Source organism: Alkalihalobacterium chitinilyticum, assembly GCF_029028005.1.
In the GTDB taxonomy this organism is placed as follows: domain Bacteria; phylum Bacillota; class Bacilli; order Bacillales; family Bacillaceae_F; genus Alkalihalobacterium; species Alkalihalobacterium chitinilyticum.
Genome location: NZ_JAOTPO010000003.1, coordinates 288,357 through 346,027, shown reverse-complemented (window position 1 = coordinate 346,027; position 57,671 = coordinate 288,357). Strand labels below are relative to the sequence as shown.

Sequence of the window (57,671 nt, the reverse complement as noted above, 5' to 3'; positions counted from 1 at the left end):
AATCGCTTTATGCAATCGGGCCAGGTGGATTACTTGGGTTGGGGTTAGGAGAAAGTCGCCAAAAATATTTTTACTTACCTGAACCGCAAACTGATTTTATATTTGCAATACTAACCGAAGAGTTAGGATTTATTGGCGGGGCCATTGTTATCTTTTTGTTTGGTATTCTTCTATGGCGGGGGATAAGAGTGGCATTAGGTGCACCTGATTTGTTTGGCAGCTTCTTAGCCGTAGGAATTATATCTATGGTAGCTATTCAGGTGATGATTAATATCGGGGTAGTTACTGGACTTATGCCTGTCACAGGGATCACACTGCCGTTTCTTAGTTATGGCGGGTCCTCACTCACTCTAATGCTCGTTGCAATTGGTGTTTTACTTAACATTAGCAGGTTTTCAAGGATATAATAAAAGAAATCCCTCTTAGTAAGGTGAAGCCTAACTAGAGGGATATTTATTTTTCTTATAGACTTTTATAATTTTACACAATCCTTTAAAAGCATTATGTATAATACAAGTTATCGTTCTGATAAAATGGTAATAGCACAGGATGTTTAAAAAAAGTCCCGGAAAAATCTCAGGGGCGTATGGAAATTAAGACAGAGTTAATGGAGGAATTCAATGAGAGTAGTTGTTAGTGGTGGAGGAACTGGAGGACATATTTATCCTGCCTTGTCATTAATTCAAGAAATAAAAAAGCAATACAAAGATGCTGAAATACTGTACATAGGTACTGAAAATGGATTAGAAAGTGAATTAGTTACTAGAGAAAAAATTCCGTTTAAAACAATAAAGATTACTGGGTTTCGTAGAAAAGTCTCTTTTGATAATGTAAAAACGATCTACCGTTTCCTCAAGGGAACGAGTGACTCTAAAAAGATGATTAGAGAGTTTAAACCGGATGTCGTAGTCGGCACGGGGGGATATGTTTGCGGTCCCGTTGTTTTTGCAGCCGCACAATTGAACATTCCAACGGTTATTCATGAACAAAATAGTGTTCCTGGACTTACAAATAAATTCCTAAGCCGTTATGTAGATAAAATTGTATTATCATTCCCGGAATCAAAAACCTTCTTTCCAGAAGCTAAAACTGTATATCTAGGCAATCCGAGAGCTTCGGAAGTAATTTCAACGAATGCTGAACGTGGCAGGCAATCTGTAGGTCTTAAAGATGGGAAAAAGTCTGTATTAATTGTTGGAGGAAGCCGAGGAGCAAGGCCAATTAATGACGCATTTTTAGAAGTTTTACCTGAAATGAAAAACTTTGATTATCAGTTTTTATATGTAACTGGTCAAGTCCATTTCGAAAGAGTAATGGAGGAAGTAAAAGCAAAAGGGAACCCGGAGAATGTCATTATTAAACCATTTATTCATAACATGCCTGAAGTGTTAGCTGGAGTAGACTTAATTGTTGCTAGAGCGGGGGCTACAACTTTAGCTGAAATTACAGCGTTAGGGCTACCTAGTATTCTTATTCCAAGCCCATATGTAACGAATAATCATCAAGAAAAGAATGCACGTTCACTCAGTGTAAAAGGAGCTGCTATTGTCCGCCTCGAAAAGGAAATGAGTGGAAAAGTATTACTTGAAGATATTGATACTATTTTTAAAAAGGCTGGAAAATGGGAAGAAATGCATAATGCAGCTCTTTCACTGGGTATGCCAAAAGCAGCAACTCACCTTGTAGATTTATTGGCTGAATTAACGAAAAATAAAAAGTAACAAGTAAAGAACTTAGTGGAACTTTTTAACGCATGTAAACAAACACGGTGAAGTAGGCAGGTGCATAGAATATAATAAAATGGTGAATAAGCGGACAATAAGTTTTAAGTGAAAATAACTTCTTTTTAATGGATAAAAGTATAGAAAAGATCTCGGTCTGAGTACTTTGGAAACAGACCGACCTTTTCAAGAAGTGAGGGGATATAAGGCGATGGAACAATTTATTCAACAACTTAGAGAAAAAAATATAGGTAAAGTCCTCGTCCAGGAACCATTAGCAAATCATACAACTTGGAAAATTGGCGGGCCTGCTGAATTTTTAGTAGAGCCTAAAGACGTTGAAGCATTAAAAGAATTAATGATTTTAATTCGTCAAAATAAAATTCCTTGGCGTGTTATTGGTAGAGGTTCAAATTTACTTGTAAGTGACAGCGGTATTGAGGGTGTTGTCATTAAATTAGGGGACGGTATTAGTCATCTTGAAATAGATGGTGAAGAAATAAAAGTCGGTGGCGGCTTTTCTGTTATTAAGTTAGCCATGGTTATCAGTAAAAAAGGACTTTCAGGGTTAGAGTTTGCAAGTGGAATTCCTGGTTCTGTAGGTGGAGCTGTATTTATGAACGCTGGTGCACATGGTTCTGATATTTCACAAATATTAACGAAGGCACACATTCTTTTTGAAGATGGGACCATGAAGTGGCTGACAAATGAAGAATTACAATTTTCCTATCGGACTTCAAGGTTACAAAAGGAAAAGGCAATATGTGTAGAGGCTGTTTTCCAGTTAAAAGCAGGAGACCGTGATGAAATTGTAAAGGTGATGCAAAAAAATAAAGATTATCGGCGAGTATCTCAACCATGGAATTATCCATGTGCAGGCAGTGTATTTAGAAATCCCCTTCCAAACTATGCGGGGCAACTAATAGAAAAAGCAGGATTAAAAGGCTTCCAATTAGGTGGGGCGCAAGTGTCTGAAATGCATGGAAACTTTATTGTAAATGTCGCTGAGGCTAAGGCTGATGATGTTTTAAAACTTATTCAACACATTAAAACTACAATTCGTGATGAATTTGAAGTAGAGATTGAAACAGAAGTAGAGATTGTCGGAAAAAAACAAAACAACGACTGAGCATAATCTTCGATTTGTGTTATAATTCAAGAATGTAACATTAAATTTTATGTGAACGGCATATATATTTTATGCCGTTTTCGAACTATAGGCACTTATAATGGAGGTTGGAATATGGTTGATGAAAAAGTTATTACCATCAACGACAGAATCCCTAAGTTAAAGGAACAAAGAAAGCACCGAGCAAACCGAAGATTGATATTCTTTTTATCTTTTTTCTTTTTCCTTATCCTCTTAGTCATATATTTTCAATCTCCTTTAAGTCATATTAAAATGATTGAAGTCCACGGAAACTATTACCTGCCTGCCGAGACTATCGTTAAAGCGTCAAAGCTGAACAATGGGACAAGCCTCTGGAAACTAAATCAAGAAGAAGTGAAAGAAAGAATAACTAATCTAGATGAAATAGAAAAAGCTGATCTTTCACGAAAGTTCCCTAATACGATTGAAATTCATGTTGTTGAATATCAACGAGTCGCATATATGTACCAGGAAGGAAAGTACTATCCTATTCTAAGTACTGGAGTTTTCTTGGATGAACTACCACCAAACCAAATGCCGGTTGATGCACCTATACTAAAAGACTGGGAGTCTGGGCCAGTAGCACAAGAATTAGCGGCGGAAATAACCAAGTTATCCGATGGGTTGTTTAATAGAATTTCAGAGATTTATTATACGCCTACAGAAACTGACCCGTTAAGAGTTATTGTATATATGAATGATGGGTATGAAGTGCATTCTACTGTTCGGAATTTTGCAGAAAGAATCGCACCCTACCCTTCCATTGTTAAAGAAATTGATCCGAGTAAAGCAGGGATCATTCATATGAGGATGACACCTTATTTTGAGGAGTTTTTTGGTGAGGAGGAAGAGGAAGGTGAAGGTTAATGGTAAACACGTTATTCTTTCACTTGTCCTGTTGGTAACCGGATTTATTATAGCTGTATCTTATCAATTTGCGAAAGAGCATCAAGATACAAATCCGATCTCTCAGCGCCAATGGAGACATGAGGATGAACTTCGCAACAATATTATTTTAGAACAAGCAGTAAATCGGAATTTACAAGAAGATTTACGTGGTTACCAATCTCAGCTTAGAGAGATTGAAGAACAAATAGCAGATTTAACAGAAGAACAAGAATTAAGAGTAGCTTCGTTAATTGAAGATTTAGATCGGTTAAGAAAGCTGGTTGGTACGGTTAAAGTTAAAGGTTCAGGAATTGAAGTTACGTTATCTGATAATTCATATGTTCCCGATGGTGCTAACCCGAATGATTATATCGTTCATGAAGAACAAATTCAAAAAGTCGTAGATGAATTGTTAGTAGCTGGGGCTGAAGCAGTTGCTATCAATGGCTACCGTCTTTCCAGCAATTCTTATATACAATGTATCGGACCTGTAATTTATATTGACGGTCATACCTCTTACGCCCCATTCGTTATAACAGCAATCGGGGACCCATCAAGTTTAGAAGGATCAATGACATTACCTGGTGGAGTAAGAGACCAATTACTAAATGACCTTATTGAAGTAAGGCTACAACAAAAAAACGAAATAGTCATGGAACCTTACTTATCTGAAAGTAGGTGACATAATGAATAAACAAGTGATTTTTATGATTGTTACTCTTATCATCGGGTTTATGTTAGCTATTCAGTTTCAGTCTACAAAAGAACCGGTCGTTCGAGACACAAGAGATATTAGAGAACTGCGTAAAGAATTAAGAGCAGAGCAAGATAGACATCAGCAACTCACACAAGAAATAGAGAAATATGCCACTTTAATAACTCAGTATGAAACATCATTAAGTGATCATAAGGAAAACGTTGAAACCGTAATGGAAGAGCAAATAGACAAGTTAAGAAAAGAAGCCGGCCTTACAGAATCTTCAGGGGAAGGAATTATCCTTACGATTGAACCACTTTACCATGATCAATTTTTCGGCCATCAAAGACATTCAGTTTCTCCCGTCTTATTGCGGTTTTTAGTAAACGAATTAAATTTCAATGGTGCCGAGGAGATTGCGATTGGAAACCAGAGGATTATTTCAACAACTGCTTTTCGTGAAGTAAATGGTGTTACTCGTGTTAATAACAGGAGATTACCGCCATTACCGATAGAGATTAAGGTGTTAACGAATGATGCCCAAAAACTACACAATGAAATGGTCGTTTCAGAGTCTGTAGAGTACTTTGAAATTGATAATTTAAAATTAACGTCTACACCGATTAATTATCTTGAATTACCAGCTTTTGATGATACACCAAGGGTGCGGTATATGGAGCAAGTGAAGGAGGATTAACCAACCGATGTGGTTGCCAATTATTGGTTTGATTTTAGGAGTGATATTAGGTTTTTTTACAGAATTTCGTATTCCTGATGAATATTCCAATTATTTATCAATTGCAGTATTGGCTGCATTAGATACATTATTTGGTGGAATTCGAGCACATTTACAAAATAGCTTTGACGGAAATGTCTTTCTCACCGGTTTCTTTTTTAATATCCTACTTGCTGCAGGTTTAGCTTTTCTAGGTGTCCATCTTGGTGTAGACTTATATTTAGCAGCAATTTTTGCTTTCGGTGTACGACTCTTTAATAATATTGCGGTTATTCGCCGAATGATGCTGTCGAATTGGAAAGAAAGAAGGAATGAGAACAAAGCTTAGAGAACTATAAAATAGTCTCTTAAGTTATGAAACAAGCAGATTTTTGAAAAAAAAGTGAGAATTGTAAAGAAAATCAAAAAAATAAAAGGGAAAAGACATTTAATGTTGAATTATTTTATAGTTAAATAAATTTTCCCTTCTTGTTTTCTCGCGAGAGCTTTTAAACATTTATGGTATTTGATTTGATTATCTAAGAATTGCAGTAATAATATAGCAGTATAATTGCTATAAAGAACAAAAGGAGGTGCCACAGATGAACAACAATGATATTTATGTTAGCTTAGACATCGGTACATCCAATGTAAGAGTAATCATTGGAGAAATGACCAATGGATCACTAAACATCATTGGTGTTGGAAATACGAAGTCCCATGGAATTAAGAAAGGCTCCATTGTGGATATTGATGAAACGGTAAAATCAATTAAAAGAGCTGTCGATCAAGCAGAACGAATGATCGGTTTATCAATAAAGCAAGTTATTGTAGGTGTAAACGGAAATCATGTTCAATTACAACCTTGTCATGGTGTAGTTGCAGTTTCTAGCCCTGACCGTGAAATAGGTGATGAAGATATTGCTCGTGTTATCGATGCTGCTCAGGTGGTTTCCATACCGCCAGAACGTGAAATTATTGATGTAATCCCTCGTCAATTTATAGTGGATGGATTAGATGAAATTAATGACCCTCGTGGTATGATAGGTGTTCGTTTAGAAATGGAAGGAACAATTATCACAGGCTCTAAGACTATCTTACATAATTTATTAAGATGTGTAGAACGTGCGGGGTTACAAATTGCTGATATTTGCCTGCAACCTCTAGCTGGTGGTGCAGTAGCGATCTCAAAAGACGAAAAGAGTCTTGGTGTAGGTCTTGTGGATATTGGTGGCGGTTCAACTACTGTTTCAATCTTTGAGCAAGGAACGCTTAAAGCGACAACTGTAATACCAATTGGTGGGGACCATGTGACAAATGATATTGCAATTGGTTTAAGGACTTCTACTGAAGAAGCTGAACGGATTAAATTAAAGCATGGACATGCCTACATTGATGAAGCTTCTGATGCAGAAGTATTTAAAGTCTCAGTCATCGGTAGTAACGACCAAGATGAATTTTCTCAATATGATATTGCACACATTATCGAAGCTCGTATGGATGAAATGTTTGAGTTCATTGAAAAAGAAGTACAGCGCTTAGGTTTTGGAGTACTTCCGGGTGGCTATGTCCTAACAGGAGGAGCTGCAATGGTTCCGGGAGTATTAGAATTAGCTCGTGAAGTACTTCGTAGTAACGTTCGAATTGCTATACCAGATTATATTGGTGTTCGAGAACCGCAATATACAACTGGAGTTGGCTTGATACAATTTGCATACCGTAACGTTAAAATCCAAGGAAAAGAAGTAGCTGCTTCAGTTTCTGACTTAAACCAAGGAGAAAAATCGCCTTCTAAGAAGGAAAAAGCAACTCCTAAGGCGAAAGAGGATAAAGAAGGTATGAAAAAAGTAAAAAATTGGTTTAAAGTTTTCTTTGAATAATAATTCGTGTTTATGAGGAAGGCAAAAAGATCCGAGTAGTTTGAGGCTTGCAGTAACGAGCGAGTACCCAGCGTAGCCTTTTGATACGTGAGGTACGCAGACTAGACGAACGAAAATTAGACAAATATTGGACTTTTTGAACCTCTACTAGTGATTTTTGGCATACATGATGAATTAGGAGGACCTTACATGTTAGAGTTTGAAATGGATATGGATCAACTAGCGACAATAAAAGTCATCGGCGTTGGTGGTGGCGGAAGTAACGCTGTTAACCGTATGATTGAAAATGGTTTACAAGGCGTTGAGTTTATCGCTGTAAATACAGATGCTCAAGCATTACATTTATCGAAAGCAGAAATCAAACTGCAATTGGGCGGTAAACTGACACGTGGATTGGGTGCAGGTGCTAATCCTGACATCGGAAAAAAAGCAGCAGAAGAAAGTAAGGAACAACTTGAAGAGGCTTTACAAGGCGCTGACATGGTTTTTATTACAGCAGGAATGGGTGGAGGAACTGGAACAGGTGCTGCACCAGTAATTGCTGAAATTGCAAAAGAACTAGGTGCTTTAACTGTGGGTGTTGTAACTCGACCATTTACGTTTGAAGGCCGTAAGCGTTCGACGCAAGCTGGTAGTGGAATTGATGCTTTAAAAGAGAAAGTAGATACATTGATCGTTATCCCTAACGATCGTCTACTAGAGATCGTAGATAAAAATACACCAATGCTAGAAGCATTCCGTGAAGCAGATAACGTTTTACGTCAAGGTGTACAAGGTATCTCAGATTTAATTGCAGTTCCAGGTTTAATTAACCTAGACTTTGCTGATGTTAAGACGATTATGGTTGATAAAGGTTCTGCGTTAATGGGAATAGGGATTGCCACGGGTGAAAATCGCGCGGCAGAAGCTGCTAAAAAAGCTATTTCCAGTCCTTTACTTGAAACTTCAGTAGATGGTGCACAAGGTGTTTTAATGAACATTACTGGTGGTGGGAATTTAAGTCTTTACGAAGTTCATGAAGCTGCTGAAATAGTATCTGGTGCTTCAGATCCTGAAGTGAACATGATCTTCGGTTCTGTTATTAATGAAAATCTAAAAGATGAGATTGTAGTAACTGTCATTGCTACGGGGTTTGAAGATAGTGAAAGTAACACGTTAGGAAAAACACAATTGCAACGACCGTCTGTTCAAACGAAAGTTAGTAATCCGGTTCCAAAGCAAGAGGAAGTAAAAGAGCCTAGACTAAATCCTCAAGTTCAGCAACAGCCAGAACAAGCAGATACGCTGGATATTCCAACGTTCTTACGTAATCGACGCAGACGTTCAAAGTAAAAAAATACGAAGAACTGACCACTATGAGTCAGTTCTTTTTTTTATGCAAAAAATTGTCAATCAATTATCAGGTTCATTAGACAGTATAAGTGTATATCTATCAAAATAACTATTTAATCTCGTCATAAACTGACAGACTTATAAATAGAATCTGATATATACTTGGCTAAAACATACCAAATTGTGAATGAGAGGACATGCAATGACCATTTATTTGGATGTTATTTGGTTTCTTAATTTATGTATTGATTTTCTCTTAATCTGGATAACCGCAATTACACTAAAAAGAACAATACATAAATGGCGGTTATTCTTAGCAGCCCTTTTTGCATCACTTATAGTATTTTTTATGTTTACACCGATTGGCCATTTGTTTTACCAACCTTGGATGAAAATATTATACTCAATGGCAATTGTTTGGATCGCTTTTGGGTTTTACCGGTTGACGTACTTTATTCAAAATTTATTTATGTTTTACTTTGTTACTTTTATGACGGGAGGAGGCTTGTTTGCACTTCATTTCTTTTGGCAAACCGAGGTTGAAGTTTTGGATGGGGTTATGTTTACGAAGACATCAGGCTTCGGTAGTACATTTAGCTGGTTATTTGTTTTAATTGGTTTTCCTCTCGTATGGCTTTTCTCAAAACACCAATTAAAACAAGTGGAAGCAAGGAAAATTCATTATGAACAAGTGGTAAGTGTGGAAATCTCAATTGGGCATGAACTGTTGTATGTGAAGGGTCTAGTCGATAGTGGAAACCAATTACATGATCCGATTTCAAGAGCTCCAGTTATGGTTTTAGAAAAGGATGCATTACATTCTATGCTGAACAAGGAAGAAATTGAACTACTTCTCGATTATGAAAATATGGAGAAAATCTACCAGGAGAATCACCCTTTTGCTGAGAGAATTCGCATCATTCCATACCGGGTAGTAGGCAAAGACCAACAATTTATGATCGCCATCAAGCCGGATCGTGTTAAAGTGACGACGGCCGATGAACAACATCTCGTTAAGAAGGTACTGATTGGGATTAACGATATGAAACTATCAAACGATGGAGACTATCAATGTATTGTTCATCCGAAGATGCTTGTTGCAGGAGAAGGAAAAAAATTAGCTTAGTTTCACTTTTATTGAGGAGGCAATGACATGCTAAAGTTGAAGTTTACGTTGATGTGGCAAAAAATCTTATATCGATTGGGAATGAAACCGGACGAAATTTATTATATCGGTGGGAGTGAAGCATTGCCGCCACCATTATCTAAGGAAGAAGAAGCACATTTATTAAGTAAACTTCCTAGTGGGGACAAAGCAGTTCGGGCAATGCTAATTGAACGGAACTTAAGACTTGTCGTTTACATTGCACGTAAATTTGAAAATACGGGAATTAATATTGAGGATCTTATTAGTATAGGTACAATTGGACTTATTAAGGCAGTAAATACATTTAACCCAGAAAAGAAAATTAAGTTAGCAACTTACGCTTCACGTTGTATCGAAAATGAGATTTTAATGTATTTACGCCGTAATAATAAAATTAGATCAGAAGTTTCTTTTGATGAACCTCTTAACATTGATTGGGACGGGAATGAATTACTACTATCTGATGTCCTTGGAACAGAAGAAGATATCATTACAAAAGGAATTGAGGAAAAAGTTGACCGTAAATTGTTAGTCAAAGCATTACACACTCTCAATGCTCGCGAGAAACAAATTATGGAGCTTCGATTTGGATTAGCTGGTGATGAGGAGAAAACACAAAAAGATGTTGCTGATTTACTCGGTATATCCCAGTCTTACATTTCACGTCTTGAAAAGCGCATTATAAAGCGATTAAGAAAAGAATTTAATAAAATGGTCTAAATCGCCCCAAAAAAATATTTAAATGCTTATGAACGTTGTAATACCATGAACTCATTCAATTTTATTTAGAGATAGTCAAAGAATACAGATGCATATTTTTCCCTCTCAAGGAGATACTTTACATGAACATCATTCTCCTGTTGGGAGGGAAAGAATTGACACGAAATAAGGTTGAAATTTGTGGAGTTGACACAGCGAAATTACCAGTTCTGACGAATAAGGAAATGCGTGAATTATTTACGCAAATGCAAAGCGGTGACATTAGTGCCCGTGAAAAGTTGGTTAATGGTAATCTTCGTCTTGTCCTAAGCGTAATCCAACGCTTTAATAACCGTGGTGAGTATGTAGATGATCTTTTTCAAGTTGGTTGTATCGGGTTAATGAAATCAATTGATAACTTTGATTTAAGCCAAAATGTAAAATTTTCTACATATGCTGTCCCTATGATCATCGGTGAAATTAGAAGGTACTTAAGAGACAATAACCCTATTCGAGTATCTAGGTCTTTACGTGATATTGCTTATAAAGCATTACAAGTTCGTGACCAGCTAATGGCTGAAAAGAACCGAGACCGAGAGCCAACGGTACTAGAGATTTCTAAAGTACTGGATGTTCCAAAGGAGGATGTTGTTTTCGCTTTGGACGCTATTCAGGATCCGGTATCCCTTTTTGAGCCGATTTACAATGATGGTGGAGATCCGATTTATGTAATGGACCAAATAAGTGATGACAAGCAAAAAGATGTTAATTGGGTCGAAGAAATCGCGCTACGTGAGGCGATGATCCGATTAAATGACAGGGAAAAACTAATCTTAAATATGAGGTTTTTCCAAGGGAAAACACAGATGGAAGTTGCTGATGAAATCGGGATCTCACAAGCTCAAGTATCAAGGCTTGAAAAAGCCGCAATCCAACAAATGAATAAACACGCACAAAGCTAATAAAAAGACTGAGTAACATGATGTAAATGTTACTCAGTCTTTTTTCTTTAAACAACCTTGTTGCAGGAACAAATAGGTCGTCTTCCATTTTCCTTATTTTTGAGATATTATCGGTTGTTTTATCATATAGATGAAGTAATATAGCATGGTCAAAAGAAAGGATGATTCCAAGATGATGAAAATATCTGATTTACAATCAAAAGACATCGTCAACATGGAAAATGGTAAACGCTTAGGGAATTTATCAGATCTTGATATTAATCTATCGACAGGTCAAATTGATGCAATCATTATTAATGGTACAGGAAAAATGATGAGTTTTTTCAATAGAGAGACTGAAGAGGTTGTCATTCCATGGGGCAATATCGTTAAAATTGGAAATGATGTTATTTTAGTGCAAGTTCCAGAGCCTTATCAGCGTTATTAAAGGTTGGTTATTTGGAAAAAAGGGCTTTATCGACGAATCTTAATACTCTTTGCATGAAAAATATGCTAAAATAGATAAAAACAATCAATAATATGACAGTTTTTGTTGATTGGAATTAGATGAAAAAACATGGATAGGAAGTGATTTTTTGGTCCATGAACCGTTTATCAAGACGGAAGATGATCTATTATTAATACCTAAATGGGAAAAAAAGGGTCACAACTTAACTGCAGGATTTACCACACGTCTAGGAGGGGTAAGTCAATCTCCATACGACTCCTTAAATGTGGGATTACATGTTTCTGATAACGACTCTATTGTAATAAAAAACCGCCAAATCGTTTCGGTTAAGATTGATTTTCCGATTGAGCAATGGGTAGTAGGTGAACAAATCCATGACTCAAACATAAAAAAGGTAACGAGTAGTGATTGTGGAAAAGGTGCACAATCATTAACGTCAGCTGTTAAAGACATCGACGGATTATACACAAAAGACAAAGATATTCTACTTGTCAGTTTGTATGCAGATTGTGTCCCGTTATATTTTTTTTCACCTAAGCATGGAATGATAGGTTTAGCACATGCCGGCTGGAAGGGAACAGTTGGTAAAATTGGTCCGAAAATGATTGAAATTTGGAAGGATGAAGGTATAGATCCAAATGATATTTTGGTCATAATTGGACCATCGATTGGTCAACAACAATATGAAGTAGATCGTAATGTGATAAAGGCAGTTGACCAAGTCTTGCCTCAAACAGATACTCCACCTTATATTGAATCGAGACCTGGCCATTTCTTCTTAGATTTAAAGACATTAAATAAACAATTACTTATTGCTGCTGGTATTCCAAGTCATTGTGTGAAAATTAGTCAATATTGTACAGCTAGCAGAACCGATTTGTTTTTTTCACATCGAAAAGAACAAGGAAGAACAGGAAGAATGATGAGCTTTATAGGATTGAAGAGTAATGAAGATTTATAAAGGAGGAAGATCGATTGACAGTAAAAGATAACTTACATAAAATTCAAGAAGAAATTAATGCAGCCTGTCAACGGTCAGGCCGCAACTCGAAAGATGTAAAGATCATCGCAGTTACCAAATATGTAACTGTTGAGAGAACTCAAGAAGCATTGGATGCGGGAATTATTCATATTGGAGAAAATAGATCTGAAGGACTAATAGAAAAAGCACAATCTGTTGATATTGAACCGATTTTACACTTTATCGGTTCTCTTCAATCAAAGAAAGTAAAGAATGTCGTGGAACATATAAGCTACCTGCACTCTTTAGATCGCCTATCTTTAGCTCAAGAAATACAAAAAAGGTGGCAATCTCCAGAGCCTTTGAAATGTTTTGTACAAGTGAATGTTTCTGGAGAAGAATCTAAATCAGGACTTAAACCTAATGAAACGATTCCTTTCATCCAAGAGCTCGCTCAATTTCCAGCCGTTCAAGTAGTAGGGCTTATGACGATGGCACCGTTTGTAGAAAATTCAGAAGATACAAGACCTGTTTTTAAGAAACTTCGACTGTTGCAACAAGAAGTACAAGCCTTATCTCTTGACCATGCACCCTGTACAGAATTATCAATGGGAATGTCAAACGATTACATAATCGCAGTAGAGGAAGGCGCTACTTTTATTCGTATTGGATCTTCGCTTGTTGGGTAAAAATGGAGCTCAAAGGAGGAATTTAAATGGGAATGAAATCGAGATTTAAACGTTTTTTTGAATTAGAAGAAGATGGACAAGATTTTGAATCGTACAATGAGGAAGTAGCTGCTGCACAAGAAGAAGTACCGCAGTATCGTAGAAGTGAAAAGCAAGCGAAAAATCAAAATGTCGTAAGTTTGCAAAGCGTTCAAAAATCGGCAGCAAAAGTTATTTTGATTGAACCAAGAACTTATGATGAAGTTCAGGATATTGCAGATCATTTAAAAAACCGTAAGGCAGTAATTATAAATTTACAGCGAATATCAAATGAACAAGGAAAGCGAATTGTCGATTTTTTAAGTGGAACGGTGTATGCTATAGGAGGAGACATTCAAAAGCTAGGAATAAGTATATTCCTTTGTACTCCAGATAATGTAGATGTATCCGGGTCAATTTCAGAAATGATGCAAGAAACATTTGAACAACGTTAGAATGGTGGTGGATAATTAAATGCAAGGAATTGGAGCTTTACTAAATTTAGCAATTATGGTTTATTCATACATGATCATTGCTTATATCTTAATGTCATGGTTTCCAAATGCAAAGGAGTCTTCAATCGGTCAATTTTTAGGTTCAATCGTTGAACCTTACTTAGCACCGTTTCGTAAATTCATTCCTCCTTTAGGTATGATTGATATCTCCCCAATTGTAGCTATTTTTGCCTTATCATTTGCACGGTATGGAGTTGCTGCATTATTCGGGATGTAATGGTGTAAAGAAGGATGAGTATTTATCAACATTTTAGAAATGAAGAACGATCATTTGTAGATCAAGTATTGGACTGGAAACAGGAAGTGACTGTTCAATATACCTACAAACTTACTGACTTTCTTGACCCAAGACAACAAGACATTATAAAAGCAATTATAGGTAAAGATGAGGAAATAAGCCTCTCCTTTTGGGGAGGCACTTCTTATACCGAACGAAAACGTGCATTGCTTTCCCCGACCTTTTTTGAGCTTTCAATGAGTGATTTTCAAGTTCAAGCTTTTGAGTTACGTTACCCTAGAAAGTTTATAACTTTAGAACATAGAGACGTGTTGGGTTCACTGATGGGTTTAGGGTTAAAGCGTGAAAAATTTGGTGATATCATAATTCAGGATGAAGGAATTCAAATAATCGCAGCTAGTGAAGTTACTAGTTTTCTTGAATTAAATTTACAAAAAGTTGGACAAGCTAAAGTTAAAATTGTACCAATAAATAATGAAGATATCGTACAAACCAATGAGGAATGGACAGAAGAATCTACAACCATTTCTTCCTTGCGCTTAGATACATTACTGTCAGGAATGTACAACATATCAAGGACTAAATCTTCACTATATATTGAAAGAGGATTGGTTAAGGTTAATTGGAAGACGATTGAAGATGCTTCATTTCAAGTACAAGAAGGCGATTACCTCTCTGTAAGAGGGTTTGGAAGAAGTAAGTTAATATCCATGGCCGGTTCTACAAAAAAAGGGAAAATTCGTATATTGTTTGGAAGAAAAAAATAATTTAATAATAGAAAAAGAAGGAAATGCTCTTTTTCTGTCGAATATAACTAAGAATTTAACGACAAGATTTGGAGGTGGATTTCGTGCCTTTGACACCGCTTGATATTCATAATAAAGAGTTCACTCGCGGATTTCGTGGTTACGATGAGGATGAGGTTAATGAGTTTCTTGACCAAATCATAAAAGATTATGAAGCTGTACTACGGGAAAAAAAGGAAATGTTTGAACGAGTACAGGACCTTGATGGAAAGTTAGAGCATTATAATAAAATTGAAGAGACATTAAATAAATCAATTTTAGTCGCTCAAGAGTCTGCAGAAGAGGTTCGTCGTAGTGCTCAGAAAGAAGCACAACTGATTGTGAAGGAAGCAGAGAAAAATGCTGATCGTATCATTAACGACGCATTAACGAAATCAAGAAAAGTTATGATGGAGATTGAAGAGTTAAAGAAACAAGCCTCTGTTTATCGTATGCGTTTCAAAATGTTAGTTGAAGCACAATTAGAAATGCTTCAAACAGATGATTGGGATGAAATTACAAAGGTTAATGAATCGTTAGACAAAGAAACTGTTGAGTAACGTTTCTTGACACAGATAATAATAATGTATTATAATACCTCTCAAATTGAAAAGAGTTAATAACTATGATAGGGAAAGTACCTTTATCATGCTTCATAATAGCGAATCAGGGGTGGTGGAAGCCTGATATGAAGGATAATGGGAAAATCACCCTTGAGTTCTATACCGAAAGTTAAGTTCTAGTAGGCTATAGCGGTTTATTCCCGATACGAATGAGAGTGAATAATAGCAATGTATTTTGCTGTTATTTAGTAGGGTGGTACCACGGGTAACCTTCTCGTCCCTATAAGACGAGAAGGTTTTTTTTGTTGTCTGGATTGAGGATGATTCTCTTCATTTGTTTGGGAGGTCATAGTCCCTACGTCGCTAACCGGACGCTTCCGCTTTTCGTTTTGTCTAGCTGCAGACGTCATCGGCTCGAGGTCGCTTCGGTCCATCAAATGTGACCAAAAGGCGGGTCACCTATTGCTGGCCCTCCAGCGCTTGTCGCCGATAAACAGACGTCTTCCGCTTTTCTTTTTGTCTAGCTGCAGACGCCATCGGCTCGAGGTCGCTTCGGTCCATCAAATGTGACCAAAAGGCGGGTCACTTATTGCTGGCCCTCCAGCGCTTGTCGCCGATAAGCAGGCGTCTTTCGCTTTTCTTTTTACATATTAACTAGGAGGAACAAGAATGGAATATAAAGACACTTTATTGATGCCAAAAACAGAGTTTCCGATGCGTGGAAACTTACCAAATCGCGAACCAGAAATGCAAAAAAATTGGGAAGAAATGAATATTTACCAAAAAGTTCAACAACGTACAGAAGGACGCCCGTTATTTGTCCTTCATGATGGACCACCGTATGCCAATGGTGACATTCATATGGGGCACGCTTTAAATAAAGTATTAAAGGATATTATTGTCCGTTTTAAATCAATGAGTGGTTATCATGCACCGTACGTTCCAGGCTGGGATACGCATGGACTTCCAATTGAGACCGCACTTACAAAAAATAAAAAAGTAAAGCGTAAAGAAATGAGCGTTGCAGATTTTAGAAAGCTTTGTGAAGAATATGCTCTTGAGCAAGTGGATCGTCAACGCGAGCAATTTAAACGTTTAGGTGTTCGTGGAGACTGGGAAAATCCATACATTACGTTAAACAAAGAATATGAAGCACAACAAATCAAAGTTTTCGGCGATATGGCGAAAAAAGGTTATATTTATAAAGGATTAAAGCCTGTTTATTGGTCGCCATCTTCTGAGTCAGCTCTTGCAGAGGCGGAAATTGAATATCATGACAAACGTTCTCCTTCGATTTACGTTGCTTTTCCAGTAACAGACGGAAAAGGTGTATTAGATGGAGATGAGAAAATTGTAATCTGGACAACAACTCCTTGGACGATTCCGGCTAACCTAGGGATTACGGTACACCCTGATCTTGAATATAGTGTTGTTCAAGTTGAAAACGATAAGTTTGTTGTTGCTTCAGGCCTGTTAGAAACACTAGTAACTGAATTAGAATGGGAAACTCACAGCATTGTAAAAACATTTAAAGGTGAGCAATTAGAACATGTCATTGCTAAACACCCTATTTATGACCGTCAATCACTAGTAATGTGTGGTGACCATGTAACTCTTGATGCAGGTACAGGTTGCGTACATACTGCACCAGGGCATGGGGAAGATGATTATATCGTCGGGCAGAAATACAATTTAGACGTTTTATGTCCAGTTGATGATAAAGGTGTAATGACGAAAGAAGCTGAAGGGTTTGAAGGGTTATTTTATGACGAAGCGAATAAACCAATCACTGAAAAATTAACTGAAGTAGGAGCTCTTTTAAAGCTTTCTTTTATCACTCACTCGTATCCGCATGATTGGAGAACGAAAAAACCTGTCATCTTTAGAGCGACTGCACAATGGTTTGCTTCAATTAAAGATTTTAGAGAAGAATTACTTCAAGCCATTAATGAAGTAGAGTGGATTCCATCTTGGGGAGAAACCCGTCTTTATAATATGGTACGAGATCGTGGAGATTGGTGTATTTCACGTCAACGTGCATGGGGTGTACCAATTCCGATTTTCTACGGTGAAGATGGAGAGCCTATCATTACTGATGAGACTATCGATCATGTTTCTCAATTATTTAGAGAGCATGGTTCAAATATTTGGTTTGAATGGGAGACGCAACAACTTCTACCTGAAGGCTTTACTTCATCTCATAGTCCAAATGGGACATTCACGCGTGAAATGGATATTATGGATGTGTGGTTTGACTCGGGTTCATCGCACCAAGCCGTTCTTGTCGAGCGAGATGACCTACAACGCCCTGCAGACTTATACCTGGAAGGGTCAGACCAATATCGTGGCTGGTTTAACTCGTCGTTATCAACGAGTGTTGCTGTTTCAGGTAAAGCTCCTTACAAGGGTGTATTAAGTCATGGTTTTGCTCTTGATGGTGAAGGTCGTAAAATGAGTAAATCTCTAGGAAATGTTGTTGTTCCTAATGATGTTATGAAGCAATTAGGTGCAGATATTCTTCGTTTATGGGTAGCTTCGGTTGATTATCAAGCCGATGTACGTGTTTCGGATAATATTTTAAAACAAGTTTCTGAAGTATATCGTAAAATTAGAAACACATTCCGTTTCCTTTTAGGAAATTTAAATGGATTTGATCCTGCTACGGACGCTGTAGCTGTTGAAGACTTACCAGAATTAGATAAGTATATGCTTGTTAAATTACATGATGTAATTAACAAAGTTACTAAAGGTTATGAACAGTATCAATTCTCTAATGTATATCATGCATTAAATAATTTCTGTACAGTAGAGCTAAGTTCTTTCTATATGGATGTTGCCAAAGATACATTATATATTGATGCGCCTGATAGTCATGCTCGTCGTTCAATTCAAACAGTAATGTATGAGACAGTTGTAGCACTTGCAAAACTTGTTTCACCAATCTTATCCCATACAGCTGATGAAGTTTGGCCTCATATTCCAGGAGCTGAAGGTGAAAGTGTTCAATTAACGGATATGCCTAAAGCTGAAACCTTTACGAATGTTGCTGAGCTTGTGCAAAAATGGGATCGAATTATGAATGTTCGTAATGATGTATTAAAAGCACTTGAAAATGCCAGAAATGAGAAGAAAATTGGTAAATCTCTAACTGCACAAATTGTATTATATCCTTCACAAGAGTTAATGCAGACGTTTGAAAATGTAGATTTACAAAAATTATTTATCGTATCGCAAGCAGTGGTTGGCGGCGAAAAAGCAACGGCTCCAGAACATGCTGATGTATATGATGATTTAGCAATCGTTGTTGAAAAAGCAGAAGGTGAAACGTGCGAACGTTGTTGGGTCGTTTCTAAAACAGTAGGACAAAATGAAACTCATCCGACATTGTGTACTTCTTGTGCAACCATTGTTACTGAAAACTATAGTGGTTAATTTTCAAGGAGAGGTTATTCTGTATATGGATAACCTCTTCTTTTTTTGTCATACATTACAAATGTTGTTTCGGCTAACAAAAATCATTTCGGTCACACTAATGGTGTACAAGTTCATCATTTAGAGACTGTACAAAAAGGGGGAGAAGAATGCGACAATATGATGATTTAAAACGGGAACTTGAGCAGCGGAAAGCAAGCATAGAAGAACGTATTAAAGAAGCCGACCGCTATGGGTTAGCAGTTACTTCAAGCTTTTCAACAGGAGAGTTGTCACAATATGATAATCACCCAGCTGATACTGCTACTGACTTATATGAACGCGAAAAGGACATTGCCATCTACGAAAAGTTACAAAAAGAACTGGAAGATGTCGACTATGCGTTAAATAAAATGCAAAATGGCTCATATGGAGTTTGTGAAGTGACAGGAAAGCAAATTCCATATGACCGCCTGCAGGCCAACCCGACTGCACGAACTGTCGTTGAGCACTCAAAAGGTCTATTAGCTAATCATCGCCCAGTAGAAGAAGCAGTCTTAGGAAACTTTGATGAATATAATTTTGACAACCGTGATGATGAAACAGAATTTGACGCTGAAGATGCTTATCAATCGGTCGCTTCTTTTAACGAAAATAGTATGGTCTTTGAAGATTCTTCACTAGACCGTACCGGAGAGTTGGTTGGTTACGTGGAAGAATTGGAAGCTTTTGCTTCAACTGATATTTATGGTTATCAAGGAGATGACTCTGTCGATTTCCAAAGAAATATCCATTACGATCAATATTTGAACGAAAAATAAACTAATCCAAGCTGGCTCTTTATATGTACAAGTGTCAGATAGTCCCTGACACTTGTGAGTCAGTCTAACTAATTGTGGTTAAACTATATAAGCGCAGGGGTAAAAATAAGTAAAAAAAGACACTTTCATCATTTTATGCTAAAATGCTAACGTATGCATAATGAGATGGAGGAAATGACTTTGATTTGGTTATATTATGTTATTGCAGTAATCATTATTTTGTTTGATCAATGGACAAAATGGATTGTCGTACATTCGATGGAAATAGGCGAACGTATTCCATTAATTGAAAACGTCCTTTATTTTACTTCTCATCGTAATCAAGGGGCAGCGTTTGGTATTTTACAAGGACAGATGTGGTTTTTCTACATCGTAACAGTATTCGTTGTAGGATTTATCGTATATTACATTCAAAAGGAAGCAAAAAAAAGTATCCTACTTGGTGTGTCTTTAGGTTTAATTTTAGGTGGAGCTATTGGAAACTTTATCGACCGAGTTTTTCGAGGTGAAGTTGTAGATTTTATTGATACTTTTATCTTTACATACAATTTCCCTATTTTTAATGTAGCTGATTCTGCTCTTTGTGTTGGGGTAGCTTTAATCTTCATTAAGATTATTAACGACGAAAGAATAGCAAAGGGGAAGAAATAATGGAGCAATACGAATTTAAGATCAACGAAGAACAGGTAAGTGAACGAATAGATAAATTAATGACGACCTTTAATCCAGAATGGTCTAGAACTCAAGTTCAGCAATGGATTAAAGACGGAAATGTTACCGTTAATGGTGATACTGTTAAAACAAATTATAAAGTGCAATTAAACGATAGATTAGAGTTAGAAATACCAGAACCTGAACTGCTTGAAGTTGAACCAGAACCGATTAATTTAGATATTGTTTATGAAGATGAAGATGTCATTGTTGTTAATAAACCACGTGGAATGGTAGTTCACCCTGCACCTGGCCATTATTCAGGAACACTGGTAAATGGTTTAATGTATCACTGTAAAGACCTATCAGGAATTAATGGTGTAATCAGACCAGGAATCGTACATCGAATAGATAAGGATACGTCCGGTTTATTGATGGTGGCAAAAAATGATGTCGCCCATGAATCATTAGTAGAACAACTTAAAGCGAAGACAACAAAGCGAATATATAAAGCAATTGCTCACGGCGTTATCGCACATGATGTTGGGACAATTGAAGCCCCCATTGGAAGAGATAAAAAGGACCGCCAAAGCATGGCCGTTACTGAAGAGGGACGTGATGCGGTGACTCATTTTACGGTACTTGAAAGATTTGAAAACTTTACGTATGTTCAATGTGAACTTGAAACAGGCAGAACGCATCAAATCCGTGTTCATATGAAATATATAGGTTTTCCTTTAGCTGGAGACCCTAAATATGGACCAAAAAAGACTCTTGATATCGACGGACAAGCGTTACATGCATCTGTTTTAGGATTTGTACATCCACGTACAAAAGAAGAGCTTGTTTTTGAAGCGCCACTCCCACAGGAGATAGTAAAATTACTTGAAGAGCTAAGAAGGTAATTGTTAGAAGTATCTAACTATTTTTAAATTACAAAAACCGATTGACTTTGTTGTCGAATAGTGGAATAATAACGATAACAACAATATAGATCCTTTAACTACAGTCCCGTGAGGCTGAGAAGGAAGCGGATTAATGGTAACACAGGGTGGAGTATGCCCTTTTACTGAACATTCACTAAACCTCTCATCAGAAACGGTGAGAGGTTTTTTGTATAACGACCGCTTTCACGTTAGGACATACTAATAGGGTGGAGGTGTTTAAGTATGGCGAGAATAATTTTAGACGAACAAGCAATTCGACGTGCAACAACTAGAATTGCACATGAAATAATTGAACGAAATAAAGGAATTGATAATTGTATCTTAGTTGGAATTAAAACTCGTGGTATTTATGTTGCTAAAAGGTTAGCAGAGAGAATTGAACAAATTGAAGGGGAAAAAATTCCAGTTGGTGAAGTCGATATCACACTATACAGGGACGACTTAACTGTGAAAACGGATGATCAAGACCCTCTACTAAAAGGTTCACAAGTTCCTGCTGATATTACAGATCGAAAAGTCATCTTGATTGATGATGTACTTTACACAGGAAGAACCGTTCGAGCAGCTTTAGATGCATTAATGGATTTAGGCAGACCATCACAAATCCAATTAGCGGTGCTAATTGATAGAGGGCATCGTGAATTGCCAATTCGTCCAGACTATGTCGGAAAAAATGTTCCAACATCTAAAAGTGAAATTATTACTGCGAAATTAAAAGAAGTCGATGAAATTGATGAAGTAAGTATTATCCAAAAGGAAGAATTTTAATAATCACTCTTTAAAGCAGTCCAGTGAGGCTGACAAGAGACCATTTACACTTCTTACAAGGACTATGTCCTTTTTAAAGTGTAAACAACCTCTCGTCAACATTGGACGCAGAGGTTTTTTTCATAATATCCGCTATTTCAACAAAGCTTACTAACAAGAGAATCATTAAAGGAGGACAATAAAATGTCACAACAACAAGAAATTGGTATCAGAGAAGTACCAAGATTTGATAAATGGTTAACCTTTAGTATTCAGCACTTATTTGCAATGTTCGGTGCAACCATCTTAGTTCCATATTTAGTTGATTTAAGTCCTGCAGTTGCATTATTTTCAAGTGGATTAGGTACTCTAGCGTACTTATTAATAACTCGTGGACAAATTCCAGCTTACTTAGGTTCATCCTTTGCGTTTATCGCTCCGATTATAGCGGCCACGACGATCGGCGGTCCAGAAGGGGCAATGATCGGGAGTTTCCTAGCGGGGATCATTTACGGAATAGTAGCGTTACTAATTAAAGCGAGCGGTGTAAGTTGGCTGCTAAAAATCTTACCACCAATCGTAGTCGGCCCAGTTATTATGGTTATTGGTTTAGGTTTAGCAGGTGTGGCAATTAATATGGCCATGTATGTACCAGGTTCTCAACCACCAGAATATAGCGGTACCTTATTTTCATAGCGATTGTAACTTTATCGATTACCATTTTATCAGCATTCTTCCTAAAAGGGTTCTTCGGTCTAATTCCTTTCCTATTTGGAATAATCGGCGGATATGTTTATGCCTACTTCATGGGGGTTATAGATTTAACACCTGTAAGAGAAGCACCAATCTTTGCAGTACCAGATTTCATCATACCGTTTGTCACTTATACACCAAGCTTCAACTGGCAAATTGCCGCGATTATGGTTCCAATCGCAGTCGTAACGATTTCAGAACATATTGGGGACCAGATGGTTCTTAGTAAAGTAGTCGGAAAGAATTTTATTAAAAAGCCAGGCTTACATCGTTCTCTATTTGGAGATGGGGTTGCAACAATGATCGCATCTGTCCTTGGGGGGCCTCCAAATACAACATACGGAGAGAACATTGGTGTACTTGCGATTACACGAGTGTTTAGTGTATTCGTTATCGGTGGAGCAGCAGTACTCGCAATGACACTTGCATTCTTTGGAAAATTCGCAGCCTTAATTCAAACGATCCCAACTGCAGTTATGGGCGGGGTATCGATCTTACTCTTTGGGGTAATCGCTTCATCAGGTTTACGTATGTTAATTGAAAATGGTATCAATATGGGATTAAAGCGTAACTTAATCATTTCATCAACTATTCTTGTCATCGGTATTGGGGGAGCTTTCATCCAAGTTTCAGATGAAATCCAAATTGCCGGTATGGCGCTAGCAACTATTATCGGGATTGTTCTTCACTTAATTTTACCTGATAAAGAAGTAAGTTATGGTACAAAATCAATGTTTGAAGACAACCAATAATTAAATAAAACAATCATCCTTTAACTAAAGGTCCAGTGAGGCCTTGAAGGGGTAGTTAGATATTATAGGCAGTTGTTTTTACTGTCTCTCTTCAACGAGGATGACTCAGAGCTAGGTGTAAACATCAATCAGATGTTAAACCTAATTGAGCCATCCTCTTTTTTTATAAAAAATGAAGTGAAGATGAAGGAGAGGAAGATGATTATGCACGTATTAACGATGCCATTACTCGAGACGATTGAAATTCATCAAATCTTACATGATGCTCAAGCTTTCCTAAATGGTGACCGTTGGATGCCAAATCGAGAAACATTTGTAGCCAATCTTTTCTTTGAGCCGAGTACGAGAACAAAATTTAGCTTTGAAGTAGCAGAAAAAAAACTAGGCCTCCAAGTTTTGAATTTTGAAGCTCAAACATCCAGTGTAACTAAAGGGGAAACATTGTACGACACGGTCAAAACATTAGAGGCGATTGGAACGAATATTGTGGTTATCCGTCATCAACAAGATCATTACTTTGACGATCTTGTAGGAAGAATTTCTATTCCAATCATTAATGGCGGGGACGGCTGTGGACATCACCCTACTCAATCTTTACTTGATTTATTAACGATTAAACAGGAATTTGGAACATTCGAAGGATTAAAGGTCGTCATTGTAGGAGACATTAGACACAGTCGAGTGGCTAGATCCAATGCAGAAGTACTTCATCGCCTTGGGGCTAGCGTATGGTTTTCAGGGCCGCGCTCATGGATTGACGACAGTATTCCATATGGGAATTTCATTGATATCGATGATGCTGTTGAAATGGCAGATGTGATGATGATGCTTCGAATACAACATGAACGTCATGCTGTGAAGATGGTAACAACTCAAAGCGATTATCATCACCAATATGGATTAACAATTGAAAGAGAACAACGAATGAAAAAAGACAGTATCATTATGCATCCAGCGCCAATTAATAGAGATGTTGAAATTGCAAGTGAGCTTGTTGAATGTGAACGCTCGAGAATATTCAAGCAAATGACAAATGGGGTTGCAGTTCGAATGGCAGTCTTAAAACGTGCGATCGAAAAGGGAGGACTTAAATAAATGAAGACATTAATTAAAAACGGAAAACTACTCAGTGAAAATGGTGAACTTATTAATCGAGATGTCCTAATTGAGGATAGCAAAATTGTAAGAATTGGAAACGAGTTAGAAGAACAGGCAGATGAGGTAATTAATGTTAACGGAAACTTAGTCATTCCTGGCATGATTGATTTACATGTCCACTTAAGAGAGCCGGGTGGTGAACATAAAGAAACGATCGAAACGGGAACAATGGCAGCGGCAAAAGGTGGATTTACAACAGTTGCACCCATGCCAAATACTAGACCAGTTCCAGATACGAAAGAACAGTTAGATTGGCTGCAAAATCGAATTAAAGAAACAGCACATGTTCGGGTACTGCCTTACGCATCCATTACTATTCGTGAATTAGGTCAAGAATTAACGAACTTCGAAGACCTTGCAGAAAGCGGAGCGTTTGCTTTTACAGATGATGGAGTTGGGGTACAAAATGCAGACATGATGCTTCAAGCGATGAAAGCTGCTGCAAAAATTAAGAAAGCAATTGTTGCACACTGTGAAGAAAATACACTCATCCATAAAGGCGCAGTTCATGAGGGAACCTTCTCAGAAAAACACGGAATTAATGGTATCCCATCCGTGTGTGAATCCGTACATATCGCTCGTGATGTGTTACTAGCTGAAGCTGCAGATGCTCACTACCACGTCTGTCATATTAGTACGAAAGAATCAGTTCGTGTTGTGCGTGATGCAAAAAGAGCAGGTATTAAAGTGACAGCAGAAGTAACACCACATCATTTATTACTTTGTGATGAAGACATTCCTGGATTAGACTCAAATTATAAAATGAACCCGCCGCTTAGAGGAAAGAAGGACCTCGAAGCTTTAATTGAAGGATTGCTTGATGGGACAATTGATTTTATCGCAACAGATCATGCACCACATAGTGAAGAAGAAAAAGCTTTAGGCATGGAAAAAGCCCCATTTGGTATTGTCGGATTAGAAACAGCTTTTCCATTGTTATATACAAACATGGTTGAAAAAGGAACGATTACATTAAAGCAATTAGTCGATTGGTTAACGATTAAACCAGCTGAGACGTTTGGCTTGCCATATGGAACAATTGATGAAGGTGTAGAGGCAGACATTACAGTTATTGATTTAAATTCAGAAGAAACGATCAACCCTGAAAGCTTTGTATCAAAGGGGAAAAACACACCTTTTGCAAACTGGAATTGTAAAGGTTGGCCGACACACACATTTGTAGCTGGAAAGCTTGTATGGAAAAAGGGGGAGCAGTAATGAAAAGACAATTAATTTTAGAAGATGGAACAGTATTTGTTGGAAAAGCTTTTGGTAGTGAGAATGAAAAAGTAGGAGAAGTCGTTTTTAATACGGGGATGACAGGATATCAAGAGATCTTATCTGACCCTTCCTATTGTGCTCAAATTGTAACACTAACTTATCCATTAGTAGGCAATTACGGTATTAACCGTGATGATTTCGAGTCAATTGAACCAGCTATTCATGGATTAATTGTTAAAGAGGCTGCGATTCATCCAAGCAACTGGAGATGCGAAGAGTCAATTGATGATTTATTGAAAGCCAAAGGTATCCCAGGGTTAGAAGGAATTGATACAAGAAAATTAACTCGCCTTATTCGTAAGCATGGTACGTTAAGAGGAAAATTATGCGGCATGGATGTGAATGTTGAAGATGTTGTCAAACAACTTAACTCAACAGAAGAGCCAAACGACCAAGTAAAACGAGTATCAACTAAAGATCCTTATCACTGCCCAGGAAGAGGTCATCGTGTTGTCTTAGTTGATTACGGTGCAAAGCACGGTATCATTCAAAACTTAATTTCACGAGATTGTGATGTAATTGTCGTGCCATACAATACAACAGCTGATGAAATTCTACGTTTATACCCAGATGGTATTATGCTGTCCAATGGTCCTGGAAATCCAGTCGATGTTCCAGAAGCAATTGAAATGATCCAAAATTTATTAGGAAAAGTACCGATTTTCGGAATTTGTCTAGGGCATCAACTACTTGCATTAGCTAGTGGTGCAAGATCAGCGAAATTAACGTTTGGACACCGTGGTTCCAACCATCCAGTAAGAGAATTAGAAACAGGAAAAATTGATATTACTTCTCAAAATCACGGTTATACAATCGAAGAAGATTCACTTGAAGATACTCGTTTAATAGTCACACATAAAGCAGTGAATGACGGAACAGTTGAAGGTGTTGCCCACCTGGACTACCCTGCATTTAGTGTTCAATATCACCCAGAAGCATCACCAGGACCAGAAGACTCAAACCATCTATTTACTAAGTTTATTAAGTTGATTGAAGAACATAAACAAAGCCGAGTGCGCGTTTAACAAATAAGGGGGAGACAACATGCCAAAACGTACGGATATTAAAAAGATTTTAGTGATTGGGTCAGGACCCATCGTTATCGGACAAGCAGCTGAATTTGATTATGCAGGTACACAAGCATGTCAAGCGTTAAAAGAAGAAGGATATGAGGTAATTCTTATTAACTCTAACCCAGCAACAATTATGACGGATACAACGATGGCTGATCGAGTGTATATTGAGCCAATTACGTATGAGTTTGTTAGCCGAATTATTCGTCAAGAACGCCCAGACGGTCTTCTGGCAACTTTAGGTGGCCAAACTGGTCTTAACATGGCTGTGGAACTAGAAGAGTCAGGTATCTTAAAAGAGTACGATATTGAACTATTAGGAACACATCTTGACGCCATTAAACGTGCTGAGGATCGTGACTTGTTTAGAACATTAATGAACGAATTAAATGAGCCGGTACCAGATAGTGATATCGTTCATAACCTTGAAGAGGCTTACCGTTTTGTTGAGCGTGTCGGTTATCCAATTATCGTTCGTCCGGCATATACACTTGGTGGAACTGGCGGCGGACTTGTATATAACGAGGAAGACCTTATAGAAATCGTAACGAGCGGACTAAAGTACAGCCCAGTGACACAATGTCTTTTAGAGAAAAGTATCGCTGGATTTAAAGAAGTAGAATATGAAGTAATGCGTGATGGTAAAGACCAAGCGATCGTTGTATGTAACATGGAAAATATCGATCCAGTTGGCGTACACACAGGAGATTCCATCGTAGTAGCACCTAGTCAAACGCTTTCTGATCGTGAATATCAAATGCTTCGTAATTCATCTTTAAAAATTATTCGTGCATTAGGAATTGAAGGCGGATGTAACGTTCAGTTTGCACTCGATCCGGACAGCTATCAATACTACATCATTGAAGTAAATCCACGGGTAAGCCGTTCATCAGCACTTGCGTCAAAAGCAACAGGTTATCCAATTGCAAAGATTGCAGCAAAAATTGCAGCAGGGTATGCATTAGATGAAATTATGAATCCGATTACGAAAACGACGTATGCTAGTTTTGAACCAGCGCTTGACTATGTCGTAAGTAAAATTCCACGCTGGCCATTTGATAAGTTTGAGTCAGCAAACCGTACATTAGGAACACAAATGAAAGCGACAGGGGAAGTTATGGCGATTGGACGTAATTTAGAAGAGTCTCTTTTAAAAGCCATTCGTTCATTAGAAGCAGGTGTATTCCATTTAGAAAGAAGCGGACTTGAGACACTTGAAAATGTCGAGTTAGAAAAGCGTATAGCTGTAGCGGATGATGAGCGCTTGTTTGTAATCGGTGAGGCGTTCCGTCGTGGTTACACGGTACAAAAACTTTGGGAATTAAGTAAAATTGATCATTTCTTCCTTCATAAAATGGAAGATATCGTGAAATTAGAACAGTCATTAAAAGATAACAAAGGTAACCTTGAACTGTTAACTGAAGCAAAAGAAAAAGGATTTGCTGATGTAACGATCGCACAATTATGGGAAATGGAAGAGGGAGAGCTTTTCGACCTGCGTGAGCAAAAAGGAATTATGCCAGTATATAAAATGGTTGATACGTGTGCAGCAGAATTCGAATCTGCAACTCCATATTTCTATGGAACGTATGAAGATGAAAACGAGTCATTCATTTCAGATAAAAAGAGTATTCTTGTATTAGGCTCTGGACCAATCCGTATCGGACAAGGAATTGAGTTTGATTACGCGACAGTTCATACGGTTTGGGCAATTAAAGAAGCTGGATACGAAGCGATTATTATTAACAATAACCCAGAAACGGTTTCAACAGATTTCAGTACTTCTGACAAGCTGTACTTTGAGCCTTTAACACTAGAAGACGTGCTGCATGTCATTAGACAAGAACAACCAGAAGGTGTAATTGTTCAATTTGGTGGTCAAACGGCAATCAACTTAGCGGAAGGTCTATCAGCTCGTGGAGTTAAAATTTTAGGAACAGCATTAGAAGATATGGACCGTGCTGAAGATCGTGATAAGTTTGAAAATACATTACAAGAATTAGGAATACCACAACCACTAGGTAAAACAGCAACTTCAGTAGATCAAGCAGTGAAAATTGCAACTGACATTGGCTACCCCGTCTTAGTACGTCCATCTTATGTACTAGGTGGTAGAGCAATGGAGATCGTTTATAAAGAAGCTGAGTTACTAAACTATATGGAAAATGCGGTAAAGATCAACCCGAAACATCCGGTATTGATTGACCGTTATTTAACAGGAAAAGAAATTGAAGTGGATGCTATCTCAGATGGTGAAAACGTTTATATACCAGGAATTATGGAACATATCGAGCGTGCTGGCGTTCACTCAGGTGACTCGATTGCGGTTTATCCACCACAAACACTTTCTGCTGAAATTAAAGAGAAGGTCATTGAGCGTACGATTTCATTAGCTCGCGGATTAAATATCGTTGGACTTTTAAACATCCAGTTCGTTTTACATGAAAATGAGGTTTACGTGCTAGAAGTAAACCCTCGTTCAAGTCGTACGGTTCCATTCTTAAGTAAAATAACAGGTGTTGCTATGGCAAACATTGCAACGAAAGCGATCTTAGGTAAGAAGCTTCCTGAATTAGGCTATGAAACAGGCTATCACCCTGAAGGCAAAGAAGTATCGGTTAAAGTACCAGTGTTCTCATTTGCTAAGCTGCGTCGTGTCGATATTTCACTCGGTCCTGAAATGAAATCAACAGGTGAAGTTATGGGACGTGACTACACATTAGAAAAAGCGCTCTATAAAGGGTTAATTGCATCTGGTATGAAAATTCCTAAGTACGGTTCAGTTCTTTTCACTATTGCTGATAAGGACAAAGAAGAAGGCTTAGAACTTGTTCAGCGTTTCCACCGTATTGGCTATAACATTTTAGCAACCGAAGGAACTGCTGGTATGATTAAAGACCTGCAAATCCCAGTAACAACTGTTAATAAAATTGGTGCTGAAAAGCCCAATTTACTAGATGTTATTCGCCAAGGACAAGCACAATTTGTAATTAATACATTCTCTAAAGGAAAACAACCGGCTCGTGATGGTTTCCGAATTCGTCGTGAAGCAGTTGAAAACGGTGTAGTTTGTTTGACGTCACTTGATACAGCAGAAGCTTTATTAAAAGTAATCGAGTCAATTACATTCGCTTCAGAAAGTATGCCAGCAATGCAATAAGAAAAGAAAAGCGAAAGCGCCCGTTCAGTGACGAACGGACTGGAGCTCGTCCGTATGAGATAAAGGAAACACGGTGAACGTCAGAGAGCCGATGTTGACTTATCGTAAGGAGGAGAGCGAAGTCTCGCCAGTCGCTGGGCGCTGCAGCTAGACATCTTCGAATCTATACTAACTTGTCTTTTAATAAAGGGGGATGTGCTTGTGCTTAAGGATAACTTAACAATCGTTCACCAAGAGAGGATTGCCGATCAAATATTTGAATTAGTAATCGAAGGTGAACTTGTTTCAAATATGACAACACCAGGGCAGTTTGTTCATGTCAAAATTGATCGTGGAATTGATCCGCTGTTACGACGCCCAATTAGCATATGTAATGTCGATCTAAACAAAAAGCAGCTAACGATGTTATATCGTGCTGGTGGAAAAGGAACGTCACTTTTATCTCAACGTGTGAAAGGGGAACTTGTTGATGTCATGGGTCCCCTTGGCACAGGCTTTCCTGTAGAAGAAGCAAAAGAGGGAGAAGTAGCCTTGTTAGTAGGTGGGGGTATTGGTGTTCCTCCACTGTACTACCTCTCACAGCAACTGAAAGCAAGAGGTGTAAAAGTCGTTCACGTCCTTGGTTTTGCTTCAGCCAAAGATGTTTTTTATGAAGAAAAATTTGCGCAACTTGGAGATACTTATGTTGCAACAGTTGATGGAACACATGGTTCAAAAGGATTTGTGACTGATGTGATTGAGCAAGAAGGTCTTAATTTTGATGTGTTATTTTCTTGCGGGCCTAACCCTATGTTGAAAGCATTAGAAGATCGCTTTCATGACAGACGAGCGTATTTATCTCTTGAAGAGCGAATGGGCTGTGGAATTGGTGCGTGCTTAGCCTGTGTATGTCATCTTCAAGACGATCCAACAGGTACTTCATATAAAAAGATATGTACAGACGGTCCTGTATTCCCAATCGGAGAGGTGATACTATGAGCCGTTTACAAATAGAACTACCAGGATTATCTATGAAAAATCCAATTATGCCAGCTTCCGGCTGCTTTGGATTTGGAAAAGAGTATGCAAAGTTTTACGATTTAAGTAAGCTCGGTGCGATTGCAGTTAAAGCTACTACAGCTGAACCGCGCTACGGAAATCCAACACCACGTGTTGCCGAAACAGCAGCTGGAATGCTAAACGCCATCGGATTACAAAACCCAGGCCTTGAAAAAGTTGTAAATGAAGAATTACCATGGCTAGAAAAGTATGATGTTCCTATTATTGCGAACGTAGCTGGATCAGAAATGGAAGATTATATTGAAGTAGCAGAACGCGTATCTAAAGCACCCAATGTGACTGCATTAGAGCTGAATATATCTTGTCCAAACGTTAAAAAAGGCGGAATTGCCTTCGGTACAATCCCAGAAGTAGCAGCAGAATTGACAAAAGAAGTGAAACGAGTATCTTCGGTTCCGGTTTATGTGAAGTTGTCTCCTAATGTTGCTGATATTGTTGGAATGGCTAGAGCTGTGGAAGAAGCAGGTGCCGATGGACTATCTATGATTAATACATTATTAGGAATGCGGATTGATTTGAAATCAAGAAAACCGATCTTAGCCAATGGTGCAGGTGGACTTTCTGGACCAGCGGTAAAGCCGGTAGCGATCCGTATGATCCATCAAGTAAGTCAAGCGGTTTCGATCCCGATTATCGGAATGGGCGGAATACAATCAGCTGAAGATGTTATTGAATTTTTCTTAGCAGGTGCCGATGCTGTTGCCGTTGGTACAGCAAACTTTGTGGATCCATTTATTTGTCCGGATATTATCAATGCACTGCCTGAATGGTTAGATCAGCTTGGTGTTGATCACATTTCTGAATTAACGGGAGGGAGCTGGAAATAATGAACAGACCAGTTATTATTGCTTTAGATTTTTCCAGCACCGAAGCGGTTGAAGAGTTTCTAACGAAAATGCCAAATGAACCGCTTTTTTTAAAAGTCGGTATGGAACTTTTTTATAGTTCAGGTGCACAACTAATTCATAGTTTGAAAGAAAAAGGGCATCGAATCTTTTTAGATTTAAAGTTGCATGACATCCCAAATACTGTACAGCAAGGAATGAAAGCTCTCGCTCAATTAAATGTTGATATTGTTAACGTCCATGCTGCAGGTGGTTCAGAAATGATGAGACGAGCGATGGACGGTCTTTATGCAGGAACTCCATCTGGAATAGAGCGTCCAAAGTTGATCGCTGTCACACAATTAACGAGTACGAGTGAACAGGTCATGCAACAAGAATTGAAGATTAATGGAACGATGAAAGAAACGGTTCAAGCCTATGCGAAACTAGCAAGTGAAAGTGGATTAGATGGAGTCGTTTCTTCTCCACTAGAAGTACCGCTAATTCATGAGGCTTGTGGAGAACAGTTTCTAACAGTCACACCTGGGATTCGTCTAGCTGGAGATGCTGTAGGGGACCAAAAACGGGTGACAACACCGAGTGATGCTAGAAAACTTGGCAGTTGGGGAATCGTGGTAGGAAGAAGTATTACCGCGAGTAAAGATCCTGCAAGTGCTTATGAAAGAGTCGTAAAAGAATGGGAGGAATTATCATGAAAAAACAAATAGCAACGCACCTATTAGATATAAATGCTGTATATTTACGCCCAAATGACCCATTTACGTGGAGTTCAGGGATGAAATCTCCCATTTATTGTGATAATCGTTTAACACTATCTTACCCTGTCATTCGTAAGGATATTGCGAATGGGTTAAAGCAATTAATTGAAGAAAATTATGCTGATGTTGATGTTATTGCAGGGACGGCCACTGCCGGTATTCCTCATGCGGCTTGGGTAAGTGATTTGATGGAAAAGCCGATGGCCTATATTCGCAGTAAAGCAAAAGGTCACGGAAAAGGTAATCAAATTGAAGGTAAGATCGAAGCTGGTGATAAAGTAGTGATTGTTGAAGATTTGATTTCAACAGGAGGAAGTGTCATTACTGCTGCAGAAGCCGTTCGTGAAGTAGGTGGAATTGTCGTTGGAGTTGTGGCCATTTTTACATACGGTTTAGAAAAAGGGATCACTCAACTCGAAGAAGCAAAATTACCGTTCCAAGTACTAACAGATTATGAAACACTTCTTCAAGTATCATTAGAGAGAAAAGATATTAATGAAGAAGAAGTATCAAAACTAAAGCAATGGCGTCAAAATCCATCTTCTACAGATTGGATGAACGCCTAATATAGAGTTGGACTGGCAACAGTTAAAGCATTCAGCAACTAAAGACATAAAATAGAGGTGGAGATCATTTATGATTTTCATCTCTATATTTTATATAAATCTTATTTATTCCTTCCTAAATTTTGTATAATGTTAAAGGAATGTGAGTTAGGAAAGCCGAAGTTATTCTACAGCGCGGTCTAGCGTATTAAAATATCCTGAGCTAGTAATGACAGTTTGAAGGTAATATGAAGGGGGAGTACATATGCGAAAGATGGATGGGGAAGAGTTCGATCCGTTAGTGCCTTTTTTTGATGGGATGGCATGTACTAAGTGGTTAGGGGCTGTACATGATCAACTAAAACAAGCAACAGGAACTTGGAGTGGCAAGCGCGTATTGGATGTAGGCTGTGGAACAGGACGTTTATTATTTAGAGGAGTAGATGAAGCCGATCATGTAGTAGGTATTGATCTCTCTGAAGGAATGATTCAAGCTGCAAATGAACTTTACGAGGAAAATGGTAAAAAGGATAAAGCTACTTTTCAAGTAGGGGATGCGTATAGTTTACCATTTGGTGATCATGAATTTGACTTAGCGATTTCTACATGTGTGCTTTTTCTCTTACCAGAACCAGCCAAAGGTATTAAGGAGATGATCCGTGTCGTTAAAGAGGGTGGTATGATTGCGATGTTAAACCCATCTGAACATATGAGTCAGCAGACAGCTGCCGAGTATTGTGAACGGCATAAGATTACACAGTTTGAGGAAACGACGCTGCTAAAATGGTCTAATATTTCAACGTTACGTCATCGCTATAATTCGGAGGAACTTTCGATGTTTCTTAAGGGCTGCGGAGCAAAGGAAGTGGAGCACTTTCCGGTTGTTGACGGCTTAGCTTTAATTACCATTTGTAAGCTATAATAAGAAGGACAGCCCAATTAAATGGCTGTCCTTTAATTTTATTCCCGCATAATGAGAATTACTTTCTCAACTTCAATACTAGATCCTCATCAGGTGTTACATACAACGTTGTTTGATTGTCATATATAACAAAGCCAGGTTTTGACCCACTTGGCTTTTTGACATGTCGGATTTTCGTATAATCAACAGGTACACCGCTTGATTGTCGTGCCTTACTATAAAACGCAGCGACTGTTGCTGCTTCTGTTAACGTCGTCTCGTCTGGATTGGTATCGCGGATCAAGACGTGAGAACCAGGAATGTCTTTTGTATGCAGCCAGATTTCGTCTTGACGGGCAAATCGATTCGTTAGGTATTCGTTTTGCTTGTTATTTTTACCGACAAAAAATTCCACACCTGCTGATGAGATATAGGACTCTACTTGTGGTTTGGTCGGTTTTTTCTTTTTCTTACTATCTTTTTGCCGACGTCTTACATAGCCTTCTTCAACTAGCTCTTCACGAATTTCCTCAACATCCTTAGGAGATGCTGCTTCCATTTGCTGAATTAATTGATCAAGGTATTTAATTTCTTGTTTTGCTTTTTCTATTTGTTCCTCTACAACTGCAACGGAGTTTTTTGCTTTATTATATTTGCGGAAGAAATTTTGAGCATTATCTGACGGTGTCTTCTGTGGGTCTAATGGGATCGTTACAGTTGCACCGTTTACATCGTAATAATCGATGACGTCGACTGCTTTGTCACCGCGTTTAACCATATAAAGGTTAGCGGTTAATAGTTCGCCGAAGCGTTGATACTTTTGTGCTTTTTCAGCATCAACTAATGTTTTCTCTAGCTTTTTTATTTTTTTCTCATTTTTGGAGAGTTCATTTCGTAAAAAGCGTTCAAGGTCATGAGCTTGTTGTTTTACTCGGTCACGCTCTCCTTTACCATAAAAAAAGCGGTCAAGTAGTTCACTTACTGAAGAGAAATAACGCACATCACCATGTAAATGAGTTAATGAAAATAAAGAGAATGCTTCTTTTCCAGTTGCTATGATCATCTGTGGCTCAAATTGATTAGCTTTTAATGGGTCAATTACTTCAAAAAATCCAGATACGACAGCTTTTTGCTGTGATAACTTCGCACGGTGAACGATTTCTTTTGTCACTTGTGGTGATATGCCCGAAAAAGCTTCGAGAAGCTGCTTATCTAATTTCCCTTGATTGAAATCTAGCTTACGAAGCAATCCTTCTTCATCTACAGAAAAGGGGTCGGTCTTTCCTTGCCCAGGTGGATATTCATACGTATGACCTGGGAGAACCGTTCTTACACTGCTTTGTGACGGTGTAATATGCTTGATGCTGTCAATAATTTTTTTACTTTCTTTATCAATCAGTGTAATGTTGCTATGCCGTCCCATAATTTCAATAACTAATGTTTTATATGTAGTATCTCCTAATTCGTCTTTTCCTTTTATATCAATAGTAATGATACGTTCCATATCGATTTGCTCAATTTTTTCTATAAAACTACCTTCTAGATGTTTGCGGAGCAGCATACAAAACATCGGTGGCTCTTGAGGGTTATCATATTTTTCCTTCGTTAAATGAGCACGGGCAAATGAAGGGTTTGCCGATAAAAGCAATGAATGATTGGTGCCTTTTGCACGGATCGTTAATAATAGCTCAGTTTTATAAGGTTGATAGACACGGGAAATTCTTCCCGTTACTAATTTTTCTTGTAACTCGTTTGTTATTGCTCTAGTCATTAGTCCATCAAATGACATACGTTCACCAACTTCCTTAACGTTCAACTTTTGAAATAAGTTTAAAATTTAATATTTATAAAATCATTACTATCAACAGTATAGCATTTTTTAGGACGTGCCTGAATATGATGCTTGTATAAAGTGTACAAGATGTGGGGTGTCTTCATGAAATGGTATGAGATGGAGGTAAACGAAGTTGAAAGATCGACGGGAACAAACGGAACAACGGGTTTGTCAGATAAGGAGGCACAAAAGCGGTTAAAGCAATATGGGGAAAACAAATTGGACGAAGGAGAAAAACCTTCAGCACTATTAGTCTTCTTAAGTCAATTTAAAGATTTTATGGTGCTCGTTTTACTAGCTGCGACACTCATTTCCGGGTTGCTAGGTGAATACATCGATGCGATTACAATTATGATTATTATCTTATTAAATGGTGTATTAGGATTCGTACAGGAACGAAAAGCAGAAAAATCATTAACTGCCTTAAAAGAATTGTCAGCTCCACAACTAGTCGTCCTTCGTAATGGAGAGTGGACGAAAATTCCGTCTAGTTTGGCGGTTGTGGGTGATATCGTTAAGGTCACTAGCGGTGACCGAATTGGTGCTGATATGAGGCTTTTAAAAGTCAATGGTCTTCAAATTGAGGAATCGTCACTTACAGGAGAGTCTGTTCCTGTACAAAAAAGTGAACAGGTTTTAGTAGGTGAAGACCTTGAACTTGGAGATCAAGCCAATATGGCATTTATGGGTACCCTCGTCACCCAAGGAAATGGAATTGGTGTAATTATTGCAACTGGAATGAAAACAGAAATGGGGAAGATAGCCCATTTACTTCAATCAACAGAAACATTAGTAACCCCTTTGCAAAGAAAATTAGAGCAGTTGGGGAAGATTTTAATTGGTGTTGCACTTCTTCTTACAGCTCTTGTCGTTTTAATTGGGGTTTATCAAGGACATGACGTCTACACGATGTTCCTCGCTGGGGTTTCTTTAGCCGTTGCTGCAATTCCTGAGGGGTTACCAGCGATCGTAACTGTTGCACTAGCTCTAGGTGTTCAACGAATGATTAAACGAAAGGCGATTGTTCGTAAACTCCCTGCCGTTGAAACGTTAGGATGTGCGTCAGTCATTTGTTCTGACAAAACCGGAACTTTAACGCAAAATAAGATGACAGTAACTCACTTGTGGATTGGTGGAAAAACGTGGCATGTAACAGGAACAGGCTATGAGCCAACAGGTGATTTTTTAGCTAGTGGTGAAAAAGTAAACATTCAAAAAGAACGAGCCCTGCAACAGATGCTAGCTTTTGGATATTTATGTAATCATGCGAAAATCAATGAAAAACCGGTCAAGGAAGGTCTATTAAAAAAGAAGAAAACCGAATTTTACCTAGATGGCGACCCGACAGAAGGAGCACTGGTAGTTGCTGCAATGAAAGCAGGGATTACTTCAGATTCTCTTAAAAAGCAATTTAAAATCATTAAAGAATTTCCATTTGAATCAACGAGAAAAATGATGACAGTAATTGTTGAAGATAAAAATGGTAAAAGGTTTGCGATCACTAAAGGTGCACCTGATGTCGTATTAGCAAATAGTAAAAACATCTTTTTCAATTCCCGAGAAGAAGCTCTGACAAACAGAAGTCGAACGTTAGTAGAGGATGCGATAACAACATTAGCAAGTCAAGCGTTGCGTACGATTGCGATCGCGTATCGTCCACTCTCGACTTCTGATAAAGTGGATTATCCATTAGATGTAGAAAAAGATTTAACGTTCATTGGTCTTGAAGGAATGATTGATCCTCCAAGACCAGAAGTGAGAGACTCTATTCGTGAGTGTCGTGAAGCAGGTATTAAAACCATTATGATTACTGGAGACCACGCGATTACAGCTCGAGCGATAGCAAAGCAACTTGATATACTTCCTGAAAACGGTAAAGTACTTGACGGTCAAACGCTTTCTAGAATAAGTGTCCAACAGCTAGAGGAAATCGTGGATGATGTGTATGTATTTGCTCGTGTTTCTCCAGAACATAAATTAAAGATTGTCAAAGCGCTCCAAGCACGAGGGCATATTGTCGCAATGACCGGTGATGGTGTTAATGATGCCCCTGCCATTAAGGCAGCAAATATTGGGATTGCAATGGGAATTACAGGTACAGATGTGGCTAAAGAAGCGTCATCTCTCATATTAAGCGATGATAATTTTGCAACGATTAAAGTAGCCATTAAAGAAGGAAGAAATATTTACGAGAACATTCGAAAATTTATTCGGTACATGCTCGCATCCAATGTTGGAGAAATTTTAGTCATGTTGTTTGCGATGATTTTAGGGTTGCCTTTGCCACTCGTAGCGATTCAAATTTTATGGATTAACCTCGTAACTGATGGGTTGCCGGCAATGGCTCTTGGAATGGATAAAGCGGAAGGTGATGTGATGAAACGACCGCCGCGAAGTCCTGATGAAGGTGTATTTGCAAGAGGCCTTGCTTGGAAAATTGTGAGCAGAGGTTTTATGATTGGTGTCGTAACTTTAGTGGCATTTATGGTGACATTAAATGCGAACCCAGATGATTTGACCAAGGCGCAGACGGTAGCATTTGTTACACTCGTTATGGCTCAATTAATCCATGTATTCGACTGTCGCAGTGAGTATTCCGTGTATCACCGTAATCCTTTTGAAAATATGTATCTTGTAGTTGCGGTAATTTCATCTGTTTTACTTATGCTTGCTGTTATCTACTACCCGCCATTACAAACTGTTTTCCATACGACGTATATGGACGCACGTGATTGGCTCCTTATTCTTGGTATGGCTGCAATACCTACAGTTGTTTTAGGGGCAGGTCAATTATTTGGTAAAAAGCGTTAAGTTTATTACTTGCTATTTTAGAAAAGTTTCGTTAGGCTGTTATAGGTAACTTTTTACCTGTAACGGCCTTTCTTTCCTTTTTATTGTTGAAGGTGTTAATATTAGATAGAATAGAAAAAGTGGATGTGATAAGATGATTACAAGTATGACAGGATACGGGCAAGCGGTCTTAGAAAATGAACGCTTTAAAGTTTCAGTTGAAATGCGTTCCTATAATCATCGTTTTTTTGAAGTAATGATTCGTATGCCTAGACAGCTTTTACCGATTGAAGAACAGTTAAAGAAAGCCGTCCAAAAACAAGTGCATCGTGGTAAAGTTGATGTTTTTATTAACATAGAGGGTGAAGGTCTCGTCAAAAAGCGGTTAGATATAGATTGGGATCTCTTTCAGGAATATATTCACGTAGCAGCTGATATGAAAAAGCGAGCAGATATCACAGGACAGCCGTCAGTAGACGCATTGCTTCTACATGAAAAGATTGTAAGTGTTCACGAGCAAGAACAAACGGATGAAGGATTATTCTCCACACTTATTAAAGCTACAGAAGAGGCTGCCTTGAAGCTTGTCGAAATGAGAAAGCGAGAAGGACATTCGTTATTTATTGATTTAAAAACAAGAGTTGAACATGTAAGTCAATTAGCAACGGACTTGAAACAATATGCTCCTAAAGTAGCTGAACACTATCGCACAAAGTTACAGAAGCGTGTAGAAGAATTTTTACAAGGCCAAGTTGAATATGATGAAAATAGACTCTTAAATGAAGTAGCTTTCTTTGCGGATAAGTCGAATGTTGATGAGGAATTAATTCGGTTAGATTCTCACACCGTCCAATTTCAAAAGATTATTGAAGAGGGTGGAGTTGTTGGCAGAAAGTTAGATTTCCTCATTCAAGAGATGAATCGTGAAGTAAATACGATTGGCTCAAAAGCAAATGACATACATATAAGCCGACAAGTGGTAGAATTAAAGAGCGAAATCGAAAAAATTAAAGAACAAGTGCAAAATATTGAATGATTTTATAGAAAAACGCCCGTTCTTCGTATATAGTAATTTTAGGATGGGAAAAATATCGAGAGTGAGTTTTCTATTTTGGCGATAAGACACAAGCTTACCTTTACTTAAGGAGGGTTTAGCCTCATTGTCCTATTTACTCCTCTCAAAAAGCGAGGGAGAAAAGATGAACATTAAGTTAATTAATATTGGCTTTGGTAACATCGTATCTGCAAATCGTATTATTTCAATTGTAAGTCCAGAGTCTGCACCAATAAAAAGAATTATTCAAGAAGCGAGAGAGCGTAACATGTTGATTGATGCAACATATGGCAGGCGTACTCGAGCTGTCATCATCGCAGATAGCGACCATGTCATTTTAAGTGCAGTACAACCAGAAACGGTGGCACAGCGTCTAACGAACAAAGATGAATCAGAAGACGCTTAGATATACATACAAGGGCTGCTCGGCTAATGCCGAGTTTCTTACACTTTTTAACAATGACTTGTCTATTGAAAAAAAAGAGTGACAAGTTAAACGGAGGTATTTATGAAGAAGGAAAAAGGGTTGTTGATCGTGCTCTCAGGTCCTGCGGGTGTCGGGAAAGGAACGGTTTGTTCGGCTCTTCGTCAAGAGAACACAGACATTCAATACTCAGTGTCGGCAACCACTCGTGCTCCACGTGAAGGAGAAGTAGATGGTGTCAATTACTTCTTTAAATCAAGAGATGAATTTGAAGAAATGCTAAAAAATGATGCGCTTCTAGAATGGGCCGAGTACGTTGGTAACTATTATGGTACACCGATTGATTATGTTAAAAAAACAATTGACGAAGGTAATGACATCATTTTAGAGATTGAAGTACAGGGTGCATTAAAAGTAAAAGAACGCTTACCTGAAGGTGTGTTTATCTTTCTGATGCCGCCGAGCTTAGCTGAGCTAAGAAAGAGAATTGAAGGCCGAGGCACTGAAACGGCTGATGTCATTAATAAGCGCATGACAGTTGCTAAAGAGGAAATTGATATGATGAAGAAATATGACTACGTCGTAGAGAATGATGAAGTCCAAGCAGCTGTTAACCGCATCAAGGCGATTGTCACAGCTGAGCATTGTAAGCGTGAACGATTAATTGAGAAGTATAAACAATTAGTGGAGGTTGAGTAATTTGTTATATCCATCAATCGATTCTTTATTAGATAAGTTAGACTCAAAGTATACGTTAGTCACGGTATCATCTAAACGTGCTCGTGAAATTAAAGAAGATTCAAAACGTGGTCCTCTAGTAGTTAAACCTGTTTCTTATAAACCAGTAGGTGTTGCTTTAGAGGAAATTGTATCAGATCAACTTCAATATGAGCGCCTTGAAAACTAACAACCTATTCTTCCAATAGGTTGTTTTTTCATAAAAAAATTCGAGTTCTCAAAGCTGTAAGCGCTGAACAGTCGCTTACACTTTTCTGTGTCTAGTTACAGGCGCTATCGGCTCGAGGTCGCTTCGGAACGAGCGCCTTACACTTTTCTATCTATATGGGGGGAAGAGGTATGTTAAAAGGAAAGAAAATTTTACTATGTGTTACGGGTGGTGTTGCTGTTTTTAAAGCCGCGGCATTAACAAGTAAGTTATCGCAAGCAGGTGCCACTGTAAAAGTGATGATGACTAAATCTGCTGAGCAGTTTGTCACACCATTAACGTTTCAAACGCTTTCTAGGCAACCTGTATATAATAATACATTTGACGAAAAAGATCCAAGTGGTGTTGCGCATATTGATTTGGCGGATTGGCCAGATTTAATTTTAATTGCACCAGCAACAGCGAATATGATTGGAAAGTTAGCGAATGGCATTGCTGATGATATGATTTCTACAACGTTACTTGCAACAACTGCTCCTGTGCTTGTTGCGCCTGCAATGAATGTACATATGTATGCACACCCAGCGGTAGTTAACAACCTAAACAAACTTAATGAATATGGATATCATTTTATTGAACCTGATGAAGGTTTTCTTGCATGTGGCTATGTTGGCAAAGGCCGACTAGCTGAGCCAGAACAAATTATTGAACGTCTCCATCAGTTTTTTTCGAATGAGTTGTATCAACCACTCAAAGGCAAACAATTTCTCATTACAGCGGGGCCTACACAAGAGAAAATTGACCCTGTTCGTTACATTACAAACCATTCTTCCGGAAAGATGGGCTACCAGATTGCTGAAGCAGCAGCAGGACTTGGAGCTGAAGTTACTCTGATTTCAGGACCGACACAATTAGCAACACCTAAAGGAGTTACAAGAATTAATGTCGATTCGGCACAAGACATGTATGAAGCCGTCATGGAGCATTTTGCCTCAACAGATGTTGTTGTTAAGACGGCTGCTGTGGCTGATTACCGGCCAAAAGTTGTTCATGCTGAAAAAATGAAGAAAAAGCCAGGAGATGCTGTAATCGAATTAGAACGCACTACCGATATCTTAGCCACATTGGGTGAATTAAAAAAGCATCAAACCTTAGTCGGGTTTGCAGCAGAAACTGAAAAAGTGGAAGAGTATGCCAAAGGAAAATTAGAGCGTAAAAATTTAGACTTAATTGTTGCAAATAACATAACCGAAGCGGGTGCTGGTTTTAAGGGAGATACAAACAAAGTAACGATCTATAAAAAGAATGGTGAAACGATTGAGCTCCCGATTATGACGAAAAGAGATGTAGCCGAACAACTACTCGCTGAAATCATTAATTATGAACAAGGAAATTCTCGCGAATGATTGCTAGGGTAATAGTGGATGTCCCAAGCGGACAAACCGATCGCCTGTTTGATTATAAAATCCCCAATAAGTGGTATGACGTTCTGGAAAAAGGAATGAGGGTCGTTGTTCCTTTTGGTCCACGCTCAATCCAAGGTTTTGTTGTAGAGATAACCGAAAGTTCGACTGTTGAAAAACTCAAAGATATTAAAGAAATACTAGATGTCACACCTGTCTTAACAGAGGAATTATTAGAATTAGGCAATTGGTTAACCGATCAAACATTATCATATAAGATTTCAGCTTACCAGGTCATGTTGCCTGCTGCATTAAAAACAAAGGTTGAAAAGCAAGTTCTCTGTTTGCAAGAAAGTCAGTTGTTGCCTACGTCACTCCAGCCGTTTTTTAAAAAACAACCGTTAGTGAAGTGGAGTGAGATTGTTGATACGGACCCTGGTTTATTGCCTTCGATTAAAGATGCAGTGAAGAGTGGCTTACTAGAAGTCCAATATTCGGTTAAGGATAAAGGTAAAAAGCAAACTCACCGAATGATTGAAAGCTTGTTATCTAAAGAGCAATTAAAGGAATTAGTTGAAGGTCTGCCACAACGAGCAGAAAAACAGATAGCGGTCGTTCACTATTTTATTGAAAATGATGGACAAGTTCCTTTAATACGATTGATCAAGATGACGCAAAGCAGTCGCCAATCAGTTAAATCCCTAATTGATAAAGGGGTACTTATCGAAAAAGAAGAAGAATTTTATAGAGACCCTTTTATAAATGAATCATTTGCTAAAACGAAACCATTACCTTTAACGGATCAACAGCAACAAGTGACTACACCAATCCTTAGCTCAATTGAAGAAATGGCCCATAAAACATTTTTATTACATGGTGTTACTGGCAGTGGAAAAACCGAAGTATACCTACAAGTAATTGAACGGGTTCTATCTGAAGGGAAAGAAGCCATTGTTCTCGTTCCTGAAATCTCCTTAACCCCACAGATGGTTGAGAGATTTAAAGGGAGGTTTGGTTCTCAAGTTGCTGTTCTTCATAGTGGCCTTTCACTAGGTGAGAAATATGATGAGTGGCGGAAGATTCACCGTAAAGAAGTACGAGTTGCCGTTGGAGCAAGGTCAGCTATTTTCGCTCCTTTTGAAAATTTAGGCATTATTATCATTGATGAAGAGCATGAAGGAAGCTACAAGCAAGAGGAGATGCCCAAATATCATGCAAGAGATGTGGCCATTTTTCGAGGAAGTTATTATCGTTGCCCTGTGGTGTTAGGCAGTGCTACTCCTTCTTTAGAAACGTATGCGAGGGCAAAAGTAGGCAGATATGAGCTGCTGACATTAGGTGAACGAGTAAATCAAGGCCCGCTTCCGACCGTAGAAGTTGTTGATATGCGTGAAGAACTTAGATCTGGAAACCGATCTATGTTTTCGAGTGCATTGTTTGAAAAGATGAAAGACCGCATCGATAAAAAGGAACAAATGGTATTACTCTTAAACCGACGCGGATTTTCGACTTTTGTGATGTGCCGGGATTGCGGGTTTGTTGCTACCTGTGAGCACTGTGACATTTCCTTTACATATCATAAGACAAACCACTCACTGAGATGTCATTATTGCGGACATGAAGAACGAATGATTACAACATGTCCGTCGTGTTCAAGCGAGCATGTCCGTTTCTTTGGAACGGGGACACAGCGTGTGGAAGAAGAATTAGGAAAAGTGTTGCCAGAGGCACGGGTTATTCGAATGGATGTTGATACGACAAGGAGAAAAGGATCTCACCAAAAGTTATTAAAAGACTTTGGTGAAGGAAAAGCAGATATTTTACTTGGTACGCAAATGATTGCCAAAGGACTGGATTTTCCTAATATTACACTCGTCGGTGTTCTCACTGCGGATACGATGCTGCACTTGCCAGATTTTCGCTCGTCTGAAAGAACATTTCAACTGCTAACACAAGTCAGCGGAAGAGCAGGGCGGCACAAATTGCCGGGAGAAGTAATTGTACAAACATATACACCTGAGCATTATAGTATTGAATTTTCAAAAGAACATGATTTCGTTAACTTTTTTCAGCGAGAAATGTTTATAAGAAAAGGAAGCGGCTATCCGCCTTACTATCATATTGCACTCATTAATGTGTCGCACCAAGAACTGCCTAAAGTCATTCATGTTACAGAAAAAATTACACAATTTTTAAGGCAACAACTTACTAGCGAAGCAAATATTTTAGGTCCAGTCGCTTCACCGATTGCGCGGTTAAAAAATAGATATCGCTACCAATGCATGATAAAATACAAAAATGAACCAATGCTTGGAAAAATATTACGTGAAATTCAACAGCACTACAGCCGTGAAACTGCACGAGGAGACTTGCAGATTTCAATTGATATGAACCCGCAGATGTTTATGTAGGTTTGTAATAGAGCAGTGTTTATATAGAAAGGCAGGTTATCTAACGAATGAGAATAGTTTTTATGGGTACACCGGATTTTTCCGTTCCAGTATTACGCCAATTGATTGAGGATGGATATGAAGTTGCAGGTGTCGTAACACAACCTGACCGTCCTAAAGGAAGAAAAAGAGTATTAACTCCTCCTCCTGTCAAAGTGGAAGCAGAAAAACATGGATTAACTGTCCTGCAACCGGAAAAAATAAAAGAAAAAGAAGAGTTAGACAAGGTCCTTGCTCTTAATCCAGATTTAATTGTTACCGCAGCATTTGGACAAATTTTACCGAAAGAAATATTAGAAACACCAAAGTATGGTTGTATTAACGTCCACGCTTCTTTATTACCCAAATACCGTGGCGGAGCACCAATTCACAAATCAATAATAGACGGTCAAAAAGAAACTGGAATTACAATTATGTATATGGTTGAAAAATTAGATGCTGGCGATATACTAACGCAAACTGTCGTGCCGATTGAAGAGGAAGATCATGTAGGCTCCTTACATAATACGTTAAGCGCAGCAGGGGCTAAGTTACTATCAGAAACGATCCCACCTCTTATTCGTGGTGAACTTCAGCCTATTGTACAAAACGATGAAGAAGTGACTTATGCTTGGAATATTACTAGGGAGCAAGAGAAGATTGATTGGAATAAACCCGGTGAAGAAATTTATAACCAAATTCGAGGGCTTCACCCGTGGCCGGTTGCTTTCACTACTTTTGGCGGCCAACCGATGAAGATTTGGTGGGGGCAAAAAACAGCAACAACTCAAAAGGTTGAACCAGGAACCGTAATAGCCGTTGAAGAGGATGGATTTATTGTGGCAACTGGAAACGAAACCGCTATAAAAGTAACAGACTTGCAACCAGCAGGGAAAAAACGAATGCTTGCCGGGCAATTTCTGCGTGGTGCAGGCATTACAACAGGAGACAAGCTAGGAGATTAGTATGAAACAAAAGACAATTCGCGATGTTGCACTAGATGTTTTACTTCAAATTGAAAAAAATCAGGCCTATAGTAATTTGCTTTTAAATCAGACGGTGAAAAAAGCAAACTTAGACCAACGAGATGTAGGATTATTAACCGAAATTGTCTACGGTACTGTTCAACGCCGTGATACACTTGACTTTTATTTAGAGCCATTTATAAAAAAAGGTGTTAAAAAGCTAGATGACTGGGTGCGAGTGTTATTGAGGTTATCCTTATATCAAATGATTTATTTGGATCGTGTTCCCGATCGTGCAATCGTACATGAAGCGGTAACAATTGCAAAGCGAAGAGGACACCAAGGAATTTCTGGAATGGTTAATGGCGTTTTACGGAATGTGAGAAGACAGGAATTACGATCGTTTGATGAAGTTAAGGATGATGTAAATCGTTTAGCAATTGAAACTAGTCATCCATTATGGTTAGTGAGACGCCTAGTTGCGCAATATGGATTTGAAGAGGCAAGACAAATGTGCCTGACTAATTTAGAACCTCCTCAAGTGACGGTACGAGTTAACCAGACGAAAGCATCAATAGAGGAAGCGATTGAGCTTCTAAGTCAGGAAGGAATAGATACGGTACGAGGATACCTTTCTAATGATGCTCTTATTATTGAAAAAGGAAATGTTACACATACGGAAGCATTTAAAAATGGTGTCATTACTATACAAGATGAAAGTTCAATGCTTGTTGCAAGAGCGCTTGCTCCAGAAGAAGGAATGCATGTATTAGATTGTTGTGCTGCACCAGGCGGGAAATCCACGCATCTGGCAGAACAAATGAATGATAAGGGTCGAGTGACCGCACTTGACCTGCATGATCATAAAGTGAAACTCATTCAGCAATTATGTGAACGACTGCAGTTAAAGTCAGTTGCAGGAAAGACAATGGATGCAAGGCTTGCAAAGGATTCTTTTGAAAAAGCTAGTTTTGATGCAATCTTAGTGGATGCTCCTTGTTCAGGTCTGGGTGTCATCCGCAGAAAACCAGATATAAAATGGACCAAGAGTGTCAAAGATATTGAAGCAATTCAAAACATTCAAAAGGAAATTTTAACAGCTGTTGTACCACTTTTAAAACCAGGTGGAAGACTTGTTTATAGTACTTGTACTATCGACCGTACTGAGAATGAGGAGATGGTACAATGGTTTTTAGACAGCCATGATGATTTCCGACTGGATTCATCTTTAAGTGAGCGCCTGCCTCAACATATTTCTGAAAAAGCGAAATTTGAAGAGGGCAGCTTAACGATATTACCCCATCACTTTAATACAGATGGATTTTTTATAACAGCTATGATTAAACAATAACAGTGGAAATGAAGGGAGTTCTTATGGAGGATCAAAACACAAAATCAAAGTTGATGGATACAGAAAAATTGCCTTCTATTTATTCGCTTCAATTTAATGAATTAAAACAGTGGTTAAAAGAAAATAATGAACCTGCATTTAGAGCAGGGCAAGTGTATGAATGGCTTTATAGTAAACGAGTGGACTCGTTTGAGGCGATGACGAATTTATCGATGGACCTTCGTAATAAGCTTGCCCAACAGTTTACATTAACTACGTTAAAAACAGTGACGAAACAAGAATCTAGTGATGGCACAGTGAAATTTCTGTTTGAACTTCATGATGGCTACTCTATTGAAACTGTTATTATGCGCCATAATTATGGAAATAGTGTTTGTGTAACCACTCAAGTTGGCTGCCGGATTGGTTGTACGTTCTGTGCTTCTACATTAGGCGGCTTGAAACGCAACTTAGAAGCTGGAGAAATTGATGCTCAAGTATTAGAGGCACAACGAGCCATGGACGAAGTGGGCGAACGAGTAAGTTCCGTAGTTGTTATGGGGATAGGAGAGCCGTTTGATAATTATGAGGCACTCGTATCGTTCCTAAGAACGATTAACCATGATCAAGGGTTAAATATTGGAGCTAGGCATATTACGGTTTCCACCAGCGGGATTGTTCCGTATATTTACAAATTTGCAGATGAAGGACTGCAAATTAATTTTGCGATATCATTGCATGCACCGAATACACAAATACGGTCGAAACTTATGCCCATTAACCGTGCGTATTCGTTGTCTAAATTAATGGAGTCCATTAATTACTATACAAATAAAACAGGACGTCGAGTGACGTTTGAGTATGGTTTATTTGGAGGCGTGAACGACCAAGATGAACACGCTGAAGAGTTGGCTGATTTAATAAAAAATGTAAAATGTCATGTCAATTTAATCCCAGTCAATTTTGTATTAGAAAGAGATTATAAGCGCACACCAAGAGATCAAATCTTTGCTTTTGAAAAAATCTTGAAAAATCGCGGGATTAATGTCACGATACGAAGAGAGCAAGGACATGATATTGATGCTGCTTGTGGTCAGCTCCGTGCGAAGGAGCGTAAAGAGGAGACGAGGTGAGTAATAAGTGAAATTTGCATTTAATTCAAATGTTGGCAAGGTAAGGCCTCATAATGAAGATAGTGGCGGGATTTTCCTACATCCGAATGGTGCTGTCTTGGCAGTTGTTGCTGATGGTATGGGCGGGCATCAAGCTGGTGATGTTGCAAGTCAAATGACAAGTGACTTATTAAAGGAAAAATGGTTGCGTACTGCTGAGCTTTCAAAACCAACAGATATCGAACAATGGCTTAATGAAGCAATTCAAGATGTGAATGAAAAACTTTTTTTACATTCGAAAGAACACCGAGAATGCCAAGGGATGGGTACGACTGTAGTTATCGCGGTTTGTACTGAGGAGTTGGTGTCCATTGGACACGTAGGAGATAGTCGTGGTTATTTACAAAATAACTGTGGTTTTCAACAAAAGACATCAGATCATTCTTTAGTAAATGAACTAGTACGTACGGGGCAGATTACAGAAGAACAAGCTGAGCATCACCCTAGAAAAAATGTATTATTACGTGCACTAGGAACAGAACCAACGATTAAGATGGATATTGAAACGATTGATTGGGAAGAAGGCAACACCATCATTCTTTGTTCAGACGGTCTGTCAAATAAAGTAACAGATAATGAAATAGAGGATATTCTTCGGTTAAATGATAACGTTAATCAAAAAGTGGACAAACTCATTAACTTAGCTAATGATCGTGGAGGAGAAGATAATATTACTGTCGCTATTGTCCACTATTCTCATGACCGTCAGGAACAGGAGTGACGCTTATGATAGGTACACGTATTAACGGACGTTATCATATTTTAGAAACTATTGGCGGCGGTGGGATGGCTTATGTGTACAAAGCACGTGATGTTATCCTTGATCGGATCGTTGCCGTAAAAGTTTTACAACCGCAGTTTTCAAGAGATGAGCAGTTCATCAAACGTTTTCGGCGTGAGGCGCAGGCAGCTACAAGTTTAGCTCATCCGAATGTTGTCAGCATATTTGATGTTGGTGAAGAAGAAGATGTTTATTACATTGTAATGGAATACGTTGAAGGCCCAACGTTAAAAGAATTAATTCAAGACCGAGGGGCGCTTTCGCTTGATGAAACAGTCGATATAATGATGCAAGTGACATCAGCAATTGCACACGCCCATGCGAATCAAATTGTTCACAGGGATATTAAACCTCACAATATTTTAATCAGTTCTGAAGGCGAAGCTAAAGTCACTGATTTTGGTATTGCCCGTGCGATGTCTAGTGCAACGATTACACATACAAACTCTGTCATGGGATCTGTTCACTATCTTTCACCTGAACAAGCTAGAGGTGGAGTTGTTACGTACAGGTCTGATATTTATTCTCTCGGAATTGTCCTGTATGAAATGGTAACCGGTCAAGTTCCATTCTCTGGAGACACAGCAGTTACGATTGCATTAAAGCATTTACAAGAAGATGTTCCCTCGCCAAAGAAAGTTAATCGTCTAATTCCACAAAGTCTCGAGAATATTATTCTACGTTCAACGGCAAAAGATGCATTCCACCGGTATGAAAGTGCATTGGAAATGGGAGAGGATCTAGAAACATCTTTGGAACCAGCTCGGGCGAATGAACCTAAATTTGTAATTCCTAGTGAGGAAGACGATGTTACAAAAGCGATTCCAATTATCAAAAACGATAATACTATTAAAGATCTAGATGCAACAATTGAAGCAAGACCACCAGTTAATAAAGCTCAAAAAGAAGAAGCTAAACCAGAGGAAAAACCAAAAAAGAAAAAGAAAAATCGATGGTTAACGTTTATCTTTGTGTTATTTTTCTTAATCATCGGCTCAGGTGTAGCCGCATTTGCACTTTTTCCTAGTCTGTTAAAAGTTGATGAAGTCGAAGTTATTAATGTCGTCGGCGAAGAAGTTGAAGAAGCTGAAACGCTGTTAAAAGATCTTGGGTTAGCAGTAGAACTCGAGAGAATGGTACACGAAGAGGTGCCAAAGGATCATGTCATTCGTCAAGATCCAGCTGGTGGTTCGGTCGTAAAAGTAGGAAGCAGAGTAAAGCTGTTTGTAAGTGAGGGGCAAGAGAAGTTTGAAATGCCTGAAGTCGTGGGAATGCAGCGAGAACGAGCTGAACGAATTCTTGGTGATTTTAAGAATATTGAATGGGCTGAACGTGAATCAGATGAAACACCAGGTGTCATTCTTACCCAAGTTCCAGAACCGGGTACACCTGTAATTGTTGAGGAAACAACGGTCTATTTAACGTATAGTGTTGAACAGACAGTAAGTTTAAATAATTTACGCGGATTAACAGAGCGAGAAGCTTATAATTATTTAGATGGTGTAGGATTGTTAGCTAAAGTAACGTATGCACACTCTAATGATGTTCAAAAAGACCAGGTTATCTCTCAATCACCAAGTGCTTTTATACAGGTTAAAAAAGGTTCTGAAGTCGCTCTTACGATTTCTAAAGGTCCCGAACCGAAGAAACAAGAAGAAAAGAAAGAAGAGCGAGAACCTGAAACCGAACCGCGTAGAACTGTAATAAGTACTATTCCTATCCAAGTAGATGAAGGGGACGACCCGCATATATTAATTCGATATGAAGATGCTACGACAGACGGTGAGAAAGTCCACTTTGACGATAGATTATTAGAGTCAGACACGTTTCGTATCAATTTAGTTGTTACTCCAAGAAATGATGCGATTGTTAAACTTTATATTAATGGGGAACATTATAAGGATTATACTTACACTTATTAAATCTTAGGGAAATTAATAATGAGGCTGTTTCAAGTATAGGTTGTTGACCGGTACGTTGTCACAGCCTCAAATAATCAGGAGGATTTCATGCCAGAAGGAAGAATAGTCAAAGCCTTAAGTGGCTTCTATTACGTCCATAATGAGGATGGTATGTTTCAATGTCGTGGTCGAGGAGTTTTTCGTAATCAAAATATAAAACCGCTCGTAGGTGATTTTGTTCATTTTGAAGCTGAAAATCGAACAGATGGATATATTTTAGATATTTATGAACGGGAAAATGAAATGATTCGGCCGCCTATTGCCAATATTAATCAAGCTATTTTAGTGTTTTCTGCATTAGAACCCAATTTTAGCCCATTACTTTTAAATCGGTTTTTAGTACATATAGAAGCTCATTATATTGAGCCGATTATTTGCATTAGCAAAGTAGACTTATTAGACGAAGCGAAACAGCAAAAGATTGAGCAGTTTAAAGAAGACTATGAGAGAATTGGATATACCGTAATTATGACATCGATTGAAACAAAAGAAGGGATAGAAACTCTAATTCCGTATTTAAAAGATAAAGTGACTGTGATTGCTGGCCAATCCGGAGTCGGCAAGTCGTCACTTCTAAATACGCTCCATCCAGAACTTGATATCGAGACGAACGAAATCTCTACTCATTTAGGGCGTGGGAAGCATACGACGAGGCATGTCGAGCTTTTAGCTGTTGGCGAAGGGTTAGTCGCAGATACACCAGGGTTTAGTTCTTTAGATTTTGTTGATATTGAGGCTGAAGATTTATCGCTTTATTTTCCTGAGATGAAAGAAAGAACAGGTGCTTGTAAGTTTCGCGGGTGTACTCATACAAGTGAGCCGAAATGTGCAGTTAAAGCGGCAGTTGAAACAGAAGAAATCTTGAAATATCGTTATGAACATTATCTACAATTTTTAGAAGAAATTAAAAGTCAAAAGCGGAGGTACTAATCATGATCAAAATAGCCCCATCCATTTTATCTGCAGATTTTTCAAAACTCGGTGAAGAAATCAAAGATGTGGAACGAGGCGGCGCCGATTATATCCATGTCGATGTAATGGATGGCCATTTCGTACCGAATATTACCATTGGACCGTTAATTGTTGAAGCTATTCGTCCAGTTACAACGCTTCCTTTAGATGTTCATTTGATGATTGAAAACCCTGATCAATATATTCCACAGTTCGCTAAGGCTGGAGCAGATATTATAACTGTTCATGTTGAGGCCTGTCCACATCTTCACAGAACGATCCATCTGATAAAAGAGCAAGGTGTAAAAGCTGGTGTCGTTCTAAACCCAGCAACACCAGTGGATACGATTCAACACATTATCAATGATTTAGATATGGTTCTCTTAATGACTGTAAACCCTGGTTTTGGTGGTCAGAAGTTTATACATAGCGTCCTGCCTAAAATTACAGCTGTTTCAGAAATGGCTAAATCAAAGAAACTTAACATTGATATAGAGGTAGATGGCGGAGTGAATGAAGAAACAGCACGCTTATGCATCGAAGCTGGTGCTAATGTACTTGTAGCAGGTTCTGCTGTTTATAGTAAAGAGGACCGCGCTAGAGCGATTCAAGCGATTAGAGGATAATTCGTTCCTCCTTAACACCGAAATGGTTCCGTCCAAAAAAAATGAAGTCTGTTTGTCCTATTTTTAAAAACCAAGTTGCATAACAGAGGTAGTTTTGCATATGAATGATTGTAGGGTAGATAGAAAGGGTAGAACTCATATAGTTCTCACATGAAAAAAATGGGTACTATTTTGTCAGTGATGAATATACTAGTATAAATGAGCATTCTTCATGTCATTATCCTTCATTTATTCGTAAGTCGGTGGCAATTCATGTTGAGGAGGAGGAGCTATGAAATTTTATACGATCAAGCTGCCTAAGTTTATTGGCGGGTTTGTCAGAGCAATTCTAGGTTCATTTAAAAAAAATTAAAAATCCCCAAAAATGCACCGTAACTGCCTAAAGACGGTGCATTATTTGGTTCTTCGGTGCCAGGCACCTTTTGTGCGCTACTGCGCTAAAGGTGCCTGGCACCGAAAATGCAACAAAAAAACAAGAGGTCGACAATTGTCAGCCTCTTGTTTCTTAAACGAAGCATGAAATATCTTCGTTTCGTCTACACTTATAGTAGACTTGTCTTATACGCGCTCTACTTTACCAGACTTTAACGCACGAGCAGAAACATAAACTCGTTTTGGTTTACCGTCAACTAAAATGCGAACTTTTTGAACGTTAGCGCCCCATTTGCGCTTAGTTTTATTCATCGCGTGTGAACGTTGGTTCCCTGTGCGTGCTTTTCTACCAGTAATATAACATGTACGTGCCATTATATACGCACCTCCTTAAACCCAGTTAATCCAATCGAATCAGCTGTTCGATTTTTAATTCATACTCGAATATCTTAGCATAGGGTTTTTTAGAATGCAACAGTTTCCAACAATTTTTATCAAGTATTCATGCTTGACAGCAAAAGAGGATACAGATAGCTTTTAAAATTAGATATAGTATAGTAAAATGACGATACCCAAACATTTTAATAAAAGGGGGAGACTGTAATGCCTGTAGAGTTAAAAACGCAAATGGGAATTATCGATGTTTCTAAAGATGTTGTAGCGACTATCGCTGGGGGAGCTGCTGTCGACTGTTATGGAATTGTAGGCATGGCTTCACAAAAACAACTTAAAGATGGCTTAAGTGAGATCTTAGGTAAAGAAAACTTTCAACGTGGTGTTGTCATTCGAGAAGAAGAAGATGAAATTCATATCGACATGTACATCATTGTAAGTTATGGTACAAAAATTTCTGAAGTAGCTCATAACGTACAAACGAAAGTTAAGTATCAACTAGAGAAAATGTTAGGTTTGGTTGTAGACTCAGTGAACATTTTTGTTCAAGGGGTGCGAGTAATCAACCCTTAAGTGAGTTAGGAGGAAAGATTTGTGTCAAGAAAAGTGATCGATGCTAGTCAATTAGCGCAAATGTTTATTCAAGGTGGCGCTAATTTAACAAAACACGCTAAAGTCGTAGATGCGTTGAATGTGTTCCCTGTACCAGATGGTGATACAGGTACGAATATGAACTTGACGATTACGTCTGGAGTTAAAGAAGTCAGACAAGCCCCCGTTCAAAAAGTTTCAACTGTTGCCCAAGCTTTTTCTAAAGGTTTGTTAATGGGAGCAAGAGGAAACTCAGGGGTTATCTTATCTCAGCTTTTTAGAGGCTTTGCCAAGGGTGTCGAAGGAAAAAGTTCTATTGATGGCAAAGAATTAGCAGCCGCCTTTGAATTAGGTGTAACGACAGCATATAAAGCGGTAATGAAACCTGTGGAAGGTACGATCTTAACAGTTGCGAAAGATAGTGCAAAAGCAGCTGGAAAATTTGCTAAAAAAAGCGACGATGCTCTTGCAATGATGGAAAGTGTATTGACAGAGGCTAAGGCTTCGCTAAAACGTACTCCAGATTTATTACCTGTCTTAAAAGAAGTAGGTGTCGTCGATTCAGGTGGTCAAGGTCTAGTTTATATTTATGAAGGTTTTCTTGCAGTCTTAAAAGGAGAAACGATTGTCAGTCAAGAAGTGGAAACGCCTTCAATGGAAGATCTCGTTAAAATTGAACATCATAACGCTCAAAGCATGTTAGCGACCGAAGATATTGAATTTGGCTATTGTACAGAAGTGATGGTTAAATTTGACGAGGAAAAATTAAAAGCATCTCCATTTTCGGAAAATGACTTCCGTAAAGAATTAGATCAATTAGGGGATTCCCTGCTAGTTGTTTCTGATGAAGACCTACTAAAGGTACATATTCATGCTGAGTCACCTGGTGAAATATTAAACTGTGCTCAACGTTACGGTAATCTAATTAATATTAAGATTGAAAATATGAGAGAGCAACATACTCATTTATTAGATGAAACAAAAGCAGCGTATGGTGAAGATACTACAACTGAGACTCCAAAAGAAAAGAGTGAATATGGTGTAGTAACAGTTTCCATGGGTGAAGGCATCGAAGAGCTATTTAAAGGATTAGGAGCAACTGTTGTCATTCCAGGCGGTCAAACGATGAATCCAAGTACAGAAGATATCGTTACTGCTATACATAAAACAAATGCTCATAAAGTAGTTGTTTTGCCTAATAACGGGAATATCATTATGGCTGCTGAACAAGCGGCGCAAGTTGCTGATGCTGAAGTCATTGTTGTTCCATCTAAAACAGTACCTCAAGGGTTAGCTGCACTGCTTGCTTTTAATCCATTGACGTCACTTGAGAACAACAGTTCAACTATGAAAGATGCGATGTCTAATGTAAAAACCGGCCAAGTAACGTATGCTGTTCGAGATACGAATATGGACGGTATTGAAATTAAAAAAGACGATTTTATGGGGATTTCTGAAAAAACCATCATCTCGTCTGGACCTGCGCTAGTTGAGGTTACGAAGAAATTGTTAGAAAATATGTTAGATGAAGGTTCTGAAATCCTAACAATTATTTGGGGAGAGGGAACAACAGAAGAAACAGTAGCAGAGATTACCTCTTATGTTGCAGAAAACTTCGAAGAGATTGAAGTAGAAATTCATGAAGGTAAACAGCCACTGTATTCGTTTATTTTCTCAGTTGAATAAAGATAACTTTTGATGAGGCTGACTCTAAGTGTCTGTGCTTCTCGCTTTTTCACGAGGTCATTTGTGAGTGAGGAGCTTGGACACTTTGCTTGGGTCATCCTCATTTTTTAAAATGAGGTGGAAAGATTGAAGTATCGCACAGTTTTTGACATTATCGGACCCATTATGATTGGTCCATCAAGTTCACACACAGCAGGTGCGGCAAGAATTGGTCGTGTTGCCAGGACCTTATTTGGAAAAGAGCCCAAATGGGCTAATATATACTTCTACGGTTCCTTCTCGAAAACATACAAAGGACATGGAACAGACGTCGCCATCGTTGGCGGTTTATTGGATTTTGATACATTTGATAAGCGGATTACTAGTGCTGTCAACATTGCGGGAGCAAAAGGAATTGAAATTAATTTTTATGAGGAAGAAGCTGTTACCGATCATCCGAATACGGCAAAGATTATTCTTGGTGATGATAACGACAAATTGGAATTAGTCGGGATTTCTATTGGCGGCGGAAAAATAGAAATTATTGAATTGAACGGTTTTGACTTAAAGCTTTCAGGAAATCACCCGGCTATCTTAGTCGTTCATAACGATCGTTATGGAGTGATTGCAAATGTTTCAAATATATTAGCCAAATATCAAATTAACATCGGTCATATGGAAGTATCGAGAAAAGAAAAAGGTCAAGAAGCTTTAATGGTTATTGAGGTTGATCAAAATGTGGATGAGACTTTACTTAAAGAAATGGAAGCACTACCTAATATCAATAAAGTGACGAAAATCCATGACTGATAACTTGGAGGTTAATTATGTTTCGTAATGTTGCGGAATTAGTTGAATTAGCAGAATCAAATCAAATACCCATTTCTGAAGTAATGATAAAGCAAGAGATGGAAGTTGCAGACAGAAGTCGAGATGAGGTTTTTTCCATGATGGAAAAAAACCTAGACATTATGGAAGAAGCGGTTAACCGGGGAATTAAAGAAAATGTTAAATCGGTATCAGGCTTAACAGGTGGAGATGCAGTTCTTCTGCAGGAATATATTAAATCCGGGAAATCCCTAACAGGTGATATTCTCCTTGATGCGGTAAGTAAGGCAATTGCAACCAATGAAGTTAATGCGGCAATGGGTACAATTTGTGCTACACCAACAGCAGGTTCGGCTGGTGTCGTCCCAGGTACTTTATTTGGTTTGCAAAATAAACTTAACCCGACCAAAGAACAAAAGGTACGATTTCTTTTTACTGCAGGAGCATTTGGTTTTGTAGTAGCGAATAATGCCTCCATTTCAGGAGCTGCAGGTGGATGTCAGGCAGAAGTTGGCTCTGCAACAGGTATGGCAGCTGCAGCAATTGTAGAATTAGCTGGTGGACCTCCTAGTCAATCTGCAGAAGCGATGGCGATTGCATTAAAGAATATGCTTGGTCTTGTTTGTGACCCTGTAGCTGGCTTAGTTGAAGTCCCATGTGTCAAAAGAAATGCAATGGGTGCAGCGATTGCTATTACTGCAGCTGATATGGCGTTAGCTGGTATTACGAGCCGAATCCCATGTGATGAAGTAATTGATGCGATGTACAAAATAGGGCAGACGATGCCGGTTGCTCTTCGTGAAACAGCACAAGGTGGATTAGCGGCTACCCCAACTGGCCGTGAGTTAGAAGCAAAAATATTTGGAATTCCACTTGATAAAAAATGAGTCAATTAGCACAACCAGTAACAATCATTAAGGGAGTAGGCGAAGAAACGGCAAAACAG

Annotated in this window: 55 protein-coding genes, 1 pseudogene and 1 other annotated feature (2 of these 57 cut by a window edge); of the genes and pseudogenes, 54 read left to right on the top strand and 2 right to left on the bottom strand. The window is 38.4% G+C overall.

Going from position 1 to position 57,671, the window contains the following annotated elements; all coding sequences use genetic code 11:
* The 34 genes and pseudogenes from spoVE to N7Z68_RS06485 form a co-directional block, all read left to right on the top strand.
* Window positions 1–407 carry the 3' end of a stage V sporulation protein E gene (gene spoVE, locus N7Z68_RS06650; RefSeq protein WP_275117678.1) on the top strand. It extends 694 nt beyond the left edge of the window, so only the last 407 of its 1,101 coding nucleotides appear in the window; its start codon lies beyond the left edge, outside the window; its stop codon occupies window positions 405–407.
* A 213-nt stretch (window positions 408–620) separates the two neighbouring features.
* Window positions 621–1,721, top strand: coding sequence for an undecaprenyldiphospho-muramoylpentapeptide beta-N-acetylglucosaminyltransferase (gene murG / locus N7Z68_RS06645; RefSeq protein WP_275117677.1), 1,101 nt, complete (start codon window positions 621–623; stop codon window positions 1,719–1,721).
* A gap of 211 nt (window positions 1,722–1,932) precedes the next feature.
* Complete coding sequence (gene murB / locus N7Z68_RS06640) at window positions 1,933–2,850, top strand: UDP-N-acetylmuramate dehydrogenase (RefSeq protein WP_275117676.1); 918 nt, start codon at window positions 1,933–1,935, stop codon at window positions 2,848–2,850.
* Between the two features lie 114 nt (window positions 2,851–2,964).
* Window positions 2,965–3,738, top strand: a complete 774-nt coding sequence (locus tag N7Z68_RS06635) for a cell division protein FtsQ/DivIB (protein WP_275117675.1) — start codon at window positions 2,965–2,967, stop codon at window positions 3,736–3,738.
* The gene (locus N7Z68_RS06630; protein ID WP_275117674.1) at window positions 3,728–4,441 is read left to right on the top strand and encodes a DUF881 domain-containing protein; all 714 of its coding nucleotides are present in this window, start codon (window positions 3,728–3,730) and stop codon (window positions 4,439–4,441) included. Before N7Z68_RS06635 ends, N7Z68_RS06630 begins: the two co-directional genes overlap by 11 nt.
* A 4-nt stretch (window positions 4,442–4,445) precedes the next feature.
* Window positions 4,446–5,153 (top strand): DUF881 domain-containing protein, encoded by a 708-nt coding sequence (locus tag N7Z68_RS06625; protein ID WP_275117673.1) that lies wholly within the window; start codon window positions 4,446–4,448, stop codon window positions 5,151–5,153.
* 7 nt (window positions 5,154–5,160) lie between these two features.
* Window positions 5,161–5,520, top strand: a complete 360-nt coding sequence (locus tag N7Z68_RS06620; protein WP_275117672.1) for a small basic family protein — start codon at window positions 5,161–5,163, stop codon at window positions 5,518–5,520.
* A 253-nt stretch (window positions 5,521–5,773) separates the two neighbouring features.
* Window positions 5,774–7,051 carry a cell division protein FtsA gene (gene ftsA, locus N7Z68_RS06615; protein WP_275117671.1) on the top strand — a complete coding sequence of 426 codons (1,278 nt, stop codon included), beginning with the start codon at window positions 5,774–5,776 and terminating at the stop codon, window positions 7,049–7,051.
* 189 nt (window positions 7,052–7,240) lie between these two features.
* Window positions 7,241–8,383, top strand: a complete 1,143-nt coding sequence (gene ftsZ / locus N7Z68_RS06610) for a cell division protein FtsZ (protein ID WP_275117670.1) — start codon at window positions 7,241–7,243, stop codon at window positions 8,381–8,383.
* 202 nt (window positions 8,384–8,585) lie between these two features.
* The gene (gene spoIIGA, locus N7Z68_RS06605; RefSeq protein ID WP_275117669.1) at window positions 8,586–9,509 is read left to right on the top strand and encodes a sigma-E processing peptidase SpoIIGA; all 924 of its coding nucleotides are present in this window, start codon (window positions 8,586–8,588) and stop codon (window positions 9,507–9,509) included.
* Window positions 9,510–9,536: 27 nt separating this feature from the next.
* The gene (gene sigE / locus N7Z68_RS06600; RefSeq protein ID WP_275117668.1) at window positions 9,537–10,250 is read left to right on the top strand and encodes an RNA polymerase sporulation sigma factor SigE; all 714 of its coding nucleotides are present in this window, start codon (window positions 9,537–9,539) and stop codon (window positions 10,248–10,250) included.
* Window positions 10,251–10,372: 122 nt separating this feature from the next.
* Window positions 10,373–11,191, top strand: coding sequence for an RNA polymerase sporulation sigma factor SigG (sigG, locus tag N7Z68_RS06595; RefSeq protein ID WP_275117667.1), 819 nt, complete (start codon window positions 10,373–10,375; stop codon window positions 11,189–11,191).
* Window positions 11,192–11,363: 172 nt separating this feature from the next.
* Window positions 11,364–11,618 carry a YlmC/YmxH family sporulation protein gene (locus N7Z68_RS06590; protein ID WP_275117666.1) on the top strand — a complete coding sequence of 85 codons (255 nt, stop codon included), beginning with the start codon at window positions 11,364–11,366 and terminating at the stop codon, window positions 11,616–11,618.
* Between the two features lie 148 nt (window positions 11,619–11,766).
* The gene (gene pgeF, locus N7Z68_RS06585; RefSeq protein ID WP_275117665.1) at window positions 11,767–12,600 is read left to right on the top strand and encodes a peptidoglycan editing factor PgeF; all 834 of its coding nucleotides are present in this window, start codon (window positions 11,767–11,769) and stop codon (window positions 12,598–12,600) included.
* A 14-nt stretch (window positions 12,601–12,614) separates the two neighbouring features.
* Window positions 12,615–13,289 carry a YggS family pyridoxal phosphate-dependent enzyme gene (locus N7Z68_RS06580; RefSeq protein ID WP_275117664.1) on the top strand — a complete coding sequence of 225 codons (675 nt, stop codon included), beginning with the start codon at window positions 12,615–12,617 and terminating at the stop codon, window positions 13,287–13,289.
* 26 nt (window positions 13,290–13,315) lie between these two features.
* Window positions 13,316–13,762: a cell division protein SepF gene (locus N7Z68_RS06575; RefSeq protein WP_275117663.1), complete on the top strand. Its 447-nt coding sequence runs from the start codon at window positions 13,316–13,318 to the stop codon at window positions 13,760–13,762.
* Between the two features lie 19 nt (window positions 13,763–13,781).
* Window positions 13,782–14,039: a YggT family protein gene (locus tag N7Z68_RS06570; protein WP_275117662.1), complete on the top strand. Its 258-nt coding sequence runs from the start codon at window positions 13,782–13,784 to the stop codon at window positions 14,037–14,039.
* 14 nt (window positions 14,040–14,053) lie between these two features.
* The gene (locus N7Z68_RS06565; RefSeq protein ID WP_275117661.1) at window positions 14,054–14,827 is read left to right on the top strand and encodes a YlmH family RNA-binding protein; all 774 of its coding nucleotides are present in this window, start codon (window positions 14,054–14,056) and stop codon (window positions 14,825–14,827) included.
* Window positions 14,828–14,910: 83 nt separating this feature from the next.
* Entirely contained in the window at window positions 14,911–15,405 is a 495-nt protein-coding gene (locus tag N7Z68_RS06560) for a DivIVA domain-containing protein (RefSeq protein ID WP_275117660.1), read from the top strand.
* A 56-nt stretch (window positions 15,406–15,461) separates the two neighbouring features.
* Window positions 15,462–15,693, top strand: a binding site (T-box leader).
* Between the two features lie 384 nt (window positions 15,694–16,077).
* A complete protein-coding gene (gene ileS, locus N7Z68_RS06555; protein WP_275117659.1) occupies window positions 16,078–18,840 on the top strand; it encodes an isoleucine--tRNA ligase in 2,763 nt (920 codons plus the stop codon).
* 149 nt (window positions 18,841–18,989) lie between these two features.
* Window positions 18,990–19,640, top strand: coding sequence for a TraR/DksA C4-type zinc finger protein (locus N7Z68_RS06550; protein ID WP_275117658.1), 651 nt, complete (start codon window positions 18,990–18,992; stop codon window positions 19,638–19,640).
* Window positions 19,641–19,805: 165 nt separating this feature from the next.
* On the top strand, window positions 19,806–20,291 hold the full coding sequence (lspA, locus tag N7Z68_RS06545; RefSeq protein ID WP_275117805.1) for a signal peptidase II: 486 nt from the start codon (window positions 19,806–19,808) through the stop codon (window positions 20,289–20,291).
* Window positions 20,291–21,196 (top strand): RluA family pseudouridine synthase, encoded by a 906-nt coding sequence (locus tag N7Z68_RS06540; RefSeq protein ID WP_275117657.1) that lies wholly within the window; start codon window positions 20,291–20,293, stop codon window positions 21,194–21,196. Before lspA ends, N7Z68_RS06540 begins: the two co-directional genes overlap by 1 nt.
* Window positions 21,197–21,460: 264 nt before the next feature.
* Window positions 21,461–22,006, top strand: a complete 546-nt coding sequence (gene pyrR / locus N7Z68_RS06535) for a bifunctional pyr operon transcriptional regulator/uracil phosphoribosyltransferase PyrR (RefSeq protein WP_275117656.1) — start codon at window positions 21,461–21,463, stop codon at window positions 22,004–22,006.
* 183 nt (window positions 22,007–22,189) lie between these two features.
* Window positions 22,190–23,490 (top strand): annotated as a pseudogene (locus tag N7Z68_RS06530) (solute carrier family 23 protein).
* Window positions 23,491–23,691: 201 nt separating this feature from the next.
* Window positions 23,692–24,585 (top strand): aspartate carbamoyltransferase catalytic subunit, encoded by an 894-nt coding sequence (locus tag N7Z68_RS06525; RefSeq protein WP_308447214.1) that lies wholly within the window; start codon window positions 23,692–23,694, stop codon window positions 24,583–24,585.
* Entirely contained in the window at window positions 24,586–25,866 is a 1,281-nt protein-coding gene (gene pyrC, locus N7Z68_RS06520) for a dihydroorotase (protein ID WP_275117655.1), read from the top strand.
* Complete coding sequence (locus N7Z68_RS06515; RefSeq protein ID WP_275117654.1) at window positions 25,866–26,954, top strand: carbamoyl phosphate synthase small subunit; 1,089 nt, start codon at window positions 25,866–25,868, stop codon at window positions 26,952–26,954. Before pyrC ends, N7Z68_RS06515 begins: the two co-directional genes overlap by 1 nt.
* Window positions 26,955–26,973: 19 nt before the next feature.
* On the top strand, window positions 26,974–30,162 hold the full coding sequence (carB, locus tag N7Z68_RS06510) for a carbamoyl-phosphate synthase large subunit (RefSeq protein ID WP_275117653.1): 3,189 nt from the start codon (window positions 26,974–26,976) through the stop codon (window positions 30,160–30,162).
* Window positions 30,163–30,363: 201 nt separating this feature from the next.
* Window positions 30,364–31,140, top strand: a complete 777-nt coding sequence (locus N7Z68_RS06505; protein ID WP_275117652.1) for a dihydroorotate dehydrogenase electron transfer subunit — start codon at window positions 30,364–30,366, stop codon at window positions 31,138–31,140.
* Complete coding sequence (locus N7Z68_RS06500) at window positions 31,137–32,048, top strand: dihydroorotate dehydrogenase (RefSeq protein ID WP_275117651.1); 912 nt, start codon at window positions 31,137–31,139, stop codon at window positions 32,046–32,048. The genes N7Z68_RS06505 and N7Z68_RS06500 overlap by 4 nt, the downstream gene beginning before the upstream one ends.
* The gene (gene pyrF / locus N7Z68_RS06495) at window positions 32,048–32,761 is read left to right on the top strand and encodes an orotidine-5'-phosphate decarboxylase (RefSeq protein ID WP_275117650.1); all 714 of its coding nucleotides are present in this window, start codon (window positions 32,048–32,050) and stop codon (window positions 32,759–32,761) included. The genes N7Z68_RS06500 and pyrF overlap by 1 nt, the downstream gene beginning before the upstream one ends.
* Complete coding sequence (gene pyrE, locus N7Z68_RS06490) at window positions 32,758–33,390, top strand: orotate phosphoribosyltransferase (RefSeq protein WP_275117649.1); 633 nt, start codon at window positions 32,758–32,760, stop codon at window positions 33,388–33,390. The genes pyrF and pyrE overlap by 4 nt, the downstream gene beginning before the upstream one ends.
* A gap of 244 nt (window positions 33,391–33,634) precedes the next feature.
* Entirely contained in the window at window positions 33,635–34,291 is a 657-nt protein-coding gene (locus tag N7Z68_RS06485) for a class I SAM-dependent methyltransferase (protein WP_275117648.1), read from the top strand.
* Between the two features lie 58 nt (window positions 34,292–34,349).
* Here N7Z68_RS06485 and N7Z68_RS06480 read toward each other — a convergent pair whose 3' ends face one another.
* On the bottom strand, window positions 34,350–36,059 hold the full coding sequence (locus tag N7Z68_RS06480; RefSeq protein WP_275117647.1) for an Rqc2 family fibronectin-binding protein: 1,710 nt from the start codon (window positions 36,057–36,059) through the stop codon (window positions 34,350–34,352).
* A 147-nt stretch (window positions 36,060–36,206) separates the two neighbouring features.
* On the opposite strand from N7Z68_RS06480, the gene N7Z68_RS06475 reads away from it, so the two are divergent.
* The 15 genes from N7Z68_RS06475 to spoVM all read left to right on the top strand — a co-directional run bounded on the left by N7Z68_RS06475 (window position 36,207) and on the right by spoVM (window position 53,228).
* Entirely contained in the window at window positions 36,207–38,915 is a 2,709-nt protein-coding gene (locus N7Z68_RS06475) for a cation-translocating P-type ATPase (RefSeq protein ID WP_275117646.1), read from the top strand.
* 133 nt (window positions 38,916–39,048) lie between these two features.
* Window positions 39,049–39,930 carry a YicC/YloC family endoribonuclease gene (locus N7Z68_RS06470; protein WP_275117645.1) on the top strand — a complete coding sequence of 294 codons (882 nt, stop codon included), beginning with the start codon at window positions 39,049–39,051 and terminating at the stop codon, window positions 39,928–39,930.
* A 163-nt stretch (window positions 39,931–40,093) separates the two neighbouring features.
* A complete protein-coding gene (gene remA / locus N7Z68_RS06465) occupies window positions 40,094–40,354 on the top strand; it encodes an extracellular matrix/biofilm regulator RemA (protein ID WP_075385592.1) in 261 nt (86 codons plus the stop codon).
* 102 nt (window positions 40,355–40,456) lie between these two features.
* On the top strand, window positions 40,457–41,071 hold the full coding sequence (gene gmk, locus N7Z68_RS06460) for a guanylate kinase (RefSeq protein ID WP_275117644.1): 615 nt from the start codon (window positions 40,457–40,459) through the stop codon (window positions 41,069–41,071).
* Window position 41,072: 1 nt separating this feature from the next.
* Window positions 41,073–41,279, top strand: coding sequence for a DNA-directed RNA polymerase subunit omega (rpoZ, locus tag N7Z68_RS06455; RefSeq protein WP_275117643.1), 207 nt, complete (start codon window positions 41,073–41,075; stop codon window positions 41,277–41,279).
* A gap of 170 nt (window positions 41,280–41,449) precedes the next feature.
* The gene (gene coaBC, locus N7Z68_RS06450) at window positions 41,450–42,664 is read left to right on the top strand and encodes a bifunctional phosphopantothenoylcysteine decarboxylase/phosphopantothenate--cysteine ligase CoaBC (RefSeq protein ID WP_275117642.1); all 1,215 of its coding nucleotides are present in this window, start codon (window positions 41,450–41,452) and stop codon (window positions 42,662–42,664) included.
* A complete protein-coding gene (priA, locus tag N7Z68_RS06445) occupies window positions 42,661–45,072 on the top strand; it encodes a primosomal protein N' (RefSeq protein WP_275117641.1) in 2,412 nt (803 codons plus the stop codon). Before coaBC ends, priA begins: the two co-directional genes overlap by 4 nt.
* Before the next feature lie 47 nt (window positions 45,073–45,119).
* Window positions 45,120–46,055, top strand: a complete 936-nt coding sequence (fmt, locus tag N7Z68_RS06440; RefSeq protein ID WP_275117640.1) for a methionyl-tRNA formyltransferase — start codon at window positions 45,120–45,122, stop codon at window positions 46,053–46,055.
* 1 nt (window position 46,056) lies between these two features.
* Complete coding sequence (rsmB, locus tag N7Z68_RS06435; RefSeq protein ID WP_275117639.1) at window positions 46,057–47,406, top strand: 16S rRNA (cytosine(967)-C(5))-methyltransferase RsmB; 1,350 nt, start codon at window positions 46,057–46,059, stop codon at window positions 47,404–47,406.
* Between the two features lie 23 nt (window positions 47,407–47,429).
* A complete protein-coding gene (rlmN, locus tag N7Z68_RS06430) occupies window positions 47,430–48,518 on the top strand; it encodes a dual-specificity RNA methyltransferase RlmN (protein WP_275117638.1) in 1,089 nt (362 codons plus the stop codon).
* A gap of 7 nt (window positions 48,519–48,525) precedes the next feature.
* A complete protein-coding gene (locus tag N7Z68_RS06425) occupies window positions 48,526–49,278 on the top strand; it encodes a Stp1/IreP family PP2C-type Ser/Thr phosphatase (protein ID WP_275117637.1) in 753 nt (250 codons plus the stop codon).
* Between the two features lie 5 nt (window positions 49,279–49,283).
* Window positions 49,284–51,260: a Stk1 family PASTA domain-containing Ser/Thr kinase gene (gene pknB / locus N7Z68_RS06420; RefSeq protein ID WP_275117636.1), complete on the top strand. Its 1,977-nt coding sequence runs from the start codon at window positions 49,284–49,286 to the stop codon at window positions 51,258–51,260.
* An 87-nt stretch (window positions 51,261–51,347) separates the two neighbouring features.
* On the top strand, window positions 51,348–52,229 hold the full coding sequence (gene rsgA, locus N7Z68_RS06415; protein ID WP_275117635.1) for a ribosome small subunit-dependent GTPase A: 882 nt from the start codon (window positions 51,348–51,350) through the stop codon (window positions 52,227–52,229).
* A gap of 2 nt (window positions 52,230–52,231) precedes the next feature.
* A complete protein-coding gene (gene rpe, locus N7Z68_RS06410; RefSeq protein WP_275117634.1) occupies window positions 52,232–52,876 on the top strand; it encodes a ribulose-phosphate 3-epimerase in 645 nt (214 codons plus the stop codon).
* Window positions 52,877–53,147: 271 nt separating this feature from the next.
* On the top strand, window positions 53,148–53,228 hold the full coding sequence (spoVM, locus tag N7Z68_RS06405; protein ID WP_075385605.1) for a stage V sporulation protein SpoVM: 81 nt from the start codon (window positions 53,148–53,150) through the stop codon (window positions 53,226–53,228).
* Between the two features lie 206 nt (window positions 53,229–53,434).
* Here the strand turns inward: spoVM and rpmB are convergent, their stop codons facing one another.
* Window positions 53,435–53,623 carry a 50S ribosomal protein L28 gene (gene rpmB, locus N7Z68_RS06400; RefSeq protein ID WP_275117633.1) on the bottom strand — a complete coding sequence of 63 codons (189 nt, stop codon included), beginning with the start codon at window positions 53,621–53,623 and terminating at the stop codon, window positions 53,435–53,437.
* Between the two features lie 228 nt (window positions 53,624–53,851).
* Between rpmB and N7Z68_RS06395 the strand changes: the two genes are divergently transcribed.
* The 5 genes from N7Z68_RS06395 to recG form a co-directional block, all read left to right on the top strand.
* The gene (locus tag N7Z68_RS06395) at window positions 53,852–54,214 is read left to right on the top strand and encodes an Asp23/Gls24 family envelope stress response protein (protein ID WP_275117632.1); all 363 of its coding nucleotides are present in this window, start codon (window positions 53,852–53,854) and stop codon (window positions 54,212–54,214) included.
* Between the two features lie 21 nt (window positions 54,215–54,235).
* Entirely contained in the window at window positions 54,236–55,918 is a 1,683-nt protein-coding gene (locus tag N7Z68_RS06390; RefSeq protein WP_275117631.1) for a DAK2 domain-containing protein, read from the top strand.
* A gap of 126 nt (window positions 55,919–56,044) precedes the next feature.
* Window positions 56,045–56,707, top strand: coding sequence for an L-serine ammonia-lyase, iron-sulfur-dependent subunit beta (gene sdaAB, locus N7Z68_RS06385; RefSeq protein ID WP_275117630.1), 663 nt, complete (start codon window positions 56,045–56,047; stop codon window positions 56,705–56,707).
* A 17-nt stretch (window positions 56,708–56,724) separates the two neighbouring features.
* Window positions 56,725–57,612 carry an L-serine ammonia-lyase, iron-sulfur-dependent, subunit alpha gene (sdaAA, locus tag N7Z68_RS06380; RefSeq protein ID WP_275117629.1) on the top strand — a complete coding sequence of 296 codons (888 nt, stop codon included), beginning with the start codon at window positions 56,725–56,727 and terminating at the stop codon, window positions 57,610–57,612.
* A protein-coding gene (gene recG / locus N7Z68_RS06375) for an ATP-dependent DNA helicase RecG (protein WP_275117628.1) crosses the window boundary here: on the top strand, window positions 57,609–57,671 show its start. 1,980 nt of this gene lie beyond the right edge of the window; only the first 63 of its 2,043 coding nucleotides appear in the window; it begins with the start codon at window positions 57,609–57,611; its stop codon lies beyond the right edge, outside the window. The genes sdaAA and recG overlap by 4 nt, the downstream gene beginning before the upstream one ends.

Coding starts and splice junctions, on each gene's coding strand:
- murG (WP_275117677.1), top strand. CDS start 621: ATGAGAGTAGTTGTTAGTGGTGGAGGAACTGGAGGACATATTTATCCT.
- murB (WP_275117676.1), top strand. CDS start 1,933: ATGGAACAATTTATTCAACAACTTAGAGAAAAAAATATAGGTAAAGTC.
- N7Z68_RS06635 (WP_275117675.1), top strand. CDS start 2,965: ATGGTTGATGAAAAAGTTATTACCATCAACGACAGAATCCCTAAGTTA.
- N7Z68_RS06625 (WP_275117673.1), top strand. CDS start 4,446: ATGAATAAACAAGTGATTTTTATGATTGTTACTCTTATCATCGGGTTT.
- N7Z68_RS06620 (WP_275117672.1), top strand. CDS start 5,161: ATGTGGTTGCCAATTATTGGTTTGATTTTAGGAGTGATATTAGGTTTT.
- ftsA (WP_275117671.1), top strand. CDS start 5,774: ATGAACAACAATGATATTTATGTTAGCTTAGACATCGGTACATCCAAT.
- ftsZ (WP_275117670.1), top strand. CDS start 7,241: ATGTTAGAGTTTGAAATGGATATGGATCAACTAGCGACAATAAAAGTC.
- spoIIGA (WP_275117669.1), top strand. CDS start 8,586: ATGACCATTTATTTGGATGTTATTTGGTTTCTTAATTTATGTATTGAT.
- sigE (WP_275117668.1), top strand. CDS start 9,537: ATGCTAAAGTTGAAGTTTACGTTGATGTGGCAAAAAATCTTATATCGA.
- sigG (WP_275117667.1), top strand. CDS start 10,373: ATGAACATCATTCTCCTGTTGGGAGGGAAAGAATTGACACGAAATAAG.
- N7Z68_RS06590 (WP_275117666.1), top strand. CDS start 11,364: ATGATGAAAATATCTGATTTACAATCAAAAGACATCGTCAACATGGAA.
- N7Z68_RS06575 (WP_275117663.1), top strand. CDS start 13,316: ATGGGAATGAAATCGAGATTTAAACGTTTTTTTGAATTAGAAGAAGAT.
- N7Z68_RS06570 (WP_275117662.1), top strand. CDS start 13,782: ATGCAAGGAATTGGAGCTTTACTAAATTTAGCAATTATGGTTTATTCA.
- N7Z68_RS06565 (WP_275117661.1), top strand. CDS start 14,054: ATGAGTATTTATCAACATTTTAGAAATGAAGAACGATCATTTGTAGAT.
- ileS (WP_275117659.1), top strand. CDS start 16,078: ATGGAATATAAAGACACTTTATTGATGCCAAAAACAGAGTTTCCGATG.
- N7Z68_RS06550 (WP_275117658.1), top strand. CDS start 18,990: ATGCGACAATATGATGATTTAAAACGGGAACTTGAGCAGCGGAAAGCA.
- lspA (WP_275117805.1), top strand. CDS start 19,806: ATGGAGGAAATGACTTTGATTTGGTTATATTATGTTATTGCAGTAATC.
- N7Z68_RS06540 (WP_275117657.1), top strand. CDS start 20,291: ATGGAGCAATACGAATTTAAGATCAACGAAGAACAGGTAAGTGAACGA.
- pyrR (WP_275117656.1), top strand. CDS start 21,461: ATGGCGAGAATAATTTTAGACGAACAAGCAATTCGACGTGCAACAACT.
- pyrC (WP_275117655.1), top strand. CDS start 24,586: ATGAAGACATTAATTAAAAACGGAAAACTACTCAGTGAAAATGGTGAA.
- N7Z68_RS06515 (WP_275117654.1), top strand. CDS start 25,866: ATGAAAAGACAATTAATTTTAGAAGATGGAACAGTATTTGTTGGAAAA.
- carB (WP_275117653.1), top strand. CDS start 26,974: ATGCCAAAACGTACGGATATTAAAAAGATTTTAGTGATTGGGTCAGGA.
- N7Z68_RS06500 (WP_275117651.1), top strand. CDS start 31,137: ATGAGCCGTTTACAAATAGAACTACCAGGATTATCTATGAAAAATCCA.
- pyrF (WP_275117650.1), top strand. CDS start 32,048: ATGAACAGACCAGTTATTATTGCTTTAGATTTTTCCAGCACCGAAGCG.
- pyrE (WP_275117649.1), top strand. CDS start 32,758: ATGAAAAAACAAATAGCAACGCACCTATTAGATATAAATGCTGTATAT.
- N7Z68_RS06485 (WP_275117648.1), top strand. CDS start 33,635: ATGCGAAAGATGGATGGGGAAGAGTTCGATCCGTTAGTGCCTTTTTTT.
- N7Z68_RS06480 (WP_275117647.1), bottom strand. CDS start 36,059: ATGTCATTTGATGGACTAATGACTAGAGCAATAACAAACGAGTTACAA.
- N7Z68_RS06475 (WP_275117646.1), top strand. CDS start 36,207: ATGAAATGGTATGAGATGGAGGTAAACGAAGTTGAAAGATCGACGGGA.
- N7Z68_RS06470 (WP_275117645.1), top strand. CDS start 39,049: ATGATTACAAGTATGACAGGATACGGGCAAGCGGTCTTAGAAAATGAA.
- remA (WP_075385592.1), top strand. CDS start 40,094: ATGAACATTAAGTTAATTAATATTGGCTTTGGTAACATCGTATCTGCA.
- gmk (WP_275117644.1), top strand. CDS start 40,457: ATGAAGAAGGAAAAAGGGTTGTTGATCGTGCTCTCAGGTCCTGCGGGT.
- coaBC (WP_275117642.1), top strand. CDS start 41,450: ATGTTAAAAGGAAAGAAAATTTTACTATGTGTTACGGGTGGTGTTGCT.
- priA (WP_275117641.1), top strand. CDS start 42,661: ATGATTGCTAGGGTAATAGTGGATGTCCCAAGCGGACAAACCGATCGC.
- fmt (WP_275117640.1), top strand. CDS start 45,120: ATGAGAATAGTTTTTATGGGTACACCGGATTTTTCCGTTCCAGTATTA.
- rsmB (WP_275117639.1), top strand. CDS start 46,057: ATGAAACAAAAGACAATTCGCGATGTTGCACTAGATGTTTTACTTCAA.
- rlmN (WP_275117638.1), top strand. CDS start 47,430: ATGGAGGATCAAAACACAAAATCAAAGTTGATGGATACAGAAAAATTG.
- pknB (WP_275117636.1), top strand. CDS start 49,284: ATGATAGGTACACGTATTAACGGACGTTATCATATTTTAGAAACTATT.
- rsgA (WP_275117635.1), top strand. CDS start 51,348: ATGCCAGAAGGAAGAATAGTCAAAGCCTTAAGTGGCTTCTATTACGTC.
- rpe (WP_275117634.1), top strand. CDS start 52,232: ATGATCAAAATAGCCCCATCCATTTTATCTGCAGATTTTTCAAAACTC.
- spoVM (WP_075385605.1), top strand. CDS start 53,148: ATGAAATTTTATACGATCAAGCTGCCTAAGTTTATTGGCGGGTTTGTC.
- rpmB (WP_275117633.1), bottom strand. CDS start 53,623: ATGGCACGTACATGTTATATTACTGGTAGAAAAGCACGCACAGGGAAC.
- N7Z68_RS06395 (WP_275117632.1), top strand. CDS start 53,852: ATGCCTGTAGAGTTAAAAACGCAAATGGGAATTATCGATGTTTCTAAA.
- sdaAA (WP_275117629.1), top strand. CDS start 56,725: ATGTTTCGTAATGTTGCGGAATTAGTTGAATTAGCAGAATCAAATCAA.